The organism is Streptomyces sp. NPDC002566 (assembly GCF_042889585.1).
In the GTDB taxonomy this organism is placed as follows: domain Bacteria; phylum Actinomycetota; class Actinomycetes; order Streptomycetales; family Streptomycetaceae; genus Streptomyces.
Window position 1 is genome coordinate 1178042 of record NZ_JBIARD010000002.1, and the last position, 53336, is coordinate 1231377.

Consider the following 53336-nt stretch of genomic DNA (forward strand, 5'->3'; position numbering starts at 1 on the left):
GCGATCGAGATCCCCCGCCTGACCCGCCCTTGATGCCCTGTCCGGCGTCGGTGGCGTGATCGAGGTCAAGGTCCGTCCTCGCGGACGCTGAGCAAGTCGCCGGGCTGGCAGTCGAGTTCGTGGCAGATCGCGGTGAGGGTGGAGAAGCGGATCGCCTTCGCCCGGTCGTTCTTCAAGATGGAGAGGTTGGCCACCGTCACCCCGACCCTGGTCGCCAGTTCGGACAGGGTCATGCCGCGCTCGGCCAGCAGGCGGTCCAGGTGGACCTGGACCCGGTGCTCCTCCTCCGGCGGCATCAGACCAGCCCCTCGACGTCGGCGCGCAGCTTCGTGCCGCGTCGGAAGACCTCGCCCAGGGCCAGGACGAGCAAGGCCAGCAGGACGTACCCTCCGCTGAAGGTGGCCGAGAACGGGATCCGGTCGCCCGTGGGGGTGCCGCCGACCAGCATCTGTGTGGTGAGCGCCGACAGCGCCGGGGCGAGCACCGCCTGTGCCAGCACCACGAGTCCCACGACGCTCAGGCGGCGGGCGTTCCTCGGCACGAAGACGTCGCCGTCGCGCAGGGTCCTGGCCAGCTGAACCAGCAGGGCCAGGATGAGCAGCAGGAACAGGCCGCCGACGATCTGCGGGAGCGCCAGCAGCAGCCGCTCGCCCAGGTCGGGGTCAGTGAGGACGAGGTCGGCCTTGCGGAGGCCGGTGAGGGTCACGCCCTGGCCGGCCGTCGCTTCGGTCACCTCGCCCGGCATCAGAGTCGCGGTGTCGGTCTCGACCTCGCGGGTGTCGACGGGGTCGACGAGGCCGACCACGCCGAGGGCCGGGAGCAGCACCTCGAAGACCCCGGCCAGCAGTGCGGCCAGGCCGAGAGCAGCCTCCAGCATGCGGCTGTCGGTGCGGCTCCACCGGCTCCACCAGGACTTCGCGCTCATGGTCCCCCCTGCACATCGCAGTGCCCATATCGATTGTCGATACTATCGACAATCGATATGGGCACTGTCAAGCAGTCGCCGCTCAGTCGTGCACCGGCTCCCCGCCGAGTCGGTGGTCGGCGACGTTCAGCGCCTCGTCCACCAGGCGGCGCAGGTGGCCGTCGCGCAGCGAGTAGACCACCCTCCGCCCCTCCTTGCGGGTGGTCACCAGCCCCGCCAGCCGCAGCCGCGCCAGATGCTGACTGACCGCCGGCCGGGCCGCCCCGCACGCCTCGGTCAGCGTCGTCACGTCCGCCTCGCCCGAGGTCAGGGCGTGCAGCAGAGCGAGCCGGGTGCGGTCGCCGAGCAGCGCGAGGAGTTCGGCGGCGAGGGCGAACTGCTCCTCGCCGGGGGTGCGCGGATGCGCATGGTGTGCAGCTGACAGGTGCATGCGTGCGCTCATACGCACATAATGGCGCTGGGGACGGGCATGAGTCCACCCCGAGCACCGGAAGGGGACCGAGGTGAGCGAGCAGCACACGACCGGCCACGGGCACGGACACCAGCATCCGCATGAGCACGGGCACGGGCACGGGCACCCGCATGAACACGGCCACGCCCACAAGCACGCCCACCCGCACACCCCCTGGCGCCGGCACTCCCACGAGAGCGCCGACAAGCTGGACGCGGCGCTGGAGACCTCCTCCCGGGGCCTGCGCGCGCTGTGGGTCTCACTGGCGGTGCTCGGCGCGACCGCGCTCGCGCAGGCGGTCGTCGTCGCGGTCTCGGGGTCGGTCGCGCTGCTCGGCGACACGGTGCACAACGCCGCCGACGCCCTCACCGCGGTCCCGCTCGGGATCGCGTTCATGCTGGGACGCCGGGCGGCCACGCGGCGCTTCACCTACGGCTACGGCCGGGCGGAGGACCTGGCGGGCCTCGTGATCGTGCTGGTCATCGCCGCCTCGGCGGTCTTCGCCGGTTGGACGGCCGTCGAGCGGCTGCTGGACCCCCGGCCCGTCGAGCACCTGCCGGCGGTGGCGGTCGCCGCGCTGGCCGGGTTCGCGGGCAACGAGTGGGTGGCCCGCTACCGCATCCGCGTCGGCCGGGCGATCGGCTCGGCGGCGCTGGTCGCGGACGGCCTGCACGCGCGCGCCGACGGCTTCACCTCGCTGGCCGTGCTGCTGGGCGCCGGGGGCTCGGCGCTGGGGTGGCGGTTCGCGGACCCCGTCGTCGGGCTGGCGATCACCGCGGCCATCGCGCTGGTCCTGCGGGACGCGGCGCGGGAGGTGTTCCGGCGGATGATGGACGCCGTCGACCCGGCGTTGGTGGACCGGGCCGAGGGGGCGCTGCGTGAGGTCGCGGGGGTGCGTGAGGTGGGCGAGCTGCGGCTGCGCTGGATCGGGCACCGGTTGCGCGCGGAGGTGACGGTGGTCGTGGACGGCGAGGTGACGGTACGTCAGGCGCACGCGATCGCCGTGGACGCCGAGCACGCGTTGCTGCACGCCGTGCCCCGCCTGACGGCCGCCCTGGTCCACGCCGACCCGGCGGCTGCGCCCGGCGAGGCGGACCCGCACCTCAAACTGGCCCATCACGCGAGTACCTGACGCTCCGTCACGACGTGCCGCGTGCGTCGTGCAGCCGTTCAGCGCACCGGCGGCACGGACACGGTCAGCACCAGCTCCGTCGGGGTCTCGCCCCGGTTGCCGTACGTGTGGGGCGCGTCGGCGTCGAAGGTGGCGCTCGCACCGGCCGGGACGCGGTACTCGTCGCCCTCGACCGTGAGGGTCAGCTCGCCCGCCGTCACGTGGACGATCTCCACCGTGCCCGTCGGATGCGGGTCGGAGCCGCTGCTCTCGCCCGGCATCAGCCGCCACTCCCACATCTCCAGCGGGCCGGGCGCCTCGGTGCCGGCGAGCAGGCGGCTGTAGCTGCCCGCGTCGGTGTGCCACAGCCGGACGACCTGGTCGGCGGGGACGACGCGCACCTTGGGGCCCTGTTCGTAGTCGAGCAGGGTGGTGATGCTGACGCCGAGCGCGTCGCCGATCTTGACGACGGTGCCGAGGCTGGGGTTGGTGCGGGCCTGCTCGATCTGGATCAACATGCCCCGGCTGACACCCGCGCGGGCGGCGAGCGTGTCGAGGGTGAAGCCGCGCTCGGCGCGCCAGCGCTTGACGTTGCGCGCCAGGGACTGGGTCAGCAGGTCGAGGTCCGACACGTTCCGTCCATGCTCGGGGTTCCACTTACGGGGTCCCGCTCACGGGACCCACGGGCGGGGTTCACCGGCCGCCCGGCTGTGCGTCGCACTCGCTCGTGCAAGGAACTGTACTGCGTGACGGCCCGGGCGGCGGCCGGGTGCGCCGGGGCGCGGCGCCGTGACCGGGGGCCGGTCAGCGCTCCGGCTCCAGCTCCGCCAGCCGCGCCGCCGACTCCTCGTCCAGCCCGGACAGCGCGACCAGCTGCTCGGACGTCACCCCATCCGGGATCGGCACCGGCGCCGGGGTGCGCAGCGGCGGCTGCCAGCCCTCGGCGGGAGTCCAGCGCCGTACGACCCGGGCGGGGGCGCCCGCGACCACGGCGTGGTCGGGCACCGTGCCGCGTACCACCGCGCCGGCCGCCACGACGACGTTCCGCCCGATCCGCGCGCCGGGCAGGATCACCGCCCCGGTGCCGATCCAGCAGCCGGGGCCTATCTCCACGGACTCCATCCGGGGCCACTGCTTGCCGATGGGCTCGTGCGGATCGTCGTAGGAGTGGTTGGTGGACGTGACGTAGACGTAGGGGCCGAAGTAGCAGTCGCTGCCGATGGTGACCGTGGTGTCGGCGATGACGTGGCTGCCGCGGCCGAGCACCACACCGTCGCCGATGCGCAGGATCGGGTCGGGCCCCAGGTCCAGGTCGGGCATGAGACCGGCCGTCAGCGTCACCTGCTCGCCGACGATGCAGTGCGAGCCGAGGTGGATCCACGGCTCGCCGAAGACCGTGCCCAGCGGGAAGGCGAGCCGGGTGGCCGCGCCGATCGCGCCGAAGCGGAGGCGGCCGGGGTGCTCGGCGGTGACGGAGCCGGTGCGCTGCACCCAGGCCCAGCCCGCGTGGACGGCCCGCTGCCCCAGGCGGCGCCGCCAGGATGAGAACGTGTTCTTGCTCTTCGGCACCCGGACACCGTACTCAGCGCGCGACGAGGCGGTGACGCCCCGGGCCTGTGATCTTCACCCCACCGGGTGGCGTACGGTGCCGGTGTACCGCGGACGGACAGGAGACGGTGATGACGCACAAGGCGCTGATCACGGGCATCGGCGGCAGGGAACCGGAGATCCACGGGGAGGCGTTCGTGGCGCCGACGGCTTCGGTGATCGGCGGCGTGACGCTGGAGGCGGGGGCGAGCGTCTGGTACGGCGCGGTGGTGCGCGGGGACGTCGAGTCGATCTCCGTCGGCGCGCAGAGCAACATCCAGGACAACTGCACGCTGCACGCGGACCCGGGGTTCCCCGTGACGATCGGCGAGCGGGTGTCCGTCGGGCACAACGCGGTGGTCCACGGGGCGACCGTCGGCGACGACTGCCTCATCGGCATGGGCGCGACCGTGCTGAACGGCGCGGTGATCGGGGCCGGGTCGCTGGTCGCCGCGCAGGCGCTGGTCCCGCAGGGGATGGAGGTGCCGCCGGGCTCCCTGGTGGCGGGAGTGCCCGCCAAGGTCAAGCGGGAGCTCACGGAGGAGGAACGGCAGGGGGTCACCCTCAACGGCACCCTGTACGCGGAGCTGGCGGGCGCGCACCGGAAGGTGCACGAGTAGACGCGCCCTGCGGGAGGCGGGGCGGGGCGTCGGCTACTCGGTGGCCCCGACCGGCTCCGCCTCGGCCCCCGCGCCCGCTTCCTCCGCCGTGGCGCCCTGCATCTTCTTGGCCTTGCGCTTGAGCACGAGCATGGAGGTCAGGCCGATGAGGACGGCCGCGACCAGTCCCAGCCAGGAGAACCGCTTCAGCCACGCCTCGGCGACGACGCCGACGTAGTAGATGACGGCCGTCGTGCCGCCCGCCCAGACGATCCCGCCGAGGACGTTGGCGATGAGGAACTTCCAGTACGGCATCCGCAGCACGCCCGCGAGCGGTCCCGCGAAGATGCGCAGCAGGGCGATGAAGCGGCCGAAGAAGACGGCCCACATGCCCCACTTCTCGAAGGACCGTTCCGCTGTGGCGATGTGCGCCTCGCCGAAGTGGCGGGGGAACTTCCCGCCGAGCCAGGCCAGCAGCGGGCGGCCGCCCCTGCGGCCGATCGCATAGCCGACGGAGTCGCCGATCACGGCCCCGGCGACGGCGCAGGCGCCGAGGATCACGGGATTGATCTCGCCGTTCTGGGAGGCGAGCAGCGCGGAGGAGACGAGGATGATCTCGCCCGGCAACGGGATGCCGAGGCTCTCCAGCCCGATGACCAGGCCCACCAGCGCGTAGATGGCGACCGGGGGTACGGCCTCTAGCCACTCCTGGACGTGCACCGCCGGTTCCTCCCCATCTGCGACCTACGACCCTGCGTGATCCACGACTCACGACCCCGCATTCCCGGCGCGCGCCTGAGCGGGCGCACGCCGGGAAGCCTACCGGGTCACCCGGCCGTACCCATCCGTCCTTGTGCGCGGTGTGACGCGTCAGTGGCCGAAAGCCGAGGTCGCCCTCGTGAGCCGCGCGTTCCCCGGGGCGCCCGGCGGCACAAGGGCGAGCGCGCCGACGCGTGGAACGCGGTCCACGACGACGCCGCCCGGTACGGCGCCCGGCGGGGCCGGCTCGGAGCGGGGATCCGGGGTCGGCTTCGGGTCGGGCGTCCGGCAGCAGCCCACCTGGGCGAACCGCCCGCCGTGGCCGGGGGCGGCCTCGCGGTCGGGCGAGACGGGTGCCGCCGGGGCGGCCGGGGCGTCGTCGCCGGGGGACGACGGGCGTGCAGGCGGCTCCTGTCGTTGCGGGGCGGCCGTCGAGGGCGGCCGCGCCGTGGTCCCGCCGCCCGGGACCGGCGCCGTCCGCGCTTCGCCGGCGTCGAAGACCCACCGCTGCCCCACGGAGCCGTCCCGCTTCATGACGACGACGTACGTCCTCGCGCCTCCCGCGCCGGTGCCCGCACCGGTCGCCAGGACGCCCCCGTCGCGCCGCAGCACAAGCTCCCCGCGGCCGGTCAGGTCGAACAGGACCTCCCCCGGGCCGGCCGCACAGCCGGACAGGGCGGCCGTGCCCCGGCCGGGGTCGGCGGTGAGGCAGAGGACCGGGGCGGCGGCGCTGCGCAGGAGTCCGTCGGCCCCGTAGGACCACCGCTGGGAGGCGGCGGACGAGCAGGCCGCGAGGACGGCCGGCGTGCCGGCCGTGGTCCGGCCGCCCTCGGTGTCCAGGCACAGGCCGGTGGCCGCGCTGCGCAGCCTGCCGTGGGCGGCCGCGGCGACGCGAGGGACGGAGGAAGCCGGCGAGTCGGTCGACGAGGAGCCGGCGGGCTGGTGCGCGACGCCCGGGAACTCCCGGCCGCCGTCGGCCTCGGCCGCGGGCCCCCTGCCGCCGTCGGCCTCGGCGGCGAACTCGCGGACGCCGGGCCCGCCGGCGGGCGCGCCCCAGGTGACGCGGGGGCCGGGACCGCCGTCGCCGTCACCGGCCGGGCCCTTGGTCACGACCACGCTCGCGAGCAGGGCGACGGCGGTCAGGCCGACGCCGGCGAGGGCGGCGCGACGACGCCTGCCCGGCAGGACGAGCACGCCGTCCGACGTGGTGCGGTAATGGCGTCCCCCGTCGGCGGGGCGTACCGGTGCGGGCCGGGCCGGCGTCTCGGCGGCGGTGGCTCGTCCGGGGCGGGATTCGAGGTAGCGGCGGGCGCCCCAGCCGAGGACGGTCTCGGCCAGCAGGACGTCCAACGCGTCCTCGAAATGGCTGAGTTGTTCGGCGGTGTGCCGGCAGTGACGGCAATACGCGAGGTGCTCGCGGGCTTCGGGGAGCGGGGTGCCGCCGTCGTGCGGCGGAACGTCGAGGAGCCGGTTGGGGAAGTGGCATTCGGCCGACGGCGCGAGTTCCCGGTGGGCGCGTACGCAGGCGGCCCGGAATTGCACGCGTGCCCGCTCCAGACCGGTCTGCGCGGTGGCGGCGTCGACGCCCAGCAGACCAGCCGGTACGGTTATGGGTTCGGCCTCAACTTCCGCATGCCACAAGAGGTATTGGGATGCGGTGGGAAGGGACCGGAAAGCGTGCTCGGCGAGTTGTCGCCTTTCGGGTGTCCCGGGCCGCGCGGCCCGCAGTCCGCGAGCGCCGACGGGTTTGCGCAACTCCGGCAGCATGGCGACCATCTCGCCCTTGCCGGCCCAGTCACGCACGGTGTTCCGTACGGCGACGAGGAGTCGGGGGCGCAGCGCGCCGCCCGGGGGGCCGTCCGCCGCCATGCCGAACACCTCGTGGAACGCGGCGGCGGCCACGAGTCGCGCCGAGTCTTCGTGGCCGGCCAGGCAGACGGTGGCGTAGTCGTGCGCCGCCTGCCAGTGCCGGATGAGGAGCAGGGCGACGGCGCGCGCGTTGCCCGCTGTGCCCAGTCGCGCGGCGAGATCCCGGTCGGAATCCCCGGGGGTGTGCCCGGGGCGGGGCGGAAAGGGCGGACGTGGGGGGTTGGCGGACGGCACGCGACGCTTTTCCTTCCTGGCCGACGAGCGGCACGCGAATTGCACTCCCACCCGACCGAGTTGTGGTACGCCGAACGGACCGGCCCGCGGGGGAGGCTCACCTTCGCACACAGGCATCACAGGAAACAAGAAGTTCGAGTGACGCGAGTTCAAATTGCATGTCTTTTCGATAAGTTACCGGCGGTATCCGTACCGGTTTTCGAAATTGGTTCGGACCGCGGAGGCCAACTCGCGAGGTCGGCTCGTTCCCGCCGAAAGTCGGGCGACGCGCACCCCGCCCCACAGGAACCTCTGATGTGGCTCCGGGGGAACTCTCATCGGCGCGGGCCAGCATGATCGGCATGAACGTCCCCCACCGCTCCCCCGCGGCCTCGTCCGCGCCGTCCGAGCCGTCAGGGCCGCCGGCCTCGTCCGCACCGTCCGAACCCTCAGCGCCGCCGGCCTCGTCCGCACCGTCGGAACCCTCAGCGCCGCCGGCCTCGTCCGCACCGTCCGAACCCTCAGCGCCGCCGGCCTCGTCCGCGTCGTCCGCCGGGCCCGCACCCGGCCGTGCCGCCCGTGCCGTGCGCAAGGCGGTCGTCCCCGCCGCCGGTCTGGGCACCCGCTTCCTGCCCGCGACGAAGGCGACCCCCAAGGAGATGCTCCCGGTCGTCGACAAGCCGGCCATCCAGTACGTCGTCGAGGAGGCCGCCGCGGCGGGGCTGGACGACGTGCTGATGGTCACCGGCCGGCACAAGCGGGCCATCGAGGACCACTTCGACCAGGCCTTCGAACTGGAGCAGGCCCTCGCCGCCAAGGGCGACACCGTCCGGCTGGACGCGGTGCGCGATCCGGCCCGCCTCGCCGACATCCACCACATCCGGCAGGGCGATCCGCTCGGCCTCGGGCACGCGGTGCTGTGCGCCCGCCATCACGTCGGCGACCAGCCGTTCGCCGTGCTCCTCGGCGACGACCTCATCGACCCGCGCGAGACGCTGCTGAGCCGGATGCTGGAGGTTCGGGAGCGGTACGCCGGCAGCGTGGTCGCACTGACGGAGGTTCCGCCGGAGCAGGTGCACCTCTACGGCTGCGCGGCGGTGGAGGCCTCCGGCGAGGACGACGTCGTACGCGTCACCGGTCTCGTCGAGAAGCCCGCCCGCGAGGACGCGCCGAGCCGGTACGCGGTCATCGGGCGCTACGTCCTCGACCCGGCCGTCTTCGGCGTCCTGGAGCGCACCGCGCCCGGCCGGGGCGGCGAGATCCAGCTGACCGACGCGCTCCAGGAGCTGGCCGCCGCCGGCACGGTCCACGGCGTGCTCTTCTCGGGCCGCCGCTACGACACCGGGGACAAGGCCGACTACCTCCGCACGGTGGTCCGCCTTGCGTGCGACCGCCCGGACCTGGGCCCGGAGTTCATCGCCTGGCTGAAGGGTTTCGTGACGAGCCTGGAGGCCCCGACCGGGGAAGGGGCGAGGTGGGTGGCGTGATCCGCGCGGGGTGCGGTCGATGAAGGTGGCGCGGAGGGGCGACCGGATCGTCCGGAACCGGCGCCGGCGGCGGTGACCGCCCCCGCGCCTCCCCGGGCCCAACCGGTGAGCGGGGCGGCGGTCACCGGCGTACTCATGAAGCCCCGCGGCGACCGGCCAGCGGGGCGGCGTTCACCGGCCTGCGGTGGCCGATGCCCCCCGCCCGCCCGTCGGGGACGCCCTCAGCTGTTCGGCCGCAGCGTCCACACCACCGTCATCTCGCCCGTGACCGCCCCGTCGGCGCGGCGGATCTCGATGGCGACCGGGAACTCGGGGCGGCCGCCCGCGTCGAGTTCGGCGACGACCTCGGCGGCCGGGCGGCCCAGCGTGGCGGTGGCCGTGACGGGGCCCATCGCGAGCTTCTTGTAGTGGATCTCCGCGCTGACGGCGAGCGGCACGGCCCGGGAGAGCTGGTCGCCGAACGCGGCGAGGACGATGGCCCCGCTGGCGGACTCCGCGAGCGTGAACATCGCGCCGGCGTGCGGGCCGCCCACGTGGTTGTGGTAGTCGCTCTGGTCGGGCAGGGCGACCACGGCCTTGTCCGGGCTCGTCTCCTGGAACTCCAGCTTGAGGGTCCGGGCCATGGGAACGGTGGCGGCGAGCATCTCGCCGACGGACATCTGGTCTGCGCTCATACCGCGATGTTACCCATGAGTAGCCTACGTCCACCAGCCCCGTCCACCGAATCGGTACGTACCTGACAAGGGGTGGGGACCTCTTCAGGTCAGGAACGGCACTAGGGTTTCTGGCCATGTGGCCAGGACAGCAGCCGCCCGGGGGAGAGCAGAACCCGCAGGCGCAGAACAACCCGTACCAGCAGCCGGGATACCAGCAGCCGGGATACCAGCAGCCGAATCCCTATCAGCAGCCCGGCTACCAGCAGCCGGACCCCTACGGCACACAGCCGCAGTGGAACGTCCCGACCCCGGCCGGCCCGCAGCAGCCCGGCGGAGGGGGAGGAGGCGACCGTACGAAGCTGGTCGCGATCGTGGCGGCCACGGCCGTCGTGGTGGCGGCCGGCGTCACCGGCTTCCTGGTGCTGGGCGGCAAGGACGACGGGTCGGACGAGGCAACCGGCAAGGGCGGCAAGAGCCCGGCGGCGACCGCCGGGACGAGCGGCTCGCCGTCGGCGTCCGCCTCGGCGTCGGCCTCCGCCGCCGGGGGCGACAACCCGCGCGGCACCGAGACGCTCCAGCCGACCGTCCCGGGCTGGAAGGTCGTCGTGAACCCCAAGCGGGGCACCGCCTTCGATGTCCCCGCGGACTGGGAGATCCAGTCGCCGACGCTCAGTCAGGGCTTCGAGTGGGAGGACAAGAGCAAGCCGAACGGCTACGACTCGATCATCCAGTCGGGCACCGCCGAGTACAAGTCCAAGTGGTGCACGTCCGACGACGACAAGGACGGCAAGACCGAGGACTCCGCGCTCGCGGTCGTCGGCACGAAGGGCGCGGAGGGCGCCAAGAACACCGACGAGATCGCCGTCAACACCCCCGCCTGGTGGGTCTTCGGCGGCTACACCGAGCCGGACAAGAAGAGCATCAGCTTCGACAAGAAGGCGACGCCCTACACCACCGCCTCGGGCGTCAAGGGCAGTTACGCCTGGGCGCAGTCGACGAACACGCCCGACAAGGGCAAGTGCGCGAGCGACGGCCAGGCGATCACCTTCGGCTTCAAGAACTCCAAGGGCGACTACGTGTCCTGGAACCTGTACACGGCCAAGGGCGTGAAGGGCGAACTCCCGAGGACGACCATCATGCAGATCCTCAACACCGTACGGCTGCACGGGGATCCGACGGAGGGCTGACCGGCGGCGGAGGGCGGACGCCGGGCGTCGATATCACCCGACGCCGAACGCCCCGGCCGGCGGGACCGGCGACGGCACCGCTTCCTCGTCCGGCACGGGGCGGGCCCCGCCGATGAAGTCCCGCAGGGCGGGGCCGTGTTCGACCCGGGCCGGGAAGGCGTCGGAGGCGGTGCGGCGGGCCAGGGGGCTCACGTCGAGCGGGCGGTGCGCGGCGACGAGGACCGCGTTGCCGAAGCGGCGGCCGCGCAGCACCGCCGGTTCCGCGATGAGCGCGAGCTCATCGAACACCTCGGCGAAGGTGGCGAGTTGGGAACGCAGGAAGGCGAACGGCGCCGCGTCCGCGAGGTTCGCCAGGTAGACGCCGTCGGCACGCAGGACCCGTCCGGCCTCGCGGGCGTAGGCCAGGGACGTGAGGTGGGCGGGGACGCGGGAGCCGCCGAAGACGTCGGCGACGAGCACGTCGGCTGAGCTCGCCGGCGCCGCCTCCAGCCAGGCCCGCGCGTCGTCGGCGTGCAGTGTGACGCCGACGCCGGCGGGCAGCGGCAGATGCTCGGCGACGAGGTCCAGCAGCCCGTGGTCGGCCTCGACGACGTGCTGCCGGGAGCCGGGCCGGGTGGCGGCCACGTAGCGGGGCAGGGTGAGGGCTCCCCCGCCCAGGTGCAGCACGTCCAGCGGCCGGCCCGGCTCCGCCACGACGTCGAGCGCGTGGCCCAGCCGCCGCGCGTACTCGAACTCGAGGTACGTCGGGTCGTCGAGGTCGACGTACGACTGCGGCGCCCCGTCGACGGTCAGCAGCCAGGCACGCTCCCGGTCGATGTCGGGCATCAGCTTGACGGTCCCCTGGTCGGTGACCCGGGCGACGGGTATGGGCTCGTCGTTCACGCCCTCATTCTGCCCGCGGAACGGTGCTTCGAAGGACCACGGGGATACAGCACCCGTACCCGGAAGCGCGGGTGAGGGCCCGCGGGACCGGCCGTGACCGGCCCCGCGGTCCCCCACCCGTCCCAGCCGTTCTCACACCACGGCTGTCACCGTCCCGGCGCCCACGGTCCGCCCGCCCTCGCGGATGGCGAAGCCGAGACCGGGCTCCAGCGGCACCTCACGCCCCAGTTCCACGGTCATGCTGACCGTGTCCCCGGGCCGGGCCACCGCCGTCTCCCCCAGGTCCACGTCCCCGACGACGTCCGCCGTGCGGATGTAGAACTGCGGCCGGTAGCCGGTGGAGACGGGCGTGGTGCGCCCGCCCTCGCGCGCCGACAGCACGTACACCTGCGCCGTGAACCGCCGCCGCGGCGCGACGCTCCCCGGCGCGGCCACCACATGCCCCCGCCGGACGGCGTCCCGCGCCACCCCGCGCAGCAGCAGCGCCACGTTGTCGCCGGCCTGCGCCTCGTCCATCGGCTTGCCGAAGGTCTCCACACCGGTCACGACGGACTCGACGCCCGCGCCGAGCACCTCGACGCGGTCGCCGACCCGCACCGTGCCGCGCTCGACCGCGCCGGTGACGACCGTGCCCCGGCCGGTGATGGTGAGCACGTTCTCCACCGGCAGCAGGAACGGCGCGTCCACGTACCGCTCGGGCATGGGCACGTAGGTGTCCACCGCGTCGAGCAGCGCGGCGATCGACGCCGTCCAACGCGGGTCGCCCTCCAGGGCCTTGAGCCCGGAGACGCGTACGACGGGCGCGGCGTCACCGGCGTAGCCGTGCGCGGAGAGCAGCTCGCGCACCTCCAACTCCACGAGGTCGGTCAGCTCTTCGTCCCCGGCGTCGGCCTTGTTGAGCGCGACGACGATGTGGTCGACGCCCACCTGCCGGGCGAGCAGCACGTGTTCGGCGGTCTGCGGCATGATCCCGTCGAGCGCGGAGACGACGAGGATCGCGCCGTCGAGCTGCGCGGCTCCGGTGACCATGTTCTTGACGTAGTCGGCGTGGCCGGGCATGTCGACATGCGCGTAGTGGCGGGTGTCGGTCTCGTACTCGACGTGCGCGATGTTGATGGTGATGCCGCGCGCCGCCTCCTCGGGGGCGCGGTCGATGCGGTCGAACGGCACGAAGGTGCCGCTGCCGCGCTCGGCCAGCACCTTGGTGATGGCGGCGGTCAGGGTGGTCTTGCCGTGGTCGACGTGGCCCATGGTGCCGATGTTCAGGTGGGGTTTGGTGCGCACGTATGCCGTCTTGGGCATGGCGAAACCGGAGCCTCTCGGAAAAGGATGCTGCGTGACGGCCCCGGCGGCGGTGAAGCGCCGGCCGGGACGGGGACCCCGAGTGATGCGCCGACCCTCCCCCTGCGGGGTCCGCCGGACGATCCGGAGAGGGTCAGCTTCGGGCGCCGTCGACGACGGCCGTGAGAACAGCGACGGCAGCCTTCGGCGCATCCGCGACGGCGGATGCTGCGAGGAGGAAGGCGTACCGGAACATGTGTCAGATCCTCGCCGACCGCCCGGCGCCTGTCGAACGGTTTTCCCGAGGCGGATCCGGGAGTTCAGGGGAGGTTCTTCGTCGCCTCGCGGAGGGACAGAGGGGAGAGCCGGCGGCCCTCGTGGTCGAGGAAGGTGCGGACCGCCTCGGGGGCCGTCTTGGCGTACTCGCGCAGGGCCCAGCCGATCGCCTTGCGGATGAAGAAGTCGGGGTGGCCGGCCTGACGCAGGCAGTAGGCGAAGAGGCGGCCGGCGTCGGTGCGCTCCTTGTGGCGGAGCTGGTGGAGCAGGGCGGTGCGGGCGAGCCACAGGTCGTCGTCGGCGATCCAGGCGTCCATCTCGGCTCTCAGCCGCGGGTCGGCGGCGACGAGCGCGCCGACGACGTGGGCGGCGAGCAGGTCGACGGTGTCCCACCAGGGGACGGTGGTGACGAGGTGACGGGCCACCGGCAGGAAGCCCGAGGTGCAGCGCCCGGCGTGGCGGCGCAGGTAGTCGACGGCGAAGTAGTGGTACTCGCGCTCCGGCAGCGCCCAGCAGCGCAGGGCGATCGCCGTGCAGTCCGTCTCGTCGGGGCGGGGCGTGCCCGCCAGCACCGTGCGGGACAGGGCCCGGCGCTCGGGGGTGGGCAGGCCCAGGAACGGGGCCACGTCCTTCATGTAGGCCCGCATGGCCGCCGCCCGGCCGGAATCGGCCGCGGCGGCGTACGCGGCGGTGAGCCGTTCCAGGACGGTGTCGGCGAGAACGCTGTGCGGTACACCGATCGTTCGTCCACCTGTGACCATCATGAGACGGACCATACGGCGATCACACCTGTTCGTCAGTTACTGTCGCTTGATGCTCGATGCCACCACCCGCTCTGGGGGCACCGCCACGGCCTCTCCCCGGGCCGCCGCCACGGAGCTCGTCGTTCCCGTGCCCCTGCCCGTTCCCCTCGTCGCCGCTTCCGCGCCGGCGCCCGTCGGCCTGGCGGCGCGCTGCTCAAGAGCGCTGCTCTCGCCGTGGGCCCGGTTCGCCCTGCTGGTGGTGCTGCTCGCGGCGGCCGCGGCGGGCGTGCTGATGTTCGAGCCGCAGAAGCTGCTCGCGGACGGGTGGCCGCCCCAGCTGGGCGGCGTCACGGCGGCGCTCGTCTTCGCCGCCGCGTACGGAGTGTGCACGGTGGCGTTCGTGCCGAGGCCGCTGCTGAACCTGGCCGCAGGCGCGGTGTTCGGCTCACAGCTGGGCTTCGGCGCGGCCCTGGCCGGGACGGTGCTGGGCGCGGGACTCGCCTTCGGACTGGGCCGGTTCCTCGGCCAGGACGCGCTGCGGCCGCTGCTGCGGGGCCGGCTGCTGAAGGCCGCGGACGACCAGCTGAGCCGGCACGGGCTGCGTTCGATGCTGGCGACCCGGCTGTTCCCCGGTGTGCCGTTCTGGGCGGCGAACTACTGCGCCGCCGTCTCCCGGATGGGCTGGGCGCCGTTCCTGCTCGCGACCGCGCTCGGCTCGGTGCCCAACACGGCCGCGTACGTCGTCGCCGGGTCCAGTGCCGCCTCCCCGACCTCGCCGCTGTTCCTGATCTCGATGGCAGTCATCGCCGTGCCCGCGCTGGCCGGCGCCGCGCTGGCCTGGCGCAAGCGCCACCACCTGCGTTCGCGCTGACCGCGCGTCATCACCGCGGCCGGTACACGTCCAGCCGCCCGCACATGCCGAACTTCCCGTACGCCGAGGGCTGTTCGGCGTGCACGGCGGCGTCGGCGAGGTGGGTGACGTCGCCGTCCGCCAGCCGGTCGAGCTGGTCCCCCGTCGCCGCCGCGGCGGCCGCCGCACCGCGCTGCCAGCGCTCGCGCCACTCGGCGAGCCGGGGCCGTACGAGGGCGGCGGCGGCGCGGTGGAAGGCGGTCAGCGGTCCGGGGCCGTCCGCCTCGCGGAGGATGCGGTAGCCCTCCAGTGCCAGGTCGCGGCGGGCGCGGGCGATCCGGGCCTGCTCGTCCTCGGGGGCGTCGGCGGGGACCGTGGTGGCGGCTGCGTACGTCTCCGGGTCCGTCAGGTACTCCGGGGGCAGGGTGAGGACCGCGTCGCCCGCCTCGGGCAGCCCGCTGTTCTGCATCAGGACGGTGATGCGCAGATCGCCCTCGTTGACGAGCCGGTGGATGGTGCCCGGCGTGAACCAGGCCACCGTGCCGGGCGCGAGGGGCGTCTCCTCGAACCCGGAGGCGGTGAGCGTCTGCACGGCCCCGCGCCCGCCGGTGACGACGTACCCCTCCGAGCAGGCCAGATGGAGATGGGGCGTGCCGCCGTGCAGCCCGTCGGCGGCGGGCCAGTCGTAGACGCACAGGTGAGAGACGGCGACGCCGCCGGGCAGGCCGTCGTAGGCGCTCACCACGGGTGGGTCTTGAGATAGTCGGCGATCTCCTGCCGCTCCCAGGCCCCGTCGGCCACGACGACGCGGTAGCGGCGGGTGAGGGTGTCGCCGGGGGCCAGCTCCAGCTCGTCGAAGTACGCCCAGGACGGGGCGATCCCCGCGAAGGGGTCGTTGCGGACGAACCAGTGGGACGGGTGGGCGCCCCGCTCGCCGGTGTGGTCGTTCTCGGGGGCATGGGCGAAGACGACGGTGGCGTGGCCGTCGGCGCCGTCGTGCTCGCCGGACAGCGCGAGCCAGGGGCTCTGTGAGGCCATCAGTCCCGGTCCCTCGCCGTCGGGCCCGATGATGCGCCCGTCACGGAAGGCGCGCGGCCCGCGCCAGAACAGTCCTGTGTACCCGGCGAGTTCGCGTCCCGCGGTGGTCGGGCTGCCGAACCGCAGCGGCTCGTCACGGCGGTTGGTCACGGCGCTCGTCCAGGTCAGCGCCCAGGAGCCGGAGGCCCGGTCGACGTCGTGCACCTCGATCCTGCGGTGTTCGTCGGCCCACAGTTCGCCGCTGTGCGGATGCCAGGTCAGCCGCTCGGCGATGACCGCCCGGCCGGCGTCGGCCGAGACCTCGTCGAAGGCGACGTGCGCCATGGAGCCGACCCGCTCGGGGAGTTCGAGGTACCCCTCGCCGTGGACGTAGGAGTTCCCTCCCCACAGGTTGGCGCCCGAGAGGTGCGACGCGGTGAGCGACAGGCCCTTGTGCCAGCGGTGGTCGTTGGGCCGGTAGTCGGTGACGACGTCGCCGGCGAGGGTGCGCAGGGGGTGGATGTACGGCTTCGGCGCCTCCCAGGCCGCCTCGGGCCGGTAGACGTAGGCGAGCAGTTCGACGCCGCCGACCGGGTCCGTCACGGTGACGCGGTCGCCGTGCGCGTGGACCAGACGCAGGCCGGTCATGCGGAGACCTCCTCGGCGGCAGCGGGGGCGGCGGGCGCCCAGCCGGGTGCGCCGCCGTGCAGGGCCGTGTAGAAGGGGTCGCCGGGGCCGATCTCGCCCCGCTTCACCGTCACGTCCGTGAACGCGGCCTTGTAGAGCGCGCTGATCAGCTCCAGGCTGGTGCGCCCGTCGGTGCCGCTGCTGCGCGGCCGCTCCCCGGCGCGCATGCTCGCGACGAGCTCACGCAGCTGCGCCAGGTGCGAGCTGGGCACGTCAGCGCCGAAGTCCTGCCAGGCGGCGGCGCGGTCGCCGGGGACGTCCCGGGCGGGGGTGACGCGCCAGTCGGCGTTGGAGTGGCCGTAGAGGTGGGTGAGCTCGACGGTGGCGAGTTCGCAGTCGATGCGGATACGGCTGACCTCGTCGGGGCTGAGGACGCTGTTGACGATCGTCGCCATGGCCCCGTTCTCGAAGCGGACCAGGGCGGTGGAGACGTCCTCGGTCTCCACGTCGTGGACGAGCCGCCCGGCCATGGCGCGCACCTCGCTCCACGGGCCGAGCAGGTCCAGGAGCAGGTCCATCTGGTGGATGCCGTGGCCCATGGCGGGGCCGCCGCCCTCGGTGTGCCAACGGCCGCGCCAAGGGACGGCGTAGTAGGCGGCGTCGCGGTACCAGGTGGTCTGGCAGTGCGCCACGAGCGGCCGGCCGAGGGCCTGCTCGGCGAGCAGCCGCCGTACATGCCGGGAGCCGGAACCGAACCGGTGCTGGAAGACGATCGAGGCGTACGGACCGCCCTTGGCCCCCTCCTCGGCCGCCACGGCGTCGTAGTCGGCGAGGGTCGGCACCGGGGGCTTCTCGCACCACACCCAGGCCCCGGCGCGCAGCGCGGCCACGCTCTGCGCGCGGTGCAGGGTCGGCGGGGTGCAGATGGTGACGAGGTCGGGCCGCTGCTCGGCGAGCATGCGCTCCAGGTCGGTGTAGGCGTGCGGAATCCCGCCTTCCGTACAGAAGGCCTCGACGGCGGCGGCATCGATGTCGACGGCCGCGACCACCTCGGTCTCCCCCTCCGCGGCGAGCTGGGCGAGCGCGGGCAGATGGGAGCCGCGGGCGATGGCGCCGGTGCCGATGACGGCGGCGCGGATGCGGCGGCCGGCGAGCGGAGCGGATGGGGACATGTGCGGGATCAGCACTCCTCAGACGAACGACCGAACAACCGAGCGACCGGGCGAACGGGTCGACCCACTCACGCAGCAAGCGCTTTCATTCAGCCAGCAAACTATGCGTCGGCCCCCTGGCCGGTCAACACATCCGCCCTGCTCAACCGCGCCGCGCCTATCCCCCGCGCCGCCCGCTCCGAAACCCCTGTGCCGGGTCTGTCACCCGGGGGCGCTACGCTGCCCCTTGACACACCCCCTTGATCACCGCGCGCGCGGCGGCCCGCCGTGTCCGCCGCCCCCCGATCGGCACTTGGACTCCGTAACCTCATGTCTTGGTTTGAATCCCTCATCCTCGGACTCGTCCAGGGGCTGACCGAGTTCCTCCCCGTCTCCTCCAGCGCGCACCTGCGGCTGACCGCGGCCTTCTCGGGCTGGGAGGACCCCGGCGCCGCCTTCACCGCGATCACGCAGATCGGCACCGAGGCCGCGGTGCTGATCTACTTCCGCAAGGACATCGGTCGGATCCTGTCCGCGTGGTCCCGGTCACTCTTCGCCAAGGAGATGCGCAAGGACCACGACGCCCAGATGGGCTGGCTGGTGATCGTCGGCTCGATCCCCATCGGCGTGCTCGGCATCACCCTCAAGGACGCGATCGAGGGGCCGTTCCGCGATCTGCGGATCACCGCGACGATGCTCGTCGTCGTCGGCATAGTCATCGGCGTCGCGGACCGGCTCGCGGCACGCGACGAGAAGGGCGGCCGCCACCGCGCGCCGAAGCAGCGCAAGGGGCTGGAGAACCTGGGCGTGAAGGACGGCCTGATATTCGGCCTCTGCCAGGCCTGCGCACTCATCCCCGGCGTGTCCCGCTCCGGCGCCACCATCAGCGGCGGCCTGTTCATGGGCTACAAGCGCGAGGCGGCGGCCCGCTACTCCTTCCTGCTGGCCATCCCGGCGGTGCTGGCCTCGGGCACGTTCGAGCTCAAGGACGCGATGGAGGGCGGCCACGTGGCGTGGGGCCCGACGGCGTTCGCGACGGTGATCGCCTTCGCGTCCGGATATGCCGTGATCGCCTGGTTCATGAAGTTCATCAGCACGAAGTCCTTCATGCCGTTCGTGTACTACCGGGTGGTGCTCGGCATCGTCATCATCGTCCTGGTCGCCATGGGCGCGCTCAGTCCGCACGCGGCGGAGTCGGCGGGCTGAGTCCCCGGCAGGACGCCTCGGCAAGCGCGGTGGGCCGTGACCGAGGACATACGGTCTGCGTAGCCGTTCGGTGGCGCACTGTCAGCGCTTGCCCCTAGGCTGTCGCCATGTCCCCCAGTTTCGTGGTCCGTGGTTCCGTGCGCTCCGCCTCCGAGGTGAACGAGCAGATCCGTGCGCTGTGGCAGCGCACGGGCGGCAGTCTGTCGGCCAAGGACCGGTCCGAGTACGAACTGCTGGTCGTCGAGTGGGCGGCGGCCGTGCGGGGCGACGTGGTCAGGGCGGCGTAGAGGGGACACTCCCCGTTGTGCGCGTGCCCGCACGTGAACGTTCGGCCTGCCGGAGCAGTCCCGCCGGGCGGGTGCGGGAGTCCCTGATCGCTGGTCGGAGTCGTTTCGCCGTAAGTTGTTGTGGGGACAACCAATTGGCTTCGGCTGTCGAGTACGGGGGGAGGGCCCGCAGCACATGAGTCGTCGCTCTACTGGTTTCGTCGGCGTCTGGGCCGAGATGCAGCGGCAGCAGCAACGCCAACTGGACGCCGAAGCCAGACGGCGACGACTTCAGGAGCAGCAGACGCGCGCCTACGAGCGGCGGGCCGTGCAGAGCCACCGCGAGTACCGGCAGGCGGAGGCAGTGCGGCGCACGGAGGAACTGGACGCGCAGGTCGCCTCCCTGCAAGGCCTTCTCGTCGCGGGCTGCCAGGCCCCTCCCTTCCGGGCCTCCACGCTCCTGCGAGCGGAGGACGTACAGCCCTTCGCCCCCGGCCCGTTGGCGCACCCCGTGCCCATGCCGGAGTTCCACCACTACCAGGCGCAGGGCGGCTGGAGCGCGAGTCGCCGGGCGCAGGCCCAGGCCGAGGCGCAGGCCCGCTTCGAGCACGACTGGCGCGCCGCCCAGGCCGCGGAGGCCGAACGGCAGCGTCAACTGGCCTCCTATGAGCGGGAGTACCAGCAGTGGGCCGACGCCCGGCTGGCCGAGGTGCGAGGCCACAACGCCGGCGTCACCGCCGTCACCGACGGCGTGCGGCGCGGGGACCCCGAGTCCGTCGTCCAGTACTTCTCCGCCGCGCTGTACGCCTCGACCGCGTGGCCCGAGGCCTTTCCGCGCCAGGTCGCGGCGGCCTACGACCCGGCGGCCCGGCAGCTGGTGCTCGACTGGGAGCTGCCCCCGTACACGGTCGTCCCCGAGACCAAGTCCGTGAAGTGGACGGCCTCGACCGACCAGTACAAGGAGACGCCCCGCCCGGTGAGCCAGCGGCGCGCTCTGTACCGGGAGGTGCTGGCGCAGTGCGTGCTGCTCGTCCTGCACGAGCTCTTCGCGGCCGACGAGCAGGGCGCGCTCGAGTCGGTGGCCCTGAACGGGTTCGTCGACGGACACGATCCGACGACGGGCCGCCCGGGCCACATCTTCCTCGCGACCGTCATGGCCGCGCGCTCCTCCTTCCGCGACCTGCATCTGGCCCAGGTGGACGCCGGCAGCTGCCTGGCCGACGCGCTGCGCGGACAGCTGTCGCCCCGGCCGGACCAGCTCACGCCCGTACGGCCGGGCCGTCGGCCGCACGAGGTCGGCAACCCTGTCGTCGCCCACGGCGGCGGCGAGGAACCGGACCTGTTCGCGATGGATCCGGTCGCCTTCGAGGGCCTGGTGGCCGACCTCTTCCGGGCGATGGGCATGCAGGCGGTGACCACCCAGCGCTCCAACGACGGCGGCGTGGACGTCGACGCGCTGGATCCGACGCCGATACGGGGCGGCAAGATCGTCGTCCAGGTGAAGCGCTACCGCAACACCGTGCCGCCCACCGCCGTGCGCGACCTGTACGGGACGGTGCAGGACACCGGCGCCAACAAGGGTGTCCTGGTGACGACTTCGGGCTTCGGCCCCGGCTCGCACACCTTCGCCAACGGCAAGCCGCTGGAACTGGTCTCAGGAGCGGAGCTCGTCGACCTGCTGCACCGTCACGGACTGAGCGGGCGGCTCGGCGACGGGGGCCGGCAGGCCGGCGTGCAGCCGTCCCCTTCACCGCCGGACGCCCAACTGCCGCCGGACTACAACATCCTGGGCATGTCGTGGACCGGACGCGTCGCCCTGGACGTGTGCGCTCTCGTCTGCCGTGGCAACAGCGTTCTCAGCGACGATCACTTCGTCTTCTTCAACAACCCGGCGACACCGGACGGTTCGGTGCGCGCCCTGCCGGCCCCGGCACCCGACAAGGCCGCGATCTGCGTCTCCTTCGAGGGGTTGCCGGCCGAGGCCGACCGGTTCGTGCTCGTGGCCGCCGTCGACCCCGAGGTCAACCCGGACGCCGACCTCTCGGGCTTCACCGACGCCCGCATCCGCCTCCTCGACCCCGCCCTGGCCGAACTGGGGCAGTTGGAGGTCTCCGACGGCCGGCCACGCGAAACGGCCCTGGTCCTCGGCTCCTTCCGCCGCAGGGCGAACGGCGACTGGGACTTCGTCCTGGGCGGCAAGGGCTACCCGGGCGGCTTGGAGGAACTCGTGCGGGACTTCGGCGTCGAGGTGGAGTGAGCGCCCTCGCCTCGGAGACCGCGGTCAGTCCTGCGGGTCCACAGCGAGAGGTCGCTGCTCGTCGCGACGGCGAGGGTCTGCCCGGTCGGTGAGAAGCCGACGGCTCGCAGCTCGGAGTAGGTGCAGTGGAAGACGTGCCACCAGTCGCCGCCGTGCCGACCGGCGTGCGGCAGGCCGCCGTCGCGGGAGAGCAGGACACGTTCGTGCGGCCACGCGGGGACGACGGCCTCCACGGTCCACCCGTCCTCGGTCGTGGTGTGCAGCCCGCCCCCGTAGAGCCCGGCGATGTGCACCCTGCTCCCCGCCATGGGGCCCAGGCCGGGGCACGACAGGTCGGGCGCCGCGTCAGGGGTGCTGTCCTCGGGGGCGGGGTCCCGGTCCCGGGCGATCCTCTCCCCCGTGACGGCGTCGAACAGACCGTGGCCGTCGTGCGAGACGACCATCACCACATCGTGGCCGGTGCCGGGGTGCGAGGCGAACCCGATCCCGAGAAGTCCGCCCACCGGCGAGCACACGACCCGGCGCCACGGCTCGGGCGCCGGCAGCACAGGGGCCGCGAGGAGCCGGTCCCGCATCTCCCGCTGGTAGGGGGAAAGCCCCGGCTCAGGGTCCTGCGGACCGGCCGGGACTTTCCTCTTCATCCACTTCGACACACAGCCACGATCCCAGCTCACGAGGGTTTCGCCCACGTGGATTCGGCCGGGGCGGCCGTCACGCGGAGGCCACCACCTCGCCGGCCACGACCTGCGGCGGGTTGGGAAGCAGCGCCGCGAGGTTCTCCCGTACGAAGTCCGCGGCCTTGGTGATCGATTCCTCGGCGCCGGCCCGGTCCCGGAAGACGCTGGTGGAGACCATCACCCCGTCACCGGCGTCGATCCAGTAGTAGGCCACGAATCCGGAGACCTGCTGCATGAGCGGCACGAACCCCTCGTTCACGAGCCGAGCCGCCTCGGCGGCATCGGTCACCCCTTCGTACCGCCGCACTGCTGCGTACATTTCCACGCTCCTCACGGCAATCAGCGTTCGTCCTCTGCTGAATCGCCGTACCCCTGCGACGGCCGGCCCGCCCACGAGGCGCGGGGCAATCACCTGAAGGGCCGCCTCGGCTGATCCGAACGGCGGCCCCTGGCCCACCCCGGCCGAGAGGGCCTAGCGAACGCCGTTGGGGGCGAACGTCCAGACGGCGTGGCTGCCGGGGCCGACGGTCAGGGTGGAGTGGCCGAGCTGCTCCACGTGCCGGGTCTTCGCGGGGCCGTTGAGGGACATGTCGACCCGCCGCAGCCCCGCTTGTGCGCGCGGGACGACGTCGAGGCGGATCGTGGTGCCGCCGTGCTCCGCGACGACGCCCCCGCCCGGCAGGCTCCGGACGGCGAACCCGCCGGCCCGCAGCAGCGGCACGGTGTCGGCCAGGTCGCCCGCGGTGACCGCGAGGTGCACGGCGGTCACGTCACGCATCAGATGGGTGCGGTAGTCGTCCGAGAGGTAGCGCTCCCTGCCGACGTCACCGGGGAAGCCCGCCGGCTCGGTGTTGCCGCGGGGGTCGGCGAAGTACTCCGGCCGGTACTCCATCGCCCAGGCCCCGAAGGCGTCGTACGCGGTGGTGGTGAGGACGGCGTCGAACCACGGCACGGGCACACCGTCACCGAAGTCCCGGGTCTGGAGGAAGGTGACGGGTCGGGGGACCCCCTCGCCCTTCAGCCGCTCGGTGACCGTAGCCATGTCTCCCGCCCGCTCGGTCGACAGGCCGAGCCCGGCGGAGCCGAGGGTGCCGTCCTGACCGGCGATGTCGCCGACTCCGAGCAACTCCAGATAGGTCTCACGGCCCATCAGGTAGCGGCCGGTCCAGGTCTGTCCGTCCGCGCCGCTCGTGGTGCGGACCTGGAAGTTGGCGAAGTCCCGCAGGTACGCGGAGGTTCGATGGCGTCGGCGGTCTCCCGGTCGAGGACACCGTAGGAGTGGTTGTAGAACAACAACTGCCGTTCTTGCGAGGTACTCTGCTCCTCGGCCTGTGCCGTCCCCGCGCCGCCCCCGATCGCTCCGGAGAGGGCCACCGCGAGCACGACGATCATCCGTAATGTCCGGCGAATCAGCATGCGAGTGATCGTAGGGCGGGCAGGCCGTGCTTGTGGTTCTTTTCGGAGAGCGAGGCGAGCGTTCGTTCGAGCCGCACGGGCCACGGGCCGCACGGGCCACGGGCCGCAGCGTGATCGAAAATCGGTGGCCCGCCGAGCCGTCGGGGCCGAAAACTGTGCGTCATGGAACACCCGCACCAAGAGATCCGCGCGCTCCACACGGCGTCCACGATCACCGTCTACCAGGCCTACGACCCCGCGATCGGAGTGCCCGCCGTCCGCCACGGCCGCTTCCCCTCCACGTGGCGGCGGAACCGCATGACGTGGATCAAGCCCAGCTTCCTGTGGATGATGTACCGCTCCGGCTGGGGCACCAGTGCCGGGCAGGAGACCGTTCTCGCCGTCGAGATCACTCGCGCCGGTTTCGACTGGGCGCTGCGCCACGCCTGTCTGTCGAGCTACGTTCGCTCCCTGTACCCCGATCGCGAGGCTTGGCAGCGGGAACTCAAGCGGGCGCCGACCCGTGTCCAGTGGGATCCCGAGCGCGACCTGAACTCACGTCCCCTGTCGTACCGTTCGCTGCAACTCGGGCTCTCCGGCGAGGCGTCGGCGCGCTACGCCGACGAGTGGACCGTGTCCATCAGCGATGTGACTCCGCTCGCCCGGGAGATCCGCGCACTCGTCGGCCGCGGCGAGCAGGATGCCGCGCGGGAGTTGCTCCCCCGGGAGCGGCCCTACCCCGCCGGTGACGAACTGCTCGCCCACCTGCGGCCCTGAGCAGCGCGCACGGCACCCGCCCGGCAGGCGGCGGACGTCACGACGGGACGATGGCGCCCTCGGGCGACGCGTCGGGCTCCGGCTCCTGCGGAGGATCCGTGAGTTGTTCACGGACGTAGTTCCAGGCCACCGCGACCAGTGCGGCGACCGGTACCGCGAGGAAGCTGCCCACGATGCCGGCCAGACTGCCGCCCAGCGTCACCGCGAGGAGGACCACCGCGGCGTGGAGGCCGAGGCCGCGGCTCTGGATCATCGGCTGGAAGACGTTGCCCTCCAGCTGCTGCACCACGACGATGATCGCCAGCACGATCAGCGCGTCCGTCAGGCCGTTGGAGACCAGTGCGATGAGCACCGCGACGAAGCCGGCGAACAGCGCGCCCACGATGGGCACGAACGCCGAGACGAAGGTCAGCACCGCCAGCGGCAGCACCAGCGGCACCTTGAGGATCCACAGGCCGAGGCCGATGAGGACGGCGTCCAGCAGTCCGACGACCGCCTGGGAGCGCACGAACGCGCCCAGGGTGTCCCAACTGCGCTCGGCCACGGTCGGGACGTCGGTGGCGAGCCGGCCGGGGAGCTGACGGGCCAGCCACGGCAGGAAGCGCGGGCCGTCCTTGAGGAAGAAGAACATCAGGAACAGCGCCAGCACGGCCGTGATGACCCCGTTGACGACGGTGCTCACCCCGGTGACGACGGCGGTGACCGCGCTGCCCATTCCGTCCTGGGCCCGGGCGACCGCGCTGTCGAGACCCTTGGTGATCTGGGCGTCGTCGATGTTCAACGGCGGTCCGGCCGCCCACTCGCGCAGCCTCTGCATGCCTTCCACCACACCGTCGGTCAGGTCGCCGGACTGCGACGCCACCGGCACCGCGATCAGCGCCACGACGCCCACGGCGACCAGCAGGAACAGCACCGTCACAGTGGCCGCGGCCAGGGCGGGCGGCCAGCCGCGCCGGCGCAGGAAGCGGGTCGGCGGCCAGGTCAGCGTCGTCAGGAGCAGGCCGACGACGAGCGGCCACACCACGGACCAGGTCCGTCCGAGCAGCCACAGGGCGACCGCGAGCATCACGAGGACCAGCAGCAGGTCGACGGATATGCGCGCGGACGCGCGGAGCGCGGCGCGCGTCTTCGTGGGGCTCAGGGTGGCAGGCATGGGGTCACCCTATGTGCAGCCGTGTGCGGCCGTGCCAAGGGCCATCCCGCGCAGGGCCCTTGGCTCCGCGAGGTCCATGCCCAACACTCGGGTCATGACGCAGCGTGTGGAGCTCGCCACCGTGATGGACCGGCTGGCCGTCGACGGGTTGATCACGGAGTACGCGGTCGCGGTCGACGACGGGGACTGGGCGGCGTACCGGGAGTTGTTCACCTCGGACGGCCGGGCGGACTACCGTTCCGCCGGCGGGATCGAGGGGGACGCCGGGAAGGTGGCCGTGTGGCTCGCGGAGAGCATGCGGCTGTTCTCCATGCGGCAGCACCTGATCGTGAACCGCCGTCTCCGCTTCGGGGTCCTGGAGCGGGACCGGGGCGACACGGCGCACGTCCTGGCCGACTACCTCAATCCCATGCGGCTGGCGGGGGACACCGCCCGCTTCGACGAGACGGGTTCCGATGCCTCGGCCGGGCCGCCCGACTTCGTCTGCGGCGGCCGCTACTCCTTCGCCCTGCTGCGGACGGACGACGGCTGGCGGTTGCGCGAGGTGGTCGTGGCGGAGAAGTGGCGCCGCGCTCCGCGGCCGTCCGGGGGCCGGCCGGGCCCGACGCCCCGGGAGTGACCGACGCCATCTGGTCGGAGATCGTCCGGGGCGCGCACACTGGAGCCGTCAGTGGGTAGGGAGGTGCCGTATGAAGACGTTCGGTCCCTGGCTCACCTCCCCCTGGCGGCGTTCCGCTCTCGCGGCGCTGGCCGGCGCGCTGCCCGTGCCGGCGTTCCCGGCGCCCGCCCTGTGGTGGTGGGCGTGGTTCGCGCTGGTCCCGCTGCTGCTGCTCGTCCGGTCGGCCCCGACGGGGAAACGGGCGGCGTACGACGGCTGGTGCGGCGGCTTCGGGTTCATGCTGGCCATGCATCTGTGGCTGCTGCCGTTCCTGCACGTCTTCATCTTCGTGCTGGCCGCGCTGCTCGGTGCGTTGTGGGCGCCGTGGGGCTGGCTGGTGCGCCGGTTCCTCGGCGGTGCGCCCTCGCGGGGGCGGGCTGCGGCCGCGCTCGCCGTGCTGCCCTCGGGCTGGCTCGCCGTGGAGCTGGTCCGGTCCTGGCAGGCGCTCGGTGGGCCGTGGGGCGTGCTCGGGTCGAGTCAGTGGCAGGTGGAGCCCGCGTTGCGGCTGGCGTCCGTGGGCGGGGTGTGGCTGCTCAGTTTCCTGGTGGTGGCGGTGAACGTGGCGGTGGCCGTGCTCGTCGCGGTGCCGGCGCACCGGCTGCCCGCCGTGGCGGGGCTCGCGGCGACGGCCGCCGCGGCATCGGCCGCGTGGGTGTGGTCGCCGCGGCCGGACGCCACCGGGCGGGTGGCCCGGATCGCCGTGGTGCAGCCGGGTGTGATCGACGGCCCGGACCGCCGCTTCGACCGGGAGGAACAGCTGACGCGGGGGCTCGCCGGGCAGGACGTGGACCTGGTGGTCTGGGGTGAGAGCAGCGTCGGCTACGACCTCGACGACCGGCCCGATCTGGCACGCCGGCTGGCGGTGCTGGCCCGTGCGACCGGCGCGGACATCCTGGTCAACGTGGACGCCCGCCGCTCGGACGTGCCCGGCATCTACAAGAGCTCGCTCCTGATCGGCCCGGACGGCCCGACCGGCGACCGGTACGACAAGATGCGGCTGGTGCCGTTCGGGGAGTACATCCCGGCCCGTTCGCTGCTCGGCTGGGCTTCCTCGGTGGGCAAGGCCGCCGGTGAGGACCGTAGGCGGGGCTCGAAGCAGGTCGTGATGGACGCGGGGCGGGGGCTGCGGATCGGGCCGATGGTGTGCTTCGAGACGGCGTTCCCCGACATGAGCCGTCATCTGGCCGGGGACGGCTCGGACGTCCTGGTCGCCCAGTCGTCGACGTCGACGTTCCAGGAGAGCTGGGCGCCCGCGCAGCACGCTTCGCTGGGCGCCCTGCGCGCCGCGGAGACCGGGCGGCCGTTCGTTCACGCGACGCTGACGGGCGTGTCCGCCGTGTACGACGCGAGCGGCCGGCCGACGGGGTCGTGGCTGGGGACGGACGCGAGTTCGACGGCCGTCCACGAGGTGCCGCTCACCGACGGTGTCACCCCGTACGTCCGCTTCGGCGACTGGCCGGCCCACGCGGCGCTGCTGGTCCTCGCGGCTGCGGCCGCCTGGGAGGGGACCCGGGCGGTCAGGCGGCGCCGGAAGTCTCCCGCACCGCTCGCACCACCCGTTCGCACAGTTCGTGAGTCGCCAGTGCGTCCCGGGCGCTGAGCACCTTGCCGGCGCGGACGGCGTCGAGGAAGGCCAGCGCGGCCTGTTCGATGCCGCGCTGCCGGGCGACGGGCACCCAGTCGCCGCGCCGGCGCAGGGTCGGCTGGCCCTTGTGGTCGATCACCTCGGCGAGGTTGACGACCTGCCGCTTGGTGTCCTGCCCGGACACCTCCAGGATCTCCTCGTTGGACCCGCTGAGCCGGTTCATCACCCCGAGCGCGGTGAAGCCGTCGCCGGCGAGCTGGAGGACGACGTGGTGCAGCAGGCCGTCCCGGACGCGGGCCCGCACGGTCACGTCGTCGACCGGCCCCGGCACGAGGAAGCGGAGCGTGTCGACGACGTGGATGAAGTCGTCGAGGATCATCGTGCGCGGTTCCTCGGGCAGTCCGGCCCGGTTCTTCTGCAGGATGATCAGCTCGCGCGGATGGTCGGCGCACTGCGCGTAGCCTGGGGCGTAGCGCCGGTTGAAGCCGACGGCGAGGCTCGTGCCGCGCTCTTCCGCGAGGGTCACGAGCCGCTCGGAGTCGGCCAGTTCGTACGCCAGCGGCTTGTCGACGTAAGTGGGGACGCCCGCGTCCAGCAGCCGGGCGACGATCTCGGGGTGGACGGCGGTCGGCGCGTGCACGAAGGCGGCGTCGAGGCCCTGGGCGAGGAGCCCGTCGAGGTCCCGGTGCCGGTGTCCGGCGGGAAGTCGCAGGGTGTCGGCGACCTGCTCCAGGGTGGCCGGGGTCCGGGTCTGGAGGTGGAGTTCGATCCCCGGCAGTGTGCCGAGCACCGGCAGGTAGGCCTTGCGCGCGATGTCACCGAGCCCGATGCAGCCGACCTTCACGGGGACTCCTTCACTGCTCGTCCGCGCCCTGCGTGTCCTGCTCGTCCGTGCCTGCCTGCACGGCAGCATACGGTGCCTGCGGGGGCCGCCAGTCGGCGATCCCGTCGAAGCCGCGCAGTACGAGGCCGGGGGCGGCCTTCGACGCCACGACGAGCACGCCGTCGCGGACGGCCGTCACCGCGCGGCCGCGCGCCATGTTGAGGCGGGCGATCCGCACGGCCTGGCGGCTGATCCTCGTCGTCCGGGGCAGCCGGGCGGCCGTGTAGGCGGCGAGGTCGTCGCCGTGATGGGCGAGGACGATCGCGTCCTCGACGGCCTGGTTGCCGCCCTGGCCGAGCGTCGGCGGCATCGCGTGCGCGGCGTCGCCGAGGAGGGCGACCCGGCCGCGGTGGTGAGCGGGCAGCGGCCGCGCCAGGTGGTGGACGTCGTGGCGCAGGACGTCCTCGGGGCCTGCGGCCGCCAGGACGGCGGGCACCGGCTGGTGCCAGTCGCCGAAGAGGCGCAGGAGTTCGGCCTTCTCGTCGTCGGGCGCGTGTCCGCCGGCGGGGGTCATGGCGGCGGCGTAGGCGTAGACGCGGCCGTCCTTGAGGGGGTGGGTGCCCCAGATGCGGCCCCTCCCCCAGGTCTCGTGCGAGGCGAACCGTGCGCCGGGCACGGGGATCACCACCCGCCAGGTGGTGAATCCGGAGTAGACGGGGCCGGGGTGGCCGGGGAAGAGGGCGCGGCGTACGGCGGAGTGGATGCCGTCGGCGGCGACCACCAGGTCGGCTTCCAGATCGCCGTCGGGAGTGGTCACGCGGGCGGGGCGGCCGGAGCGGCCCCTGTCGCCGGGATCGGCGAGGGTGCCGGGCGTGCCGGTGCGGACGGCGTCCGCCGGGAGCAGGGCGGCGAGGGTGTCGATGAGCGTGGCGCGGTGCAGCAGGACCAGGGGGCCGCCGAAGCGGGCGGCCGCCGCGTCCGCGTCGGAGCGGGAGAGCCAGCGCCCGCTGGGGGCGCGCAGCCCTCCGTCGCCCTGCCAGGCGGCGAGGTCGCGGATCCGGTCGCCGACGCCGATGACGTCGAGGGCGTGCAGGGCGTTGGGGGCGAGGGAGATGGCGGCGCCGACGGGGGCGAGGGAGGGGGCCCGTTCCAGGACGGTGACCCGCCAGCCGCCGCGGTGCAGGGCCGCGGCGGCGGTGAGACCGCCGATGCCGCCTCCGATGACGACCGCCCGCCTCGGCCGCTCCTGGCTGTGCGCCATGACTCCTCCTGGGCTCGACCCCTGCGCACTACACCCGTAGTGCGCCCACGCCTCGACTGTACTACGGGTGTAGTGAGCGAGGTAGGTTGGCCTTCATGTCCGTACGTCCCGCCCCAGACGCCTCGCGCGCCGAACTCGTCGCCGACACCGCCCTCGCTCTGCTCGCCGAGCGCGGCACGCGCGGCCTCACCCATCGGGCCGTCGACGAGGCGGCCGGGCTCCCCCAGGGCTCCACCTCCAATGTCGCCCGCACCCGCCAGGCGTTGCTGGAGCTGGCGGTACGCCGGCTCGCCCACCGTGAGGCCCGGACGCTCGCCCTGCACGAGCTGCCGGATCCGCGGGCCGGCCGGCTCCCCGTGGTGGACGCGCTCGCGCTGGCGACCCATCGGGCGCTCACCCGCGACCGGGAGCTGACGCTGGCCCGCTACGAACTGGCCTTGGAGGCCACGCGCCGCCCTGAGCTGCGGGTCCATTTCGACGCGGCGGGGGCCCGCTTCCGGGAGCAGCTCGCCGCCCTCGTCACGGCGCTGGGCTCGACGTCCCCCGAGCGGCATGTGCTGTCGCTGGTCGCCTGGGCGGACGGGCTGATGTTCTCCTGCGTGGCCGGGTCGTTCGGGGCGCGGATCCCGAGCCCTGAGGAGGTGCGGGCAGGGTTGTCGGAGCTGCTGGCGGGGATGCTGGGCGACTGAGGGGAAAGGGCGCGAGGGTGAGTGCGGCGGCTGAAAAGGCATGGTGGTCGGGGGCCGGCTGGGCGATCATGAAGTCATGACGACGCAGCGCACCGAACCCGCCCAGAACGCCGACGAACGCACCATGCTGGAAGGCTGGTTGGAGTACCACCGGCAGACCCTGGCCTGGAAGTGCGAGGGGCTCACCGACGCCCAGTTGCGCACCGCTTCCGCGCCGCCGTCCGAGCTGTCCCTGCTGGGGCTGGTGCGGCACATGGCGGAGGTGGAGCGCGGCTGGTTCCGCAAGGTGCTCGTGGGTGAGGACGCCGAGCCGATCTACTTCACCGACGAGGACCGCGACGGCGACTTCCATCTCACCGAGGAGGACGGCTGGGAGGAGGCCCACGCCACCTGGCAGGCCGAGATCGAGATCGCCCGGCGCAACGCGGCCGGCTTCGAGCTGGACGACCTCTCACGCGGGAAGAGCCGGCACAGCGGCGAGCCGTTCAACCTGCGCTGGATCTACACGCACATGATCGAGGAGTACGCCCGGCACAACGGTCACGCCGACCTGCTGCGCGAGCGCATCGACGGCGCGACCGGCGACTGACCGGGGGCCTTTCGAAAGACGCTCTAGAGAAGGTCGTCCGAGGCGCCCTCGCCCAGGCGCAGTTCCATGCGGCTGATCGCCGCGCGCACGCCGTCGCCGTAGCTGTCGTCGCCGAGGACGCCGGCGGTGCGGCGGGCCCGGCGGAGGTGGCTGCGGGCGGCCTCGGAGCGGCCCAGCCTGGCGTAGTCCGCCGCCAGGTTGAGGTGCAGGGAGGGGAACAGCGCCCGCACCTCCACCGAGGCGTCCTGGTCCTCCGCCGCCGTCAGCGCCCGCAGGTCCCAGGCGAGTTCGTCGAAGGGGTCGTCCTGGGTGTCGGCCAGGTAGTGGGCGAGCGTGCAGCGGTGCAGGGGGTCGCCGCCGTCGCCGAGTTCGGTCCACAGGTCGAGGAGGCGGCGCCTGGCCTCCTCGCGGTCTCCCCCGTGGTGCAGCATCACGACCTGGCCGATCCGTGTGAGCACGGCGTCCGGCGTCGCCTGCCCCTGTCGATGCTCCGCCACCGCGCCTCCCTGGACCTGTTGCGAGGACGTCGGGGCCGGTGCGACCGTCCGCCTGCTCCACGACGCGACGAATCTAGCCGTCTGCGGCGGCAATACCGGTCAGGCGGCACCGGGCCGGGCCGGGTGGAACCGGCCCGGCGGCGGTCAGCCGAGGTTCGGGACGGTCCAGTCGATCGGCTCGTGACCCTGCCGGGCCACCGCCTCGTTGATCTGGGTGAACGGGCGGGAGCCGAAGAACTTCTTCGCCGACAGCGGGGAGGGGTGCGCGCCCTTGACCACGATGTGCCGGCTCTCGTCGATCAACGGCAGCTTCTTCTGCGCGTAGTTGCCCCACAGGACGAAGACGGCCGGGTCGGGCCGGCCGGCCACGGCGCGGATCACCGCGTCGGTGAACTTCTCCCAGCCCTTGCCCTTGTGGGAGTTCGCCTCGCCGGAGCGGACGGTGAGGACCGCGTTGAGCAGCAGCACGCCCTGCTCCGCCCACGGCATCAGGTAGCCGTTGTCGGGGATCGGCGTGCCCAGCTCCTCGTGCATCTCCTTGTAGATGTTGCGCAGCGACGGGGGGATCCTGACGCCCGGCCGCACCGAGAAGCACAGGCCGTGCCCCTGGCCCTCGCCGTGGTAGGGGTCCTGACCGAGGACCAGCACCTTCACCCGGTCGTACGGCGTCGCGTCGAGCGCGGCGAAGACCTCCTCGCGCGGAGGGTAGACGGGGCCCTTCGCTCGCTCCTCCTCGACGAACTCCGTCAGCTCCTTGAAGTAGGGCTGCTGAAGCTCGTCGCCCAGCACTGCGCGCCAGGACTCGGGCAGCATGGCGATGTCGGTCACGTCAACGTCCTCCGTTGTGCGGTCGCTTCCAGGCCTCAGAACCTACAGGCGACCACTGACAAGGCGGCCGGCCGGTGCGCTCACCAGCTGGTCTTGCGGTACAGCTCGCCCACCATCATGATCGTCGAGGGGTCCAGGGACCGTTCGCCGCCTGAGATGTCCACGTTCGCCGCGAGGTACTGCTTGCCCTGCCAGAGCGGGAGCAGCCGGGCCTCGTCGACGAGAATCTGCTGCGCCCTCTCGAAGTCCTTGACCACGTTGGCGCGGTCGCTGGACTGGCGGGACCGCGGCAGCAGCACCTGGGTGATCTCCTTCTCCGGGTACGGCGTGCCGAGGGCGTTCTGCTCGCCGACGAACGGGGCGATGAAGTTGTCCGCGTCGGGGAAGTCCGGGGACCAGCCGCGGCCGAAGACGGGGTACTCGCCCTTCTGGTAGCCGAGGACGTAGGTGTTCCAGGGGCGGCTCTTGAGGGTGATGCGGAACAGTCCGGAGGCCTCCAGCTGCGCCTTGATCTCCTTGAACTCCAGGGCGGTGTCGGAGCCGTAGCGGTCGGTGGTGTACCAGAGGGTGAGCGGGACGGGCGTGCTGATGTCGGCGTCCGCCAGGATCCGCCGGGCCTTGGCCGCGTCGGGCTTGCCGAAGTCGTCGAAGAAGCCGGTCGTGTGGCCGGTCAGGCCCTTGGGGACCATGGAGTACAGCGGGTCCACGGTGTCCTTGTAGACCTTGTGGGCGATGGCGGGCCGGTCGATGACCTGGGCGACGGCCCGGCGCACCGGCAGCCGGTCGGCCCACTCGTCCTTGGGGTTGAACACCAGGTAGTTGATGTTGCTGGCGGCGCCCTCGACGAGCTGGAGGTCGCCCTTGTCGCCCTCGCCCTCCAGGGCGACGATGTCGTCGGCGGCGAGCCCCTGGTAGGTGATGTCGATCTGCTTCTTGCGCAGGGCCGCCACCATGTCGCCGGAGTCCTGGAAGTAGCGGATGTTCACCGCGTCGTTCTTGAGCTCGGCGTAGCCCTTGTAGCTGTCGTTGCGGACGAGTTCGGCCTGTCTTCCGCCTTCGTAGCCCTCCAGCCGGTACGGCCCGGAGCCGACGATGCCGTCCTCCTTGCGCAGGGCGTTCGCGGGGTAGTCGTCGGGGTCGACGATCGAGCCGGCCGGGGTGGCGAGCACGAACGGGAAGGTGGCGTCGGCCTTGTTGAGCTCGAAGACGATGACGTTGTCGCCGCTGACGGTGACCCGGTCGAGGCTGCCCAGCAGACCGGCGGGGCCGGTGGGGGCGTTGATGGCCTTGATCCGGTCGATCGAGTGCTTGACGGCCTTCGCGTCGAGCTTGTCGCCGTTGGAGAAGGTGAGGCCCTCGCGCAGTTCGCAGCGGTAGGTGCGGCTGGAGGCGTCGGTGAAGCTGCAGCTCTTGGCGGCGTCGGGCTGGGGCGTGGTCGCGCCGTAGGGGTAGGCGAGCAACGTCTGGTAGACGTTGCGGAACAGCTCCCAGGAGCCGTCCCAGGCGGCGGCGGGGTCCAGTGTGCTGGGGGCACTGGTGGTGCCCACGACGATCGGTCCCGCGTCGTCGGAGCTTTCCTCTCCCAGGAGACTGCATCCGGCCACCAGGGATATGGACACGATCGCCGCGAATCGCTGCAAGGATCGGTTCCGGTTGAACACGCGCACGCTCCTCGATCTGCCATGCCAAGGGTTGGCAGACCATACCGCAGGCCTCCGCCGCGTGGGCGGCGGAGGTGGGGTGGTTCTGATGAGGCCGGCGATGACGACGTTGTCAGGGTGCGCGCGGCGGCCCGGGCGCCGCGAGGGCGCCCGGACGCGCGGTGCGGGTCAGCCGACGCCGGCGTTGAGGAAGATGCCTCCGTCGACGACGAGGGTCTGGCCGGTGATCCAGGCGGACTGCTCGGAGGTGAGGAACGCGGTGGTGCCTCCGATGTCGGAGGGCACGCCGAGCCGGGCCAGCGGGTAGGCGGCGGCCGCCTCCGCCTCGCGGCCCTCGTACAGGGCCTGGGCGAACTTGGTCTTCACCACGGCCGGGGCGATCGCGTTGACCCGTACCTTCGGCGCGAACTCGTGCGCCAGCTGCACGGTCAGGTTGATCATCGCGGCCTTGCTGACGCCGTACGCGCCGATGAAGGGCGAGGCCGAAAGACCGGCAACGGAGGCGATGTTGACGATCGTGCCGCCGTTGTCCTTCTGCCAGGCGTGCCAGGTGCGCTGGGCGAAGCCGAGGGCGGAGACCACGTTGGTCTCGAAGACCTTGCGCGCCACGTCCAGGTCGAGGTCGGCGATCGGGCCGAAGACCGGGTTGGTGCCGGCGTTGTTGACGAGATGGTCGACGCGGCCGAAGGCCTCCATGGTGCGTTCGACGGCGGCGGCCTGGTGGTCCACGTCGTGGGCCTTGCCGGCGACGCCGATGACCCGGTCCGGGCCGAGCCTGTCGACGGCTTCCTTGAGCGCGTCCTCGTTGCGTCCGGTGATGCAGACGCGGTCGCCGCGGGCGACGAGGGCCTCGGCGACGCCGTAGCCGATGCCGCGGCTGGCGCCCGTGACGAGGGCGACCTGGCCGGAGAGTGCGGGCAGTTCAGTCATTTCGTGATCCCCAGTGCTTTCTGGTGGCCTCAGTGGCCCTCTTAGTCGAGCGGTCCGCCGGCGACGTACAGCACCTGGCCGGAGACGAAGCCCGCGGCCTCGTTCGTGAAGAAGGCGATCGCGTTGGCGATGTCGTCGGGCTCGCCGACGCGGGCCACGGGGATCTGGGTGGCGGCGGCGGCCTTGAACTCCTCGAAGCCCATGCCGACGCGGGCGGCGGTCGCCGCGGTCATGTCGGTGGCGATGAAGCCGGGGGCGACCGCGTTCGCGGTGATGCCGAACTTGCCCAGCTCGATGGCGAGGGTCTTGGTGAAGCCCTGCAGACCGGCCTTGGCGGCGGAGTAGTTGGCCTGGCCGCGGTTGCCGAGCGCCGAGGACGAGGACAGGTTGACGACCCGGCCGAAGCCGGCGTCGACCATGTGCTTCTGGACGGCCTTGGTCATCAGGAACGAGCCGCGCAGGTGCACTCCGAGGACGGTGTCCCAGTCGGAGACGCTCATCTTGAACAGCAGGTTGTCGCGGAGCACGCCCGCGTTGTTGACGAGGATCGTCGGGGCGCCGAGCTCCTCGACCACACGGGCGACGGCGGCCTCGACCTGGGCCTCGTCGGAGACGTCGGCGCCGATCGCGACGGCCTTGCCGCCCGCGGCGGTGATCTTCTCGACGGTGTCCTTGCAGGCGGCCTCGTCGAGGTCGATCACCGCGACGGCGCGACCCTCGGCGGCCAGCCGGACGGCGGTGGCCGCGCCGATGCCGCGCGCCGCGCCGGTGACTACTGCGACCCGCTGCTCAGTGGTGGACATTGCTGCTACTCCTCGGGTGAGCGACCGCTTAGTACCTTCAGTACGACGTGACGCTAGAAGCCCTGGCACGCGGTGTCAACGGCATCCGCGTGCGTGTGATCCATTACCTGACGAGCAGGTTCAGCAACCGTTCGGTCTCGGCCACCGGGTCGGCGGTGAGCCCGGTGTGCACGGGGCCCGGCTGGACGACCGTCGAGCGGGGCGCGATCAGCCAGCGGAAGCGCCGCCCCGGGTCGTCGCCCGCCGCCTGCCCCGCCGCCTCGCCGCCGGCGCAGACGCCTTCCACGGCGCGCAGCGCGGCCCGGACGCCGGCCACGTCGGCACCAGGGTCGAGGGCCAGCAGCCGCGCCTCGTCGAGGTGGGTGAGCGCGCCGACGTAGGACCGGGCGCGGCAGTAGAGGAGCACCCCGGCGTTGATGCACTCGCCGCGCTCCACGCGGGGGACGACGCGCAGCAGGGCGTACTCGTAGACGTCCCGGTCGCTCGCCTGGCCGGGCCTGATGAAGTGGCGGTCGTCGCTCACTCGGTCCCCTTGATGCGTTCGTGGATGACGGCGGCGCGCGCGAGCAGGGGCGCCGCGTAGGCGTCGCGGAGCGCGTCCGGGGAGTCGAAGCCGGGCTCGCCGGCGAGCCAGGCGTCGGGGATCTCGGCGGTGACCTCGGCGAGCAGTCCGGCGGTGACGCGCGGGGCGAGTTCGGCGGCCGCGGCGGCGACATCCGGCCGGAAGGCGGTGAGCGCGTGGTCGGAGGCGTCGTAGGGGCGGGCCGCGGACGCCTCGGCGGAGGGCCAGTTGTGGTGCCAGATCATGGTGGCGCCGTGGTCGATGAGCCACAGTTCGCCGCGGTGGAACAGCAGGTTGGGGTTGCGCCAGGAGCGGTCGACGTTGTTGGTCAGCGCGTCGAACCAGACGATCCGGCCCGCCTCCTCGCGGCTCACCGGGAAGGCGAGCGGATCGAAGCCGAGGGCCCCGGAGAGGAACTCCATGCCGAGGTTGGCGCCGCCGCTGGAGCGCAGCAACTCCTGTACCTGCTGGTCGGGTTCGCCGAGTCCGAGCACCGAGTCGAGGGTGACGGCGGCCAGCGGGGGGACGCGCAGGCCCAGCCGGCGGGCGAGTTCGCCGCAGACGACCTCCGCGACGAGCGTCTTGCGGCCCTGGCCGGCGCCGCGGAACTTGATGACGTAGGTCCCGTGGTCGTCGGTCTCGACGAGCCCCGGCAGCGAGCCGCCCTCACGCAACGGCGTGATGTAGCGGGTCGCGGTGACCTCTCTCAGCATGTCCCTCAGGCTCCCCACCCATGTGGCCTCCGGCGTCCGGAGTCGAATGAGCATAGTAACCGAGCGTGACCGGCCGGGGGGCGTCGCGGACCGCGATGTAGGTTTCCCGCCATGGACGGTGACTGGCGCAAGGACCGCATCGGGGCCGCGCTGCGCGGGGAGAATCCGACCGTGCTGCGGCGGCTGTCGGCGGGGTTCGCGGTGATCGGGGACGTCCAGTTCCTGCCGGGCTACTCGGTTCTGCTCGTGGACGAACCGGGAGTGCAGCGGCTCTCGGACCTGCCGAGGCCGAAGCGGCTGTCGTTCCTGTCGGACATGGAGCGGCTCGGTGAGGCCGTGGAGCTCGCCTGCCGGCGGCTGGATCCGGCCTTCAGGCGGGTCAACCTGGAGATCCTCGGGAACACGGACCCGTTCCTGCACGCGCATGTCTGGCCGCGGTTCGACTGGGAGCCGGACGGTCTCGTGGGTGCTCCGGTGTGGCTCTACCCGCGTGAGCGGTGGAATGACGAGCGGTTCAGGCTCGGCCCGCGGCACGACGCGCTGCGCGAGGCGATCGGCGGCGAACTCGACCGGCTGACTTCGCCGACCGGCTGAATCCGAACGCCCCCCAGGTCCGGAATACACCCGAGAGGGAGTGTGCGGCCGGCCGGAGGGAGCAGCGATGTCAGGGGAGTCACGGGACGCGTCGGACGGTGACGTCCGGCGGGGGCGGCGGCGCACGGCCGTCGTCGGCAGCGGGGTCGCCGGCCTGACCGCCGCGTACGTCCTCGCCCGCGCCCACCACGTCACGCTGTACGAGGCCGACGGCCGGCTCGGCGGTCACGCCCACACGCACGAGCTGACCTCGCGGGACGGCACACGGCGGCACGTCGACTCCGGCTTCATCGTGCACAACCGCCGCACCTACCCCAAGCTCCTGCACCTGTTCGGCGAACTCGGCGTCGCCACCCAGGAGTCGGAGATGAGCATGTCGGTGCGATGTGAGGGGTGCGGTCTGGAGTACGCGGGCGCCCGCGGCCCCGCGGGTCTGTTCGCCCGTCCGGGCAACGCCCTGCGCGGCGCGTATCTGCGGATGCTCGCCGAGGTCCCCGCCTTCCACCGGGCGGCCCGCAGGCACCTCGCCCGGCCGGACCAAAGCGCCACGACAGTGGGCGAGTTCCTCGACCGGCAGGGCTTCTCCCCTTATTTCCGCGCCCACTTCATAACTCCGGTCGTGTCGGCGGTCTGGTCCTGCGACGCCGCCACCGCCCAACGCTACCCGGCCGCCTACCTGTTCCGCTTCCTGGAGCACCACGGGATGCTCTCCGTGAGCGGCTCCCCGACCTGGCGCACCGTCACGGGCGGCTCACGCGCCTATGTCGAGCGGGTGGCGGACCGGCTGGACGCGGTGCGCACGGCGACGCCGGTCCGGGCCGTACGGCGGCGCCCCGACGGCGTCGACGTCACCACCCACGCCGGCGTCACGGAGTCGTACGACGCCGTGGTGGTCGCCACCCACCCCGACCAGGCGCTGAGCCTGCTGGCCGACGCCACCCCGCTGGAGAAGGACGTGCTCGGCGCGTTCCGCTACTCGCGCAACACGACGCTCCTGCACACCGACACCGCTGTGCTGCCCCGCGCCCGGGGCGCCCGCGCCTCGTGGAACTACCTGATGCCGTCCTGCGAGGCGGGCGCCGACCGGGTGCGGGTCAGCTACGACATGAACCGCCTGCAACGGCTCGACGCGCCCGAACGCTACGTGGTCTCCCTGGGCGCGCAGGACCGGGTGGACCCGCAGCGGGTGCTCGCCCGCATGGTGTACGAACACCCCGTCTACACGCCCGAGTCGGTCGCCGCGCAGCAGCGGCTGCCCAAACTGAACAGCTCCGTCACCGCGTTCGCGGGCGCCTACCACGGCTGGGGCTTCCACGAGGACGGCTGCCGCTCCGGCGTGACCGCCGCCGCGGCACTGGGGGTGCGGTGGTGAGCTTCGCGTCCGCCCTGTACCCGTGCACGATCACCCACGTGCGCTCCGCGCCCCTGCGCCACGCGCTGCGCCACCGCACCTACATGTGGCTGATCGACCCCGACCACCCGCCCCGACTCCCCCGCCTGATCAGGCCGTTGGCGCGCTTCGACCCACGCGACCACTTCACCGGCGACCAACCCTCCCTGCGCGCCGGGCTGGACGCGTTCCTCGCCTCCCGCGGGGTGCGCCTCGACGGCGGCCCGGTCGTCATGCTCACCCACGCGCGCGTGCTCGGCCATGTGTTCAACCCGCTCACCCTGTACTGGTGCCACGGCCCCGACGGTTCCGCACGCTGTGTGGTCGCCGAGGTCCACAACACCTACGGCGGGCGCCACTGTTATCTGCTGCGCCCGGACGTCTCGGGGACGGCCCTCGCCGACAAGGAGTTCTACGTCTCCCCCTTCTTCCCGGTCGACGGCCGCTACCGCATGCGTCTGCCCCGCCCGCAGGACCGGCTCGACCTGACCGTGCACCTGGAGCGGGAGGGCGGCAGGCCCTTCACCGCCACCGTGCGCGGGGTGCGGCGCGAGGTGTCCGCGGGCGCCGTGCTGCGTCTGGCGGTGCGCCGGCCCTGGTCGACGCTCGCCGTGTCGGCCGCCATCCGGCTGCACGGCGTCCGCCTGTACCTGCGGGGACTGCCGGTGCAGCCCCGCCCCGCACCCGTATCCGCACTCGAAGACACCGATCCCGACCAGCGAGACCGCCGCGAGAACCCGGAGAACGCCGCATGAGGACCGCCGACCCCCGACCCGCCCACGCGGGGCGGACCGTGACCGCGCGCCCGCGCGACTTCGCCGTCGACCGGACGCGCTGGCCCGACGTGGCCGTGCCGCCTGACGCCTCGTGGGCCCGGACGGCGGTCACCGCGGCCGTCGTACGCCGTGCCCTCGGCGATCTGCCCCTGCACGTGCGCTTCCCGGACGGCTCCTCGATCGGCGCGGGCGGCCCGGTCATGGACGTCCGCGACCCGAAGGCCTTCCACGCCCGGATCGGCAGCCAGGGCCTGGTCGGCTTCGGCGAGTCGTACATGGCCGGCGAGTGGGACGCGCCCGACCTCGTCGCCGTCCTCACGGTGCTCGCCGGGAACGCGGCCGGGCTGATCCCCCGCCCCCTGCAACGGCTGCGCGGTCTGTGGGCGCCGCGCCGGCCGGACTCCGAGCGCAACACCCCCGGTGGGGCCCGCGACAACATCAGCCGCCACTACGACCTGTCCAACGACCTCTTCGCCCTCTTCCTGGACGGCACCCTCACCTACTCGGCGGCCCTCTTCGACGGCTTCCCCGCCGCCTGGGACCTGCTGCCCGCCGCCCAGCACCGCAAGATCGACCGGCTGCTCGACCTGGCGGGCGTGCGCGAGGGGACACGGCTGCTGGAGATCGGCACCGGCTGGGGGGAACTGGCGATCCGCGCCGCCGCGCGCGGCGCGCACGTCACCTCGCTCACCCTGTCCCGGGAACAGCGCGACCTGGCGCTGGAGCGCGTCGCCGCGGCGGGTCTCACCGACCGGGTCGGCGTCGAACTGCGCGACTACCGCGAGGCCCGCGGCGCGTACGACGCCGTCGTGAGCGTCGAGATGGTGGAGGCCGTGGGTGCGGAGTTCTGGCCGGTCTACTTCCGCGCGCTGGACGACCTGCTGGTCCCCGGCGGCAAGGTCGCCCTCCAGGCCATCACCATGCCGCACGACCGCATGCTGGCCTCCCGCGACACCTTCACCTGGATCCAGAAGTACGTCTTCCCCGGCGGGCTGCTGCCCTCCGTGGAGGCGGTGGCCGAGACGGTCCGCGACCACACCGCGCTGCGCGTGGCCCGCCGCGACGCCTACGGCGAGCACTACGCCGAGACGCTGCGGCTGTGGCGGGAGCGGTTCGCCCAGCGGGCGGACGAGGTGGCCGCGCTCGGCTTCGACGCCACGTTCCGCCGTATGTGGACCTTCTACCTGGCCTACTCCGAGGCGGGTTTCCGCTCCGGATACCTCGACGTGCAGCAGTACCTGTTGACCAAGGAGGCCCTCCGATGACCTTCCCCTGGGCGGCGTTCGCCGTCAACCTGGCCTGGGCGGCGGGCGCGGCTCTCGCCGTCATGCTGGCCACCTTCGCGGTCGCCGTGCGCAAGGGCGTCCACCGGATCGTCGACTGCGCCTGGGGGCTCGCCTTCACGGCGGTCGCGCTGGTGACCTTCGTGGCGTCCGCCGACCACGGCGACCCGGGCCGGCGGCTCCTGGTGACCGCGCTGACCGCGGTGTGGGGCGTGCGGCTGGCGGTGCACATCGCCCGGCGGGGGCACGGGCACGGCGAGGACCCCCGCTACGACGACCTGCTCGCCAAGGCGCCCGGCGACCGGAACCTGTACGCCCTGCGGAAGGTGTACCTGCTCCAGGGCGCGCTGGTGTGGCTCGTGTCGCTCCCCGTGCAGGCCGCGCAGTACGTCACCGGGCCCATGTCGGCGTGGGCCGTCGCCGGGACGCTGCTGTGGGCGGTCGGTGTGTTCTTCGAGGCGGTCGGGGACGCCCAGCTCGCCCGCTTCAAGGCGGATCCGGCGCACAAGGGCCGGATCATGGACCGGGGCCTGTGGCGCTACACGCGCCATCCCAACTACTTCGGCGACTTCTGCGTGTGGTGGGGGCTGTACCTGATCACCTGCGACTCGGGCGCGGCGGCCGCCGTCTCCCTCGTCTCCCCGGTGGTGATGAGCCTGCTGCTGACCAAGGGCAGCGGGCAGCGGCTGCTGGAACGCCGGATGGCGGACCGTCCGGGCTTCGCCGAGTACGCGGCCCGGACCAGTGGGTTCTTCCCGCGGCCGCCCAAGAGGACGGTGTCCCGTCCGAGGACCGGTGCGCGCCGATGAGCCGGTGCGCACCGCTCAGCCGGTGCGCGCCCCGGGCTCAGGGTGGCGGACCGGGCGTCTGCTGTCGTACAGCGGCGACCCGGCGCAGCACCTCCTCGCGCAGCGCCGGGCGTGGCGTCCGGGACACCGCGATCCCCAGCCGGGCCGCGATGGCCGTCAGCTCGGCGGTCTCCCGCGCGCAGCTCCCGCACTCGGCGAGGTGCCGCTCGAACGCCTCGCGTTCGTCGTCGGGCAGGGCGTGGAGGGCGTACGCGCCCGTCAGCATGTGAAGATCTGCGGACGTCACGCCGTCGCCCCGAGGGCCACCCGGTTCGTCAGCCCCCGAAGGTCGGGTGACTCCGATGGGTGCGTGCCGGCGTGTACGGCGTGTCTCACGTGGTCCTCCGAGGTCGGGACGTCTCCGAACGTATTCCGGTACGGGGGCGGTCGCGGATTGGTCCCTCTCCCATGAAATACCGAACGGCGTCAGACTGCTCGGGCGGCCGCGCGCCGGGCCCCGGTCGGGATCGCCGGAGGGCGGGGGGACGGGACGACCTGTAAGGAGGACGGATGACCGAGCACGAGCAGACCCGGCAGGCCGGGGAGGGCACCGCGCAGGGCCCGGCGTCCGCGCTGGTGACACGCCGGGCCACGCCCGCGGCGCGTGCCGCCGTGCTGTTCCTGCACGGCGGCCGGGCCGACAGCCGTGCCCGCTCCCGGCCCTGGCAACTCGCCGCGGTCCGTATGAGGCCCTTCGTGCGCGCCGTCGCCCGGGAGGTGCCCGACGACGTCCTGCTGGGCGAGGTGCGCTACCGGCTGCGGGGGTGGAACGGCTCCGCCGCCGACACGATGAAGGACGTCCACAGGGCGCTGAGCGAACTGACCCGGCTCGCGGGGGACGTCCCGGTGGTGCTGGTGGGGCACTCGATGGGCGGGCGCGCTGCCCTGCGCGCGGCGGCAGCGCTCCAGGTACGGGGTGTGCTGGCCCTGGCTCCGTGGTGCCCGCCGGGGGAGCCCGTGGAGCATCTCGGGGGCAAGCGGATCGTCGTGCTCCACGGGGACCGGGACCGGGTCACCGACCCCGGCGCGTCCCTGGCGTTCGTCGAGCGGGCCCGTGCGGCGGGGGCCCGGGCCGACGCCGTACTGATGCCGGAAGGGGACCACGCCATGCTCCGCCACAGCGGGACCTGGCACCGTACGACGGCGTCCACGGTGGCCGACATGCTGTCCGCAGGATGACCGCACGAGGGGGCGTGGGGCCGCGGGACCGTGGACGCGAGGGGCGCTGTCCGCGTCCCCTCTGGTCGCCCTCGCACCGGTGACAGCTGCGGGACAGCTCTGGCTTACGCCCCGCTGACCTCGACGGGGTCAGTCTCTTGGCACGGTCCGCAGTTGCAAGGGCGCTGAACACGGGGCGTCCGTGGACCGTACATCTCGGCAGATCACCGATCGTCCCCCGAAGGGAAACCCCAGCATGACCAGCGCATCCCTGAATCCCGCTTCCGGACCCGCCCGTCGTGCCGTGGTGGCCGCCGCCGGAGCCGCCGGGCTCGCCGTCGCGCTGACCGCGTGCGGTGGCTCCGACGACGACGCGTCGGGTTCGTCCAACTCGTCGGCCGGCGCGGGCACCGCCGGAGCGGCGGGCACCGCCGGTTCGACCGGCGGTTCGTCGGCGAGCACCGGCGGCGGCGCGGCGCTCACCACGACCGCCGAGATCCCGCAGGGCGGCGGAAAGGTCTTCGAGGACAAGAAGGTCGTCGTCGTGCAGCCGTCCGCGGGTCAGTTCAAGGCGTTCTCGTCCGTGTGCACCCATCAGGGCTGCGCGGTGAAGAGCATCGCCGACGGCGTCATCAACTGCCCCTGCCACAACAGCAACTTCTCGATCACGGACGGCAGCGTGAAGAGCGGTCCGGCGACGAAGCCGCTGCCCGAGGTGCAGATCAAGGTCAGCGGGGACTCCATCACCCTGGCCTGACACCGCCGTCGGCCCGCTCGAAGCAGGCCAGCACCTCGTCCGTGGTCGCGACCGTGGCGACCAACGCGAGGGTGTGGCGGATCATCGCGGGGGTGTACTCCGAAGGCACCCCCGCGATGGCGTCGGCCGGCACGACGGCGGTGTAACCCCGGTTGACGGCGTCGAACACGGCGTTGGGGATCGCCACGTTGGCCGAGACGCCGGCGACGACCAGGGTGCGGCAGCCCAGGTTGCGCAGCAGGGCGTCGACGTCGGTGCCCTGGATCGGCGACAGCCCGTGCAGACGCCGTACGACGAGATCCTCCGCGGCGACCTCGATGGGGGGCGCCACGCGGACCGCGTCCGTACCGGGGAGCTGCCGCACCGGGAGGCGTTCGGCGGCGCGGAACAGCCGGGCGTTGCGGTTGGATCCTCGGCCGTCCGGACGGCGTTCGGCGACGGCGTGCAGCACCTGGACGCCGCTCGCGTGCGCACCGGCCACGAGCCGGGCGACGTTCGTGAGCGCGCCCGACTCGCGTGCGGCGTGGGCGAGTTCGGGCAGCGCGGCGGTGGGGCCGACGACGCCCTGCTGGCACTCGACGGTCAGCAGGACGGTGTGCTCGGGGACGAGGAGGTCACCGAGTGCTCCGTACGACGGCATGGCTCCTCCGGGGCGGCCGGCGGGTGAAGTCAGGTGAAGTCGGGTGAGAATAGCCACCGTTGCGTGAGCAGGGAAGAAGACTCATCCTTTGGGGAAGCATCCTTTTTTGACGTGCCGTCAGAGCCTGGCTCTGGCGCGACGTGAGAGAAGAGAACAGAAAAGAGGGCCGGATGACCGTGACTCAGCGCCGGGGCCGGAAGATCATGATGACCCCGGGAGAGCTGGACGCGTTCCTCACCTTCCAGCGCACCTGCCGGGTCGCGACCGTCTCCGCCGACGGCGCCCCGCACGTGAGTGCCCTGTGGTTCCTGTGGGACGGCTCGGCACTGTGGCTGTACTCGGTGGTGCGCAGCAAGCGGTGGGCCGACCTGCGCCGTGACCCCCGGGTCGCGATCGTGATCGACTCGGGCGAGGAGTACGACTCGCTGCGGGGCGTGGAGCTGTCCGGCACCGCCGAGTTCGTGGGCGAGGTCCCGCGCACCGGTGAGCTGTGCGCCGAACTCGACGCCGTGGAGACGCTGTTCGCCCGCAAGAACTTCGGCCTGAACGCGATGCCCCACGACGGACGGCACGCGTGGGTGCGGCTGCGCCCGGAGAAGATCGTCTCCTGGGACTTCCGCAAGCTGGCCGACAGGTAACGCCACCGGGCCCACACCTGGCGACGCCGGGTGTGGGCCGGGGGTCAGGCGCCCGCACGGGGACGGCCGGGGGAACGGGGGCGACTGGTCCGGCGTTGACGGGGCGCGGGGAGCTGCGCGACCAGCCACAACGCACCCTCAGTGCGCCCCGCTGTGATGCGCACCCCGCACCGGACGACGCGCCCCGCATCGGACGACGCGCCCCGCTCTACACATACCCCCGCACCGGACGACGCACCCCGCTCTACACATACCCCCGCCCCGGCGACACCCGCACCGCGGACGCCACCGCGTCCGCCAACTCCCCCACCTCCCCCTCCCCCACCGCGGACACGGTCACCCGCACCCCCGCGGGCGACGCCAGCCGAAACCGCGCGCCCGGTGCGACAGCCCACCCGGCCTGCAACAACCGGGCCACCGCCCCCGTCTCGTCCGGCACGGGGACCCACACGTTCATCCCGCTGCGGCCCCGTGCGGCCACCCCCCGCTCGGCCAGCGCCGCGATCAGCGCGTCGCGCCGCCGCCCGTACGCGGCCGCGACCTCCCCCGCGTCCACCGCGCCGTCCGCCCACAGCCGCGCCACCGCCCGCTGGGTGAGCCGGCTGACCCAGCCGGGCCCGAGCCGCTGGCGTCCACGGACCCGGTCGAGGGTGACCTCGTCCCCGGTGAGGACGGCGAGCCGTAGGTCAGGGCCGTAGGCCTTGGCGGCGGACCGGACGAAGGCCCAGTGCCGGGTGGCGCCGGCGAGGGGATGCAGGGGGAGGTCGACGATCCGGTGACCGTGGTCGTCCTCGACGAGCAGGGTCCCCGGATGCCCCCGCAGCACCTCGCGCAGCGCACGCGCGCGTGCGGCGCTCACCGCGGCGCCGGTCGGGTTCTGCGCCCGGTCGGTGACAATCAGGGCGCGGGCGCCGCCCGCCAGCGCGCCGGCCACATCCTCGGGCAGCGGCCCTTCGTCGTCGACGCCGACGGGCGCCGTGCGCAGCCCGAGCGCCGGGACCAGGTCGAGCAGCGAGCCCCAGCCGGGGTCCTCGACGGCGACCGTGTCACCGGACCTGAGGTGGGCGGCGAGGACGCGCTCGATGGCGTCGAGCGACCCGGAGGTGACGGCGACGGGGCCCGCCGGCACACCGTCCGCCGCCCAGTCGGCCCGGGCCAGGCGGGCCAGTTCGGGATCCACGGGCTCGCCCCCGTACAGGACCGGCTCCCGGTCGCCCCGCTCTGCGGCCCAAGCGAAGGCCGGTGCGAGCGCCGGCAGCAGGGCCGGGTCGGGATTGCCGGTGGACAGGTCCCGCACGCCCTCGGGCACCTCGACGCGGATGAACTCACGTCCGGTGGTCGCCGGTTTCGAGCGCACCCGGCTGCCCCGCCGGCCGTCGGTCTCGATCACGCCGCGTTCGCGCAGCGTGCGATAGGCGGCCGCGACGGTGTTCGGGTTCACCCCGAGCAGATCCGCCAACTCCCGCATGGGAGGCAGCAGTTGCCCCGGTTCCAGTTCGCCCGCTCCCACCGCCTGCTCGATGTTCGCGGAAATCTCCGCTGCGCGACGCCCGGTGAACCGATACTCTCCTAGCACAAACAACATTATGTACTAGTGCAGTACCGGATCGCAAGGAGAGCGCCATGCAGGGGTCCACTCAGCCGACGGGGGCGACGAGCACGGCGTCCGAGCCCGCCGCCTACGCCCCGACCGACCGCACGGTCCCCACCCGGGCCCCGCAGCGGGCGTCGTACGACAAGGACCTGGTGCACGCGCTGCTCGACGAGGGCTACGTCTGCCACCTCGGCTTCGTCCGCGACGGCGCGCCGGTGGTGCTGCCGACGCTGTACGGGCGGGTCGGCGAGACCCTCTATGTGCACGGTTCGACGGGCTCGCGCCCGCTGCGGATGACGGGGCGGGCCGACGCGGGGCTGCCCGTGTGTCTCACGGTGACGCACGTGGACGGTCTGGTCCTGGCCCGTTCCGCCTTCCACCACTCGATCAACTACCGCAGCGTGGTGGTGCACGGCGTGGCCCACGACGTGACCGACCCGGAGGAGAAGCGGACCGCGCTCGACGCCCTGGTCGACCACATCGTCCCCGGCCGGGCCGCCGACTCCCGGCCGGCCGACAAGAAGGAGCTGGCCGCTACGGCGGTGATCCGCATCGACCTCGCCGAGGTCTCGGCCAAGATCCGCACCGGCGGCGTGAACGACGAGCCCGAGGACCTCGCCCTCCCCCACTGGGCAGGCGTACTGCCGCTCCGCAAGGGCTACGACACCCCCGTGCCCGACGCCGGCCTCCACCCGGACACGGAACTGCCCGACTACCTCAGCGGGTTGTGACGACGGGCTCGGCCCGCCCTAGGCGGCCGTCCCCCGGGCGGCCAGCTGCCGTTCGGGGCTGCCGCCGGTCACGGGTTCGCCGGAGTTCTTGGCCGGGGCGGACGACTGGGCGATGAACGCGCCCAGCAGGACCACCGCGCCGCCCGCGATCTGCGGCGCCGAGAGGTGCTCGCCGAGCAGGACCCAGGCCAGGACGGTCGCGATGACCGCCTCCAGGCACGCCACGACGCCCGCGATCTGCGGGGACAGCCGGCGCACGGAGACCACGCCGGTGACGTAGGCGACGACCGTGGCGATCAGCACGATCCACGCGAGCAGCAGCCAGGCCGGGACACGGGTGCCGTCCATGGCGGCGGAGTGCGCGAGCACCGACCAGTCCATGCCCCAGGGGCGGGCGACGACCGTCAGCACGGCGGCGCCGACCAGGAGGCCGTAGGCGATGACGCCGAGCGGGTCCGGGGCGCCGTCGGCGGAGTCGCTGCCCTGGTCGGAGAGGACGAAGTAGCCGACCTGGCAGCCGGCGGCGCCGAGCGCGAGGAGGAGGCCGAGGACGTCGAAGCTCAGCCCCGCCCACACTTCCACGACGCAGGCGAGCCCGCCCACCGCGAGCACCACTCCGAACGCGGCGGCCCGCGTCACCGGCCGCCGCTGCACGAACCGCACCCAGCCGAGCACGAGCGCGGGCGCGAGGTACTCGACGAGCAGCGCCACACCGACGGGGATGCGGGAGAGCGCGGCGAAGTAGAAGGCCTGGACGCCGGCCACGCCGAGCAGTCCGAACCCGGCGAGCAGCGCGGGACGGCGGCGCACGAGCGCGCGGTGGCGGACGGCGAGCGGCAGCATCACCAGGGCCGCGCCGGCCACGCGAAGCCACACCACGTGCAGCGGGTCGAGTCCCGCCTCGATCAGCGGCTTGGCCGCGACCCCGGAACCGCCGAACGCGATGGCCGACCCGATCGCCAGACCGAGCCCGAGGCCCTTTCCGCGATTGCCCTGACTGCTCACAGAGGTATGCACCGGCTCATGATGACAGGCGACGACATGAGCGTCACCCCCGTTGACACCTGTCTCACCGGCCGGACGGCCCGTCGCTTGCGCGCCTCCTCAGCAGGTGCTTCCGCCGCCGGGGAGCCTGACGTCGAGACCGGCCTCGACGCGGGCGCGCAGGGCGAGCGGATCGACGCCGGCGCGGGTGAGGACCTCCACGGCGCGGGCCCCGGGGTCGGCGACGATCGCCGCGAGGAGGTCCACGCCGCGCGCCGGCTCCCCCGGGCGCGCGCGGCCCTCGGCACGCCGGGCGGCGGCCCGTACGCGCGCGTGGTCGAGCGCGGCGGAGGCGAGGGGGGAGAAGCCCTCGGCGAGGGGGCGGGTGGCGGCCGGGGCCTGGGTGACGATGGCCGGGGCTTCGGCGGCAGTGGGCGGGGCCTGGGTGACGGTGGCCGGGGCTTCGGCAGCGGCGGGCGGGGCCTGGGTGACGATGGCCGGGGCTTCGGGCGCGGGTCGGGGGTCGGTGACGGCGGCGGTGACGACGGGCAGGGCCCCGGAGTCCTCGACGCCGCTCTGCCAGCGCAGGCCGTAGCCGATGCTGCGCTGGACGAGGTAGCCGAGGAGCCGGGCGAGCTGGGAGCCCTCGGCGAACGCGGCGCGGACCTGGGGGTCGTGTTCCAGGAGGGAGTGCAGGAGGTGCGCGGTGTCGATCTGCCGGTCGCCGTCACGGACCGCGCGGCGGCGCGCGCCGTCCAGAGCCGACGTCAGCTCCGCGCTGAACCCGGCGTCGTCGTCCATGGCGCGCGCCGTCCGGTCGTGGGACGGCTGCCGGGGAGTACGGGGAGTACGGGGTGGCACCTGTCCACCTCACCAGTCCTGGCGGAGCCGGGCATCCACTGAGGGAAGCATTCTCGGGTGCCGCGCTGAGCGGATCAGAGCGCGCGGCATCTCCTCCTCAGGGATGAGATTCAGCCGCTTTGTCACTACGGAGGCGCGCCGCCTGTACGCCGCACTTCCTGACGGTTCGTCAGTATTGAATGTTGGCGGTCCTGAGGCTACGTTCCGCGACACCGCAGCCAAGCCCGAGTCGCCGGACACGAAGAGGTGGTCGTATGGCCGAAGTCAGCGCGGAGGCCCGTATCGAGGCGCCGGCCGAGAAGGTGTGGGCCCGGCTCACGGACTGGTCGGGGTACGGGGAGTGGAACGCGACCCACACCAGCTTCCCCGAGGGCGGCCCGAACACCCTTGAGGTGGGCGCGACCTTCCAGGAGAACATGAAGCTGATGGGCTTCCCGGCCGAGGTGGAGTGGACGGTGGCGGAGCTGACGCCGGCCCGGGTGCTGGCCATTCGCGGCAAGGGCCCGATGGCGGTGAACGTCGCCACGCGTTACACCCTCACTCCCGACGGCGACGCGACGACGGTCCGCATCGACGGCGAGTTCACGGGCGCCGCCGTGTCGATCATGGCGGGCAGACTCAAGGACTCGGGGACGGCGGCGCTGAACGAGTCCCTGCGCAAGCTCGCCGGACTGGTGAGCTGAGCAGGCCCGCCGAGGCGGGGGACACGAGGGCGCCCCACGGCGTATCGCACGGGGCGCCGCGGGGCACCCTCAGCCCTCGTCCCGACCCCCGTCAATCCTCGTCGGCGAGGATGAGATACAGCTTCTTGCGGGCCTCGTTGACGACGGCGAGCGCCTTGTCGCGCTGTTCCTTGCTGCCGGTCTTCCAGACCTGCCCGAAGGCCTCCATCAGCCCGAAGCCGGCCTGCCGGATCTCACCGAGCGCCTCCCAGTCGACCCCGCGGGAGGCTTCCTCCCAGGGTGCGTCGGGCCCTTCCTCCGCCGCCGCGCGGCCGGCGTCGGTGAGCGAGAACAGCTTCTTGCCGCCCTCCGACTCACTGCTGATCAGCCCCTCGTCCTCCAGCAGTTGCAGGGTGGGGTACACCGAGCCGGGGCTCGGCTTCCAGGCGCCGCCGCTGCGCTCGGCGATCTCCTGGATCATCTCGTAGCCGTGCATGGCCCGCTCCTTGAGCAACGCCAGGATCGAGGCCCGCACATCCCCCCGCCGTGCCCTGCCCCTGGGCCCACCACGCCCGCGCCCGCCCCAGGGGCCCGGCCCGAACCCGGGCCCGAAACCCCCGGGCCCCCCAGGCCCGAACGGCCCGAACGCCGCACGCCGCCCCTCGAACCCACCACGCCCCCGCCGAAAGCCTTCGTCCCGCCCATGACCTCGCTCGAACCCGTGCGAACGCATCGCCACCACTCCATCCATTCCATCGTTGATCTGTCGTGATGCTTCGACGATATATCGGTAACGTTCGCATGACAAGACCTCGGACGCATGCGCGGGTGACCTGGCTCAGGGAAGTTCGACCGGTCTCACTGAACTTTGACCACTGGCTGTTTCGTCTCATCGGAGTTTGACCGGCGTTGGCGATAGGCCTTCTGCAGCAGCGTTGTGAGCACGTCCGGCGTTGTTTCTGGCAAGGCCCTGGTGGCAGCGGTCCCAGTTCGTGGGACAGACCGAGCTGGGTGATTGCGATGGTCTTTCCGGTGCCGGCGGGGCCGGAGACGATCAGCCCCCGGCGGGCACTGATCGCGTGCCGGTTGAGCACGACCAGGCGGCGGCCGGTGGCGACGGTGTGCCGGACGGCGGAGGTGGCGACCACCAGCAGACGGCCGTGGTGATCGAGACGGGCTTCGTCGAAGGCGGCCCGGCCCGCCTCGCCGAGCGCGTCGTATTGGGCATCGTCGAGCCGGGGCGGCGGGGGCGGTGGCCCGTCGACGAAGCGGCGCCTCCGTCGATCGTGGTCAGGTGCCGCTGGGAGTCCTGGGACAGAGCGGGTGATGCCGTCATGGGCGTTTCCAGGGGTCTTCGAGCGGGTCGAACAGTCCGAGCGGGATCACCTCGGCCATCGAGTCCTCGCCCTGGTCAGCTTCGTCCTCGGGCTCTGCCTGAGCACCGGCAACGGATGCCGGAGTGAGGGAGCCTGCGGCTTTCGTGCGGGCGGCCACCCGCCGGTCGCGCTTGCCGGGCTGGGGGTCCTGCTCGGTCTGCGGGCCGCCGTGAGCCCGGGTGAGCAGGACGGCGACCGCGTCGGCGATCTCCGCCTCGGTGGCGCGGGGCAGTTGGTGGCTGACGTGGTCCCAGGCCAGGTCGCCGAAGGGGACCGGTGCCCGGTTCAGGTGTTTCCAGGTGGCCGGGACCCACTCGTTGTCACCGCGGTGGTTGCGGACCCAGATCCGGGAGACGTCGTAGGGGTCATGGTGGACTTCCCAGAGGCCGCGTTTGGCCTGGACACCGGAGTCCTGACAGCGCATCGGCCCCAGTTCCGGGCTGTCGTAGGTGCGGTTCTTGATCCGGATGCCGTACTCGTTGACCATCCGCCATCCCGCGGGCAGGAGTTCGACGTAGTCGTCGCCGCTGAGGGCGATCGGGACGTAGCCGCAGGCCTCGACCAGGGTGGCGTACTTCGCGTTCGGGGGTGAACAGCCGACCCGGGTGGGACGGGTCGCGCAGACCGTCGTGCTTGCGGTTCTGCCACTTGGCGACGATCCACTCGTCCAGGAGTTCCTGCAGCTCGAGCAGGGACCACAGGCGTTCGTGCTCCAGGTGGCGTCCGCGGTGGTCGGTGTTGCGGCCGGTGTAGCCGGGCAGGAACTGGGCGAACAGCGTGGCCACCGAGCGCAGCATCTTCTCGATGTGGCCCTTCTCGAACCCCGAACCCTTGTGCGTCGGCTGGAACTCGATCTCCAGGAAGCGGCAGGAGGAGCGGAAGTTCCGCGAGATGAACACGCTTCCGTGGTCGCAGACGATCATCTCCGGGACGATCACCGGCCGGGCCGCGGCGTGTTCCAGCTGTTCGTCCAGCGCCAGCAGGCGGCGGTGGGGCAGCACCGACCGGGACATGCTCAGCGCGTCCTTCCAGCCCGGCCGCATCAACTCGGGAGTCACGGTGCGGGCCAGCAGCACGCTGGCGTCCACGGACTTCGTGGTCGGACGCAGCACCGCCGCGGTCAGCGTCCGGGTGGCGACATCGACCATGGCGGTGAGCTCGACTTTGCCCGTGACGCCGTTGTCGAGCAGGACCAGCACGTCCAGCGGGGTGGAGTCGATCTGCATGATCTCGCCCGGCGCGAAGACCGGCAGCTGACCGTGGGGGGTCTTGGCGCCGTGGGCCTTGGAACGGCGGGTTGTGGCCGACCCGGTGGTGTGGGTGCCCGCGGTCAGTTTCGCCGGCAGCCGGTAGAGCGTCGCGCGGGACGGAATCTTCGCCGCCCGGCCTTCCGGGGTCGTCCGGAGGATCTCTGCGACTCTCCAGAGGAGGAAGGTCCCCGTGCGGGTCGAGGCGTCGACGGCCTCATCGACCGCCTGCCGCATCGCATCGACCACCGCCTCGTCGACCTCGCCGAACTGGGGTGTCTTGCGCATCGGCCGGTGGTCAGCGAGGCCGATCACCCCCTGTTCCTGGTAGTGGCGCCGGCGGTGGGCGACCGTGCTGGGCGTCACCGGGTGCCCGGCCCCCGGCGCCGGCCGCCAGTTCAGCGGCCTCGGCCCGCTGGCGTGCGGTCAGTGACCGATCCGGCCCGTATTCGGGCCGCGGCGTCGTGCCGGGCTCCACTCCCGGCGGCAGACCATGGAGCACCTCCAGGATGTGGCCCTCCCACCACAAGGCCTTCTCCATCACCGCTTCGGGAAAGGTCTCCAGCAGGGAAGCCGGCGGCAGCGGCATCCGCATCGGTATGTCCACGACCTCGAAGTGGTCAGCGTCGAACAGCTCCAGCAACGGGACAGCGCGATACGGCTCCTCCTCGTCGGCCAAGGTCAGGGCCACTGCCGAGACGGCAAGCACCGCGCGGATCTGTCCGTTGAACCGGACCCGGTCCCCGACCGCGATCCGAGGCGGACGCTTCAGCCGGCCCACGGCTTCCTCCTCGCG

Annotated in this window: 58 protein-coding genes and 2 pseudogenes (1 of these 60 cut by a window edge); 24 read left to right on the forward strand and 36 right to left on the reverse strand. The window is 72.8% G+C overall.

From position 1 onward, the window contains the following. Nucleotides 1-33: the end of a CoA-binding protein gene (locus ACFYXA_RS12220; protein ID WP_389031362.1), read on the forward strand. It extends 381 nt beyond the left edge of the window; only the last 33 of its 414 coding nucleotides appear in the window; its start codon lies beyond the left edge, outside the window; it ends in the stop codon at nucleotides 31-33. Between the two features lie 32 nt (nucleotides 34-65). Here the strand turns inward: ACFYXA_RS12220 and ACFYXA_RS12225 are convergent, their stop codons facing one another. From ACFYXA_RS12225 to ACFYXA_RS12235, 3 genes are all read right to left on the reverse strand, one after another. Next, on the reverse strand, nucleotides 66-296 hold the full coding sequence (locus ACFYXA_RS12225; RefSeq protein WP_389031366.1) for a helix-turn-helix domain-containing protein: 231 nt from the start codon (nucleotides 294-296) through the stop codon (nucleotides 66-68). Continuing rightward, a complete protein-coding gene (locus ACFYXA_RS12230; protein WP_389031368.1) occupies nucleotides 296-925 on the reverse strand; it encodes a DUF2975 domain-containing protein in 630 nt (209 codons plus the stop codon). Before ACFYXA_RS12230 ends, ACFYXA_RS12225 begins: the two co-directional genes overlap by 1 nt. 82 nt (nucleotides 926-1007) lie before the next feature. Beyond that, entirely contained in the window at nucleotides 1008-1367 is a 360-nt protein-coding gene (locus ACFYXA_RS12235) for a metalloregulator ArsR/SmtB family transcription factor (RefSeq protein ID WP_351338861.1), read from the reverse strand. 61 nt (nucleotides 1368-1428) lie between these two features. Here ACFYXA_RS12235 and ACFYXA_RS12240 point away from each other — a divergent pair, with 61 nt between their 5' ends. Beyond that, nucleotides 1429-2508 (forward strand): cation diffusion facilitator family transporter, encoded by a 1080-nt coding sequence (locus ACFYXA_RS12240; RefSeq protein ID WP_389031372.1) that lies wholly within the window; start codon nucleotides 1429-1431, stop codon nucleotides 2506-2508. A 38-nt stretch (nucleotides 2509-2546) separates the two neighbouring features. Here ACFYXA_RS12240 and ACFYXA_RS12245 read toward each other — a convergent pair whose 3' ends face one another. Next, the gene (locus ACFYXA_RS12245; protein WP_130439803.1) at nucleotides 2547-3119 is read right to left on the reverse strand and encodes a helix-turn-helix domain-containing protein; all 573 of its coding nucleotides are present in this window, start codon (nucleotides 3117-3119) and stop codon (nucleotides 2547-2549) included. A 172-nt stretch (nucleotides 3120-3291) separates the two neighbouring features. Then, nucleotides 3292-4056 (reverse strand): acyltransferase, encoded by a 765-nt coding sequence (locus ACFYXA_RS12250; protein ID WP_352252994.1) that lies wholly within the window; start codon nucleotides 4054-4056, stop codon nucleotides 3292-3294. 110 nt (nucleotides 4057-4166) lie between these two features. Between ACFYXA_RS12250 and ACFYXA_RS12255 the strand changes: the two genes are divergently transcribed. Beyond that, nucleotides 4167-4694, forward strand: a complete 528-nt coding sequence (locus tag ACFYXA_RS12255) for a gamma carbonic anhydrase family protein (protein ID WP_130439799.1) — start codon at nucleotides 4167-4169, stop codon at nucleotides 4692-4694. A gap of 33 nt (nucleotides 4695-4727) precedes the next feature. Here the strand turns inward: ACFYXA_RS12255 and ACFYXA_RS12260 are convergent, their stop codons facing one another. Beyond that, nucleotides 4728-5393: a DedA family protein gene (locus ACFYXA_RS12260; RefSeq protein WP_352252996.1), complete on the reverse strand. Its 666-nt coding sequence runs from the start codon at nucleotides 5391-5393 to the stop codon at nucleotides 4728-4730. Nucleotides 5394-5543: 150 nt separating this feature from the next. Then, the gene (locus tag ACFYXA_RS12265) at nucleotides 5544-7535 is read right to left on the reverse strand and encodes a ricin-type beta-trefoil lectin domain protein (RefSeq protein ID WP_389031379.1); all 1992 of its coding nucleotides are present in this window, start codon (nucleotides 7533-7535) and stop codon (nucleotides 5544-5546) included. A gap of 563 nt (nucleotides 7536-8098) precedes the next feature. On the opposite strand from ACFYXA_RS12265, the gene galU reads away from it, so the two are divergent. Beyond that, a complete protein-coding gene (gene galU, locus ACFYXA_RS12270) occupies nucleotides 8099-9001 on the forward strand; it encodes a UTP--glucose-1-phosphate uridylyltransferase GalU (protein ID WP_389031382.1) in 903 nt (300 codons plus the stop codon). Nucleotides 9002-9222: 221 nt separating this feature from the next. Here the strand turns inward: galU and ACFYXA_RS12275 are convergent, their stop codons facing one another. Continuing rightward, a complete protein-coding gene (locus tag ACFYXA_RS12275) occupies nucleotides 9223-9660 on the reverse strand; it encodes a DUF4442 domain-containing protein (RefSeq protein ID WP_130440609.1) in 438 nt (145 codons plus the stop codon). Between the two features lie 131 nt (nucleotides 9661-9791). Here ACFYXA_RS12275 and ACFYXA_RS12280 point away from each other — a divergent pair, with 131 nt between their 5' ends. Beyond that, a complete protein-coding gene (locus ACFYXA_RS12280; protein WP_389031385.1) occupies nucleotides 9792-10844 on the forward strand; it encodes a hypothetical protein in 1053 nt (350 codons plus the stop codon). 33 nt (nucleotides 10845-10877) lie between these two features. On the opposite strand, the gene ACFYXA_RS12285 is transcribed toward ACFYXA_RS12280, so the two are convergent. From ACFYXA_RS12285 to ACFYXA_RS12295, 3 genes are all read right to left on the reverse strand, one after another. Continuing rightward, nucleotides 10878-11669 carry a spermidine synthase gene (locus ACFYXA_RS12285; protein ID WP_389031714.1) on the reverse strand — a complete coding sequence of 264 codons (792 nt, stop codon included), beginning with the start codon at nucleotides 11667-11669 and terminating at the stop codon, nucleotides 10878-10880. A 189-nt stretch (nucleotides 11670-11858) separates the two neighbouring features. After that, the gene (gene tuf, locus ACFYXA_RS12290; protein ID WP_389031389.1) at nucleotides 11859-13028 is read right to left on the reverse strand and encodes an elongation factor Tu; all 1170 of its coding nucleotides are present in this window, start codon (nucleotides 13026-13028) and stop codon (nucleotides 11859-11861) included. 299 nt (nucleotides 13029-13327) lie between these two features. Then, nucleotides 13328-14047, reverse strand: coding sequence for a DNA alkylation repair protein (locus ACFYXA_RS12295; RefSeq protein ID WP_389031392.1), 720 nt, complete (start codon nucleotides 14045-14047; stop codon nucleotides 13328-13330). 49 nt (nucleotides 14048-14096) lie between these two features. Between ACFYXA_RS12295 and ACFYXA_RS12300 the strand changes: the two genes are divergently transcribed. Then, nucleotides 14097-14897 (forward strand): TVP38/TMEM64 family protein, encoded by an 801-nt coding sequence (locus ACFYXA_RS12300; protein WP_389031395.1) that lies wholly within the window; start codon nucleotides 14097-14099, stop codon nucleotides 14895-14897. Between the two features lie 10 nt (nucleotides 14898-14907). On the opposite strand, the gene ACFYXA_RS12305 is transcribed toward ACFYXA_RS12300, so the two are convergent. From ACFYXA_RS12305 to ACFYXA_RS12315, 3 genes are read right to left on the reverse strand one after another with little or no spacing between them, the layout of a single operon-like run. Continuing rightward, a complete protein-coding gene (locus tag ACFYXA_RS12305) occupies nucleotides 14908-15621 on the reverse strand; it encodes a cupin domain-containing protein (protein WP_389031398.1) in 714 nt (237 codons plus the stop codon). Beyond that, nucleotides 15615-16541, reverse strand: coding sequence for a PmoA family protein (locus ACFYXA_RS12310; RefSeq protein WP_389031401.1), 927 nt, complete (start codon nucleotides 16539-16541; stop codon nucleotides 15615-15617). The genes ACFYXA_RS12305 and ACFYXA_RS12310 overlap by 7 nt, the downstream gene beginning before the upstream one ends. Continuing rightward, the gene (locus ACFYXA_RS12315; protein ID WP_389031404.1) at nucleotides 16538-17692 is read right to left on the reverse strand and encodes a Gfo/Idh/MocA family protein; all 1155 of its coding nucleotides are present in this window, start codon (nucleotides 17690-17692) and stop codon (nucleotides 16538-16540) included. Before ACFYXA_RS12315 ends, ACFYXA_RS12310 begins: the two co-directional genes overlap by 4 nt. 309 nt (nucleotides 17693-18001) lie before the next feature. Between ACFYXA_RS12315 and ACFYXA_RS12320 the strand changes: the two genes are divergently transcribed. The 3 genes from ACFYXA_RS12320 to ACFYXA_RS12330 all read left to right on the forward strand — a co-directional run bounded on the left by ACFYXA_RS12320 (nucleotide 18002) and on the right by ACFYXA_RS12330 (nucleotide 21400). Then, complete coding sequence (locus ACFYXA_RS12320) at nucleotides 18002-18877, forward strand: undecaprenyl-diphosphate phosphatase (RefSeq protein WP_389031407.1); 876 nt, start codon at nucleotides 18002-18004, stop codon at nucleotides 18875-18877. Nucleotides 18878-18984: 107 nt separating this feature from the next. Then, a complete protein-coding gene (locus tag ACFYXA_RS12325; RefSeq protein WP_389031410.1) occupies nucleotides 18985-19164 on the forward strand; it encodes a hypothetical protein in 180 nt (59 codons plus the stop codon). Between the two features lie 175 nt (nucleotides 19165-19339). Further along, nucleotides 19340-21400 (forward strand): restriction endonuclease, encoded by a 2061-nt coding sequence (locus tag ACFYXA_RS12330; protein WP_389031413.1) that lies wholly within the window; start codon nucleotides 19340-19342, stop codon nucleotides 21398-21400. Here the strand turns inward: ACFYXA_RS12330 and ACFYXA_RS12335 are convergent. From ACFYXA_RS12335 to ACFYXA_RS12345, 3 genes and pseudogenes are all read right to left on the reverse strand, one after another. Further along, nucleotides 21346-22041: a hypothetical protein gene (locus ACFYXA_RS12335; protein WP_389031717.1), complete on the reverse strand. Its 696-nt coding sequence runs from the start codon at nucleotides 22039-22041 to the stop codon at nucleotides 21346-21348. The two genes, ACFYXA_RS12330 and ACFYXA_RS12335, sit on opposite strands and share 55 nt — an antisense overlap. A 70-nt stretch (nucleotides 22042-22111) precedes the next feature. Next, a complete protein-coding gene (locus ACFYXA_RS12340) occupies nucleotides 22112-22396 on the reverse strand; it encodes a hypothetical protein (protein WP_351098039.1) in 285 nt (94 codons plus the stop codon). A gap of 153 nt (nucleotides 22397-22549) precedes the next feature. After that, nucleotides 22550-23469, reverse strand: a pseudogene (locus ACFYXA_RS12345) (DUF5829 family protein). A 186-nt stretch (nucleotides 23470-23655) separates the two neighbouring features. Here ACFYXA_RS12345 and ACFYXA_RS12350 point away from each other — a divergent pair. Then, the gene (locus tag ACFYXA_RS12350) at nucleotides 23656-24249 is read left to right on the forward strand and encodes a DUF4291 domain-containing protein (protein ID WP_389031416.1); all 594 of its coding nucleotides are present in this window, start codon (nucleotides 23656-23658) and stop codon (nucleotides 24247-24249) included. Nucleotides 24250-24286: 37 nt separating this feature from the next. On the opposite strand, the gene ACFYXA_RS12355 is transcribed toward ACFYXA_RS12350, so the two are convergent. Continuing rightward, a complete protein-coding gene (locus ACFYXA_RS12355) occupies nucleotides 24287-25402 on the reverse strand; it encodes an AI-2E family transporter (protein ID WP_352252591.1) in 1116 nt (371 codons plus the stop codon). 94 nt (nucleotides 25403-25496) lie between these two features. On the opposite strand from ACFYXA_RS12355, the gene ACFYXA_RS12360 reads away from it, so the two are divergent. Further along, complete coding sequence (locus ACFYXA_RS12360; protein WP_352252588.1) at nucleotides 25497-26021, forward strand: nuclear transport factor 2 family protein; 525 nt, start codon at nucleotides 25497-25499, stop codon at nucleotides 26019-26021. A gap of 70 nt (nucleotides 26022-26091) precedes the next feature. Next, nucleotides 26092-27660, forward strand: coding sequence for an apolipoprotein N-acyltransferase (gene lnt / locus ACFYXA_RS12365; protein ID WP_352252586.1), 1569 nt, complete (start codon nucleotides 26092-26094; stop codon nucleotides 27658-27660). On the opposite strand, the gene ACFYXA_RS12370 is transcribed toward lnt, so the two are convergent. After that, nucleotides 27578-28489, reverse strand: a complete 912-nt coding sequence (locus ACFYXA_RS12370) for a Gfo/Idh/MocA family protein (protein WP_389031421.1) — start codon at nucleotides 28487-28489, stop codon at nucleotides 27578-27580. The genes lnt and ACFYXA_RS12370 overlap by 83 nt on opposite strands. 10 nt (nucleotides 28490-28499) lie before the next feature. Continuing rightward, nucleotides 28500-29729 carry an FAD-dependent monooxygenase gene (locus ACFYXA_RS12375; protein WP_389031424.1) on the reverse strand — a complete coding sequence of 410 codons (1230 nt, stop codon included), beginning with the start codon at nucleotides 29727-29729 and terminating at the stop codon, nucleotides 28500-28502. A gap of 95 nt (nucleotides 29730-29824) precedes the next feature. Here ACFYXA_RS12375 and ACFYXA_RS12380 point away from each other — a divergent pair, with 95 nt between their 5' ends. Both ACFYXA_RS12380 and ACFYXA_RS12385 read left to right on the forward strand, forming a co-directional pair. Continuing rightward, a complete protein-coding gene (locus ACFYXA_RS12380) occupies nucleotides 29825-30418 on the forward strand; it encodes a TetR/AcrR family transcriptional regulator (protein WP_389031427.1) in 594 nt (197 codons plus the stop codon). Nucleotides 30419-30494: 76 nt separating this feature from the next. Further along, nucleotides 30495-31007: a DinB family protein gene (locus tag ACFYXA_RS12385; protein WP_352252578.1), complete on the forward strand. Its 513-nt coding sequence runs from the start codon at nucleotides 30495-30497 to the stop codon at nucleotides 31005-31007. A gap of 23 nt (nucleotides 31008-31030) precedes the next feature. On the opposite strand, the gene ACFYXA_RS12390 is transcribed toward ACFYXA_RS12385, so the two are convergent. From ACFYXA_RS12390 to ACFYXA_RS12420, 7 genes are all read right to left on the reverse strand, one after another. Further along, nucleotides 31031-31438, reverse strand: coding sequence for a hypothetical protein (locus tag ACFYXA_RS12390; protein WP_389031719.1), 408 nt, complete (start codon nucleotides 31436-31438; stop codon nucleotides 31031-31033). Nucleotides 31439-31648: 210 nt separating this feature from the next. Beyond that, nucleotides 31649-32332, reverse strand: coding sequence for a uracil-DNA glycosylase (gene ung / locus ACFYXA_RS12395; protein ID WP_352252575.1), 684 nt, complete (start codon nucleotides 32330-32332; stop codon nucleotides 31649-31651). A gap of 80 nt (nucleotides 32333-32412) precedes the next feature. Continuing rightward, complete coding sequence (locus tag ACFYXA_RS12400) at nucleotides 32413-33993, reverse strand: ABC transporter substrate-binding protein (RefSeq protein WP_352252573.1); 1581 nt, start codon at nucleotides 33991-33993, stop codon at nucleotides 32413-32415. A 168-nt stretch (nucleotides 33994-34161) separates the two neighbouring features. Then, nucleotides 34162-34923 (reverse strand): SDR family oxidoreductase, encoded by a 762-nt coding sequence (locus ACFYXA_RS12405; protein ID WP_352252571.1) that lies wholly within the window; start codon nucleotides 34921-34923, stop codon nucleotides 34162-34164. Nucleotides 34924-34964: 41 nt separating this feature from the next. Beyond that, nucleotides 34965-35726 carry a 3-oxoacyl-ACP reductase FabG gene (gene fabG / locus ACFYXA_RS12410; protein ID WP_130439745.1) on the reverse strand — a complete coding sequence of 254 codons (762 nt, stop codon included), beginning with the start codon at nucleotides 35724-35726 and terminating at the stop codon, nucleotides 34965-34967. A 103-nt stretch (nucleotides 35727-35829) separates the two neighbouring features. Continuing rightward, complete coding sequence (locus tag ACFYXA_RS12415; RefSeq protein WP_352252568.1) at nucleotides 35830-36249, reverse strand: DUF3037 domain-containing protein; 420 nt, start codon at nucleotides 36247-36249, stop codon at nucleotides 35830-35832. After that, complete coding sequence (locus ACFYXA_RS12420) at nucleotides 36246-37001, reverse strand: HipA family kinase (RefSeq protein WP_389031435.1); 756 nt, start codon at nucleotides 36999-37001, stop codon at nucleotides 36246-36248. The genes ACFYXA_RS12415 and ACFYXA_RS12420 overlap by 4 nt, the downstream gene beginning before the upstream one ends. A 111-nt stretch (nucleotides 37002-37112) precedes the next feature. Between ACFYXA_RS12420 and ACFYXA_RS12425 the strand changes: the two genes are divergently transcribed. The 5 genes from ACFYXA_RS12425 (at nucleotide 37113) to ACFYXA_RS12445 (ending at nucleotide 41853) form a co-directional block, all read left to right on the forward strand. After that, the gene (locus ACFYXA_RS12425) at nucleotides 37113-37595 is read left to right on the forward strand and encodes a diadenosine tetraphosphate hydrolase (protein WP_389031438.1); all 483 of its coding nucleotides are present in this window, start codon (nucleotides 37113-37115) and stop codon (nucleotides 37593-37595) included. Nucleotides 37596-37662: 67 nt separating this feature from the next. Then, nucleotides 37663-38967, forward strand: a complete 1305-nt coding sequence (locus ACFYXA_RS12430; protein ID WP_389031441.1) for an NAD(P)/FAD-dependent oxidoreductase — start codon at nucleotides 37663-37665, stop codon at nucleotides 38965-38967. Then, entirely contained in the window at nucleotides 38964-39740 is a 777-nt protein-coding gene (locus tag ACFYXA_RS12435) for a DUF1365 domain-containing protein (protein WP_389031444.1), read from the forward strand. Before ACFYXA_RS12430 ends, ACFYXA_RS12435 begins: the two co-directional genes overlap by 4 nt. After that, the gene (locus tag ACFYXA_RS12440; RefSeq protein ID WP_389031447.1) at nucleotides 39737-41026 is read left to right on the forward strand and encodes a class I SAM-dependent methyltransferase; all 1290 of its coding nucleotides are present in this window, start codon (nucleotides 39737-39739) and stop codon (nucleotides 41024-41026) included. Before ACFYXA_RS12435 ends, ACFYXA_RS12440 begins: the two co-directional genes overlap by 4 nt. Then, nucleotides 41023-41853, forward strand: coding sequence for a DUF1295 domain-containing protein (locus ACFYXA_RS12445; protein ID WP_389031450.1), 831 nt, complete (start codon nucleotides 41023-41025; stop codon nucleotides 41851-41853). Before ACFYXA_RS12440 ends, ACFYXA_RS12445 begins: the two co-directional genes overlap by 4 nt. 43 nt (nucleotides 41854-41896) lie before the next feature. Here the strand turns inward: ACFYXA_RS12445 and ACFYXA_RS12450 are convergent. Next, nucleotides 41897-42139: pseudogene (locus ACFYXA_RS12450) on the reverse strand (zf-HC2 domain-containing protein); the annotation flags it as partial. Between the two features lie 263 nt (nucleotides 42140-42402). Here ACFYXA_RS12450 and ACFYXA_RS12455 point away from each other — a divergent pair. Together ACFYXA_RS12455 and ACFYXA_RS12460 are read left to right on the forward strand one after the other, a co-directional pair. After that, nucleotides 42403-43071 (forward strand): alpha/beta fold hydrolase, encoded by a 669-nt coding sequence (locus ACFYXA_RS12455; RefSeq protein ID WP_389031452.1) that lies wholly within the window; start codon nucleotides 42403-42405, stop codon nucleotides 43069-43071. A gap of 235 nt (nucleotides 43072-43306) precedes the next feature. Continuing rightward, nucleotides 43307-43807, forward strand: coding sequence for a Rieske (2Fe-2S) protein (locus ACFYXA_RS12460; RefSeq protein ID WP_389031455.1), 501 nt, complete (start codon nucleotides 43307-43309; stop codon nucleotides 43805-43807). Here the strand turns inward: ACFYXA_RS12460 and ACFYXA_RS12465 are convergent. After that, nucleotides 43794-44447, reverse strand: coding sequence for a cysteine hydrolase (locus ACFYXA_RS12465; protein ID WP_352252551.1), 654 nt, complete (start codon nucleotides 44445-44447; stop codon nucleotides 43794-43796). The two genes, ACFYXA_RS12460 and ACFYXA_RS12465, sit on opposite strands and share 14 nt — an antisense overlap. A gap of 170 nt (nucleotides 44448-44617) precedes the next feature. Between ACFYXA_RS12465 and ACFYXA_RS12470 the strand changes: the two genes are divergently transcribed. After that, nucleotides 44618-45085 (forward strand): pyridoxamine 5'-phosphate oxidase family protein, encoded by a 468-nt coding sequence (locus ACFYXA_RS12470; RefSeq protein ID WP_130439721.1) that lies wholly within the window; start codon nucleotides 44618-44620, stop codon nucleotides 45083-45085. A 244-nt stretch (nucleotides 45086-45329) separates the two neighbouring features. Here ACFYXA_RS12470 and ACFYXA_RS12475 read toward each other — a convergent pair whose 3' ends face one another. Next, nucleotides 45330-46661, reverse strand: a complete 1332-nt coding sequence (locus tag ACFYXA_RS12475) for an aminotransferase class I/II-fold pyridoxal phosphate-dependent enzyme (protein ID WP_352252549.1) — start codon at nucleotides 46659-46661, stop codon at nucleotides 45330-45332. 47 nt (nucleotides 46662-46708) lie between these two features. On the opposite strand from ACFYXA_RS12475, the gene ACFYXA_RS12480 reads away from it, so the two are divergent. After that, nucleotides 46709-47410, forward strand: a complete 702-nt coding sequence (locus ACFYXA_RS12480; RefSeq protein WP_389031461.1) for a pyridoxamine 5'-phosphate oxidase family protein — start codon at nucleotides 46709-46711, stop codon at nucleotides 47408-47410. An 18-nt stretch (nucleotides 47411-47428) separates the two neighbouring features. On the opposite strand, the gene ACFYXA_RS12485 is transcribed toward ACFYXA_RS12480, so the two are convergent. After that, entirely contained in the window at nucleotides 47429-48427 is a 999-nt protein-coding gene (locus ACFYXA_RS12485; protein ID WP_389031464.1) for a DMT family transporter, read from the reverse strand. 87 nt (nucleotides 48428-48514) lie between these two features. Next, complete coding sequence (locus tag ACFYXA_RS12490) at nucleotides 48515-49195, reverse strand: Clp protease N-terminal domain-containing protein (RefSeq protein ID WP_389031467.1); 681 nt, start codon at nucleotides 49193-49195, stop codon at nucleotides 48515-48517. A gap of 314 nt (nucleotides 49196-49509) precedes the next feature. Here ACFYXA_RS12490 and ACFYXA_RS12495 point away from each other — a divergent pair, with 314 nt between their 5' ends. Next, entirely contained in the window at nucleotides 49510-49938 is a 429-nt protein-coding gene (locus ACFYXA_RS12495) for an SRPBCC family protein (RefSeq protein WP_389031470.1), read from the forward strand. A gap of 91 nt (nucleotides 49939-50029) precedes the next feature. On the opposite strand, the gene ACFYXA_RS12500 is transcribed toward ACFYXA_RS12495, so the two are convergent. The 4 genes from ACFYXA_RS12500 to ACFYXA_RS12515 all read right to left on the reverse strand — a co-directional run bounded on the left by ACFYXA_RS12500 (nucleotide 50030) and on the right by ACFYXA_RS12515 (nucleotide 53321). Continuing rightward, the gene (locus ACFYXA_RS12500) at nucleotides 50030-50650 is read right to left on the reverse strand and encodes a PadR family transcriptional regulator (RefSeq protein ID WP_351338775.1); all 621 of its coding nucleotides are present in this window, start codon (nucleotides 50648-50650) and stop codon (nucleotides 50030-50032) included. Nucleotides 50651-51249: 599 nt separating this feature from the next. Next, nucleotides 51250-51762: a hypothetical protein gene (locus ACFYXA_RS12505; protein WP_389031723.1), complete on the reverse strand. Its 513-nt coding sequence runs from the start codon at nucleotides 51760-51762 to the stop codon at nucleotides 51250-51252. Next, nucleotides 51659-52828: a hypothetical protein gene (locus ACFYXA_RS12510; protein WP_389031473.1), complete on the reverse strand. Its 1170-nt coding sequence runs from the start codon at nucleotides 52826-52828 to the stop codon at nucleotides 51659-51661. Before ACFYXA_RS12510 ends, ACFYXA_RS12505 begins: the two co-directional genes overlap by 104 nt. A gap of 10 nt (nucleotides 52829-52838) precedes the next feature. Continuing rightward, nucleotides 52839-53321 carry a hypothetical protein gene (locus ACFYXA_RS12515; protein WP_389031476.1) on the reverse strand — a complete coding sequence of 161 codons (483 nt, stop codon included), beginning with the start codon at nucleotides 53319-53321 and terminating at the stop codon, nucleotides 52839-52841. Between the last annotated feature and the right edge of the window lie 15 nt (nucleotides 53322-53336).

Excerpts from the sequence above, each read along its gene's own strand:
- ACFYXA_RS12225 (WP_389031366.1), bottom strand. The coding sequence starts at position 296 with ATGCCGCCGGAGGAGGAGCACCGGGTCCAGGTCCACCTGGACCGCCTG.
- ACFYXA_RS12230 (WP_389031368.1), bottom strand. The coding sequence starts at position 925 with ATGAGCGCGAAGTCCTGGTGGAGCCGGTGGAGCCGCACCGACAGCCGC.
- ACFYXA_RS12235 (WP_351338861.1), bottom strand. The coding sequence starts at position 1,367 with ATGAGCGCACGCATGCACCTGTCAGCTGCACACCATGCGCATCCGCGC.
- ACFYXA_RS12255 (WP_130439799.1), top strand. The coding sequence starts at position 4,167 with ATGACGCACAAGGCGCTGATCACGGGCATCGGCGGCAGGGAACCGGAG.
- ACFYXA_RS12275 (WP_130440609.1), bottom strand. The coding sequence starts at position 9,660 with ATGTCCGTCGGCGAGATGCTCGCCGCCACCGTTCCCATGGCCCGGACC.
- ACFYXA_RS12280 (WP_389031385.1), top strand. The coding sequence starts at position 9,792 with ATGTGGCCAGGACAGCAGCCGCCCGGGGGAGAGCAGAACCCGCAGGCG.
- ACFYXA_RS12285 (WP_389031714.1), bottom strand. The coding sequence starts at position 11,669 with ATGCCCGACATCGACCGGGAGCGTGCCTGGCTGCTGACCGTCGACGGG.
- tuf (WP_389031389.1), bottom strand. The coding sequence starts at position 13,028 with ATGCCCAAGACGGCATACGTGCGCACCAAACCCCACCTGAACATCGGC.
- ACFYXA_RS12295 (WP_389031392.1), bottom strand. The coding sequence starts at position 14,047 with ATGATGGTCACAGGTGGACGAACGATCGGTGTACCGCACAGCGTTCTC.
- ACFYXA_RS12300 (WP_389031395.1), top strand. The coding sequence starts at position 14,097 with ATGCTCGATGCCACCACCCGCTCTGGGGGCACCGCCACGGCCTCTCCC.
- ACFYXA_RS12310 (WP_389031401.1), bottom strand. The coding sequence starts at position 16,541 with ATGACCGGCCTGCGTCTGGTCCACGCGCACGGCGACCGCGTCACCGTG.
- ACFYXA_RS12315 (WP_389031404.1), bottom strand. The coding sequence starts at position 17,692 with ATGTCCCCATCCGCTCCGCTCGCCGGCCGCCGCATCCGCGCCGCCGTC.
- ACFYXA_RS12320 (WP_389031407.1), top strand. The coding sequence starts at position 18,002 with ATGTCTTGGTTTGAATCCCTCATCCTCGGACTCGTCCAGGGGCTGACC.
- ACFYXA_RS12325 (WP_389031410.1), top strand. The coding sequence starts at position 18,985 with ATGTCCCCCAGTTTCGTGGTCCGTGGTTCCGTGCGCTCCGCCTCCGAG.
- ACFYXA_RS12330 (WP_389031413.1), top strand. The coding sequence starts at position 19,340 with ATGAGTCGTCGCTCTACTGGTTTCGTCGGCGTCTGGGCCGAGATGCAG.
- ACFYXA_RS12335 (WP_389031717.1), bottom strand. The coding sequence starts at position 22,041 with ATGAAGAGGAAAGTCCCGGCCGGTCCGCAGGACCCTGAGCCGGGGCTT.
- ACFYXA_RS12340 (WP_351098039.1), bottom strand. The coding sequence starts at position 22,396 with ATGTACGCAGCAGTGCGGCGGTACGAAGGGGTGACCGATGCCGCCGAG.
- ACFYXA_RS12350 (WP_389031416.1), top strand. The coding sequence starts at position 23,656 with ATGGAACACCCGCACCAAGAGATCCGCGCGCTCCACACGGCGTCCACG.
- ACFYXA_RS12355 (WP_352252591.1), bottom strand. The coding sequence starts at position 25,402 with ATGCCTGCCACCCTGAGCCCCACGAAGACGCGCGCCGCGCTCCGCGCG.
- ACFYXA_RS12360 (WP_352252588.1), top strand. The coding sequence starts at position 25,497 with ATGACGCAGCGTGTGGAGCTCGCCACCGTGATGGACCGGCTGGCCGTC.
- lnt (WP_352252586.1), top strand. The coding sequence starts at position 26,092 with ATGAAGACGTTCGGTCCCTGGCTCACCTCCCCCTGGCGGCGTTCCGCT.
- ACFYXA_RS12375 (WP_389031424.1), bottom strand. The coding sequence starts at position 29,729 with ATGGCGCACAGCCAGGAGCGGCCGAGGCGGGCGGTCGTCATCGGAGGC.
- ACFYXA_RS12380 (WP_389031427.1), top strand. The coding sequence starts at position 29,825 with ATGTCCGTACGTCCCGCCCCAGACGCCTCGCGCGCCGAACTCGTCGCC.
- ACFYXA_RS12385 (WP_352252578.1), top strand. The coding sequence starts at position 30,495 with ATGACGACGCAGCGCACCGAACCCGCCCAGAACGCCGACGAACGCACC.
- ACFYXA_RS12390 (WP_389031719.1), bottom strand. The coding sequence starts at position 31,438 with ATGCTGCACCACGGGGGAGACCGCGAGGAGGCCAGGCGCCGCCTCCTC.
- ACFYXA_RS12405 (WP_352252571.1), bottom strand. The coding sequence starts at position 34,923 with ATGACTGAACTGCCCGCACTCTCCGGCCAGGTCGCCCTCGTCACGGGC.
- fabG (WP_130439745.1), bottom strand. The coding sequence starts at position 35,726 with ATGTCCACCACTGAGCAGCGGGTCGCAGTAGTCACCGGCGCGGCGCGC.
- ACFYXA_RS12420 (WP_389031435.1), bottom strand. The coding sequence starts at position 37,001 with ATGCTGAGAGAGGTCACCGCGACCCGCTACATCACGCCGTTGCGTGAG.
- ACFYXA_RS12425 (WP_389031438.1), top strand. The coding sequence starts at position 37,113 with ATGGACGGTGACTGGCGCAAGGACCGCATCGGGGCCGCGCTGCGCGGG.
- ACFYXA_RS12430 (WP_389031441.1), top strand. The coding sequence starts at position 37,663 with ATGTCAGGGGAGTCACGGGACGCGTCGGACGGTGACGTCCGGCGGGGG.
- ACFYXA_RS12440 (WP_389031447.1), top strand. The coding sequence starts at position 39,737 with ATGAGGACCGCCGACCCCCGACCCGCCCACGCGGGGCGGACCGTGACC.
- ACFYXA_RS12445 (WP_389031450.1), top strand. The coding sequence starts at position 41,023 with ATGACCTTCCCCTGGGCGGCGTTCGCCGTCAACCTGGCCTGGGCGGCG.
- ACFYXA_RS12455 (WP_389031452.1), top strand. The coding sequence starts at position 42,403 with ATGACCGAGCACGAGCAGACCCGGCAGGCCGGGGAGGGCACCGCGCAG.
- ACFYXA_RS12460 (WP_389031455.1), top strand. The coding sequence starts at position 43,307 with ATGACCAGCGCATCCCTGAATCCCGCTTCCGGACCCGCCCGTCGTGCC.
- ACFYXA_RS12465 (WP_352252551.1), bottom strand. The coding sequence starts at position 44,447 with ATGCCGTCGTACGGAGCACTCGGTGACCTCCTCGTCCCCGAGCACACC.
- ACFYXA_RS12470 (WP_130439721.1), top strand. The coding sequence starts at position 44,618 with ATGACCGTGACTCAGCGCCGGGGCCGGAAGATCATGATGACCCCGGGA.
- ACFYXA_RS12480 (WP_389031461.1), top strand. The coding sequence starts at position 46,709 with ATGCAGGGGTCCACTCAGCCGACGGGGGCGACGAGCACGGCGTCCGAG.
- ACFYXA_RS12490 (WP_389031467.1), bottom strand. The coding sequence starts at position 49,195 with ATGGACGACGACGCCGGGTTCAGCGCGGAGCTGACGTCGGCTCTGGAC.
- ACFYXA_RS12495 (WP_389031470.1), top strand. The coding sequence starts at position 49,510 with ATGGCCGAAGTCAGCGCGGAGGCCCGTATCGAGGCGCCGGCCGAGAAG.
- ACFYXA_RS12500 (WP_351338775.1), bottom strand. The coding sequence starts at position 50,650 with ATGCGTTCGCACGGGTTCGAGCGAGGTCATGGGCGGGACGAAGGCTTT.
- ACFYXA_RS12510 (WP_389031473.1), bottom strand. The coding sequence starts at position 52,828 with ATGCGCAAGACACCCCAGTTCGGCGAGGTCGACGAGGCGGTGGTCGAT.